A 57,671-nucleotide genomic window follows, 5' to 3' on the forward strand; every position below is an offset into this window, starting at 1 on the left:
CATCCGCATGGCCTACGGCTTCCACCACGTCACCAACCTCATCAGCCTCGTCATGCTCAGATGCGGCGGACTCAACATCCAACTACCAACACCAACAACCTAACCCACGAAAACAGCAGAAGCCTCAGAAAACACTCTGCAAAGCACCAGGTCACGCGCAGGCAGCCTCCTGCGCAAGGAAGCTGTCGAGGTACCGTTCCGGCCCGTGGGATGCGAGCCACGCCTCGACCTCGTCGGGCGTGCGGGCGAAGTCGCTGATGAGCTTGGTCGTCCCGTCCGTATCGACCATGAGGTCGTCTTCGATGCGCACGCCGATGCCGCGGTAGCGTTCGGGCACGAGTTCGCCGGCGACGTCGAAATAGAGGCCGGGTTCGAGCGTGAACACCATGCCGGGCTTGAGCGGCGCGTCCGGATAGTATTCGTTGCGCGACCGGTAGGCGTCGTGCACGTCGATGCCCATGTGGTGCCCGGTGCCGTGATAGAGCCAGCGGTAATGCTGATGACCGTCGGGCCGCAACGCCTCTTCGACGCTAACCGGCAGGATGCCGAGCCGGTGCAACGAGCGTGCGACCGAGGCGAGCGCCGCGTCGAGCATGTCGTGGTAGACGGCTCCGGGCTTGTTGGCCTCGCGTATATACGACGATGCCCGGCCCGCCGCGGTAGGACGACGAGGCCGAGCATCGGTCACATTATGCGTTCACGGTCATTCGTGCGCAATCAGCCCTTGGTGATTTCGTAGAACACCGGGACGCCTTTCCAGTTCGGTTCCACGTTCTTGACGCCCTTCGCGTACACGCCGTTGGCGTTGGAGTTGTACAGCGGGATGGCGGGCAGATCCGTCAGCAGGATCTCCTCGGCCTGCTGGTAGAGCTTGTTCGCCGCGTCGAGGCTGGACGCCTTGGCGGCCTCGTTGAGCAGCTTGTCGAACGCGGGGTTCTTGTAGTCGCCGTCGTTCGATCCCTTGCCGTCCGCTGCGGACGACGAGAAGATCGGCTTCAAGTAGTTCTCGATCGACGGGTAGTCGGCCTGCCAACCGGTGCGGAACGCGCTCTTCATGGTGCGGTCGGTGATCGCGGCGCGGAACTCTTGGAAGGTCGCCACGGGGTTCGTGGCCGCGTCGATGCCGAGGTTGTTCTTGAGCTGGTTGACGACTGCGTCGTAGATCGGCTTGGTGCCGCCGTCGGTGTTGTAGGCGATGGTGAACGTGCCGGAGAACTTGGAGATCTTGTCGGCCTTGGCCCACAGCTCCTTGGCCTTGGTCGGGTTGTAGGTCAGGTTCTCGTTGCCCTTGAGGCTGTCGGAGTAGCCGGCGGTCATCGGCGAGGAGAATTCCTTGGACGGGGTGGCGGTGCCGGAGAGCACCTTGCTGGTGATCTGCTCACGGTCGATGGCCATCGAAATGGCCTGGCGGCGCAGCACGCCCTCCTCGCCGCTGAAGTGTTCGAGCGACTGCGGGATGGTGAACGTGGCGGTGCCGGAACCGGCCTTGGAGTAGGAGTTGAGCTTGGAGTTCTTCTGGAAGGTCTTCAGCGCGGTGGCCGGCACGTTCGAGGAGACGTCGAGGTTGCCGGACTGGATGTCGGCGTACGAGGAGTCGTTCGACGTGTAGACCTTGAAGTCGAGGCCGTCGTTCTTGGCCTTGAAGTTGCCCGGATAGTCGTCGTTCTTCTCGACGACGATGTCGGCGTTGTGCTTCCACGACTTGAACTTGTACGGGCCGTTGCCGACCGGGGACTCGCCGAACGCCTTCGGGTCCTTGAAGAAGGATTCCGGCAGCGGATAGTAGCCCGAGTAGCCGAGGATGACCGGGAACACGGCGTTCGGCTCGTTGAGTTCGACGCTGAAGTGCGTGTCGTCGGTCACGTGCAAGCCGCTCAGCTGCTCGTCGCCCTTGAGCCCGTCCTTCTGCAGATCGTCGTAGCCCTTGATGACCGAGAAGAAGCTGGAGTTGAGCTGGCCGTTCTTCGCGTTCGCCGTGTAGCTCCACGCCTTGGTGAACGATTCGGACGTCACCGGAGTGCCGTCGGTGAACTTCCAGCCGGACTTCAACGTGACGTCGAACTTCGTGTTGTCCGAGTTCGGCTCGATCTTGTCGGCCACCTCGTTGACGGAGGTGCCGTCCGGCTTGAAGCCGACGAGGCCGGAGAACAGCATGTCGATCACGTTGCCGCCGGTCGTCTCGTTCGTATTGCCGGGGACCAGCGGGTTCTGCGGCTCGCCGTTGGCGATCGTGATGACCATGCCTCCGGAATCCTTGGACGCCGTGCCGCCGTTGCCGGTGCTCGAACCGCAGCCGGAGAGCAGCAATCCCGCGGACAGTGCCGCCGCGGTCGCCGCGATGATCTGCTTCTTGTTGATGTGCATGGGTTTCCTCCCTCATGATGCCCGACGCCGCGTCCCGTGGAACCGGAACCCTTACCGTCTTGGGTATGGTCGAGTAAAGACCGCATGTGTTGCAGTCCGTTTACGCATCATCGCCGAACGGGTAACGGGCAGTTCACGACGGTGTTACGGACCTGTCAGGCGTGGCCTATCGTTGCGACCGGTACAGGTCTACGTTCCGGTCTGTCGCGTTTTCCAAATCGAGAACGATCGGATAATGGATACCGTATCCGGCCGCGTATTCCCGGCGGCCGGCGTCACGCACCGTCGGAAGGCACCATCATGGCAGACACCAACGCAACCGATCAACGGATCGCGGACAAGGATGCGCAGTTGCTGTATATCGGCAATACCGGCACCGTCGAGTTCGACCTCGATCTGCCGGCGAGCGGCGCGAACGGTTCCACGATCACTTGGTCGAGCGACGACGAACGCTGGATCAGACCGGACGGCACGGTGCACCAGCCGGAATACGGCCGCGGCTATCGCGACGTGACGCTGACCGCGACGGTGACGTACGGCATGGCGAGCGCGACGCGCACGTTCACGGTGCGCGTGCTCGAACAGCACAATACCGTCGCCATACGCAGCGTGTTCCCGGTCTCGCTGACCGTACGCTCCGGCGAGCCGTATGCGTTGCCGACGTATACGGCGGCGCGCACCGAGGACGGCATGACGATTTCGCAGCGCATCGCATGGCATGACGGCGTGGAACATACGGCCCCGCGCCTACCGCACGACGGCGGGCACCGGCGCGACGTGCGCTGGCATGGCGTGGTCGACGGCACGGACGTAGCCGTGACTGCCATCGTGCATGTGGTCGATCAGGATTCGCAGCCGCGTGAGGATACGGCCGACCGTCGCACACCGGTTCCGCTCGGTCATGTACGTCTGACGGGCGACGGCGTGCTCGCGCGCAATCAGCGGCATCGTCTCGCCTATCTGCGCGGGGTCGACGACGACCGGCTGTTGGTGGAGTTCCGCCGTGCGGCCGGGCTTGATACGCGCGGCGCGCAGCCGATGACCGGTTGGGATGCGCCGGATTCGCTGTTGCGCGGTCATACCACCGGGCATACGCTGTCGGCCTATGCGCTGGCGTATGCGGCCAGCGGGGATGTGGCGATCAAGGCCAAGCTGGAGTATGTGGTGGCGTCGTTGGCCGAGGTGCAGCGGGCGTTCGCCGCGCGGCCAGGAGCGGAACCGGGGTTCCTGTCGGCGTATGACGAGACGCAGTTCGACCGTTTGGAGGAGCTGGCGCCGTATCCGACGATCTGGGCGCCGTATTACACGCTGCACAAGATCCTCGCCGGTCTGCTCGACGCGTACCGGTATGCGGGCAGCCGTCAGGCGCTCGATGTGGCCCGCGGCATCGGCGACTGGACATACGAGCGGCTGCACCGGCTGGATCACGAGCGACTGCAGCGCATGTGGAGTCTGTACATCGCCGGCGAGTTCGGCGGCATGAACGACGCGCTGGCCGACCTGTATGCGGCGACCGGCGACGAGCGGCATCTTGCCGCCGCCTGCCTGTTCGACAACGACCGGCTGATGGAGCCGCTGCGTCAGCATGTGGATGCGTTGGGCGGCATGCACGCGAACCAGCATATTCCGCAGGTCATCGGCGCGGTGAAGCTGTTCGAGGCGACCGGACTGCCGCATTATCTCGATCAGGCGAGGTTCTTCGCGGATGCGGTGCTCGGCCATCATCTTTATGCGATGGGCGGCACCGGGCAGGGCGAGATGTTCCATCAGCCGGACGAGATCGGTTCGCTGTTGGCGGACGATACGGCGGAAAGCTGCGCGTCGTACAATCTGGTCAAGCTGGCGGTCGAATTGGAACGGCATTGCTCCGAGCCACGGTACGCCGACTACGTCGAGCATGCGAGCGTCAACCATATCGCCGCGACGTGCGATCATCGCGGGGATCGTGCCGATGACGGCGGAAGCATCTATTTCATGCCGACGCAGCCGGGCGGGCGCAAGCAGTTCGATCCGGACGAGAACAGCTGCTGCCACGGCACCGGTTTGGAATCGCATTTCTACGCCGCGCACGGCGCGTATTTCACAGACAAGGACGCGTTGTATGTGCGCCGGTATCTCAACGGCACGTTGGATGACGATGCGGCACGGCTGACCGTGACGGCGGACGATGTCTTGCCCGAACGTGTGACGATTCGGATCGACCGGCTCGATCGTGCGACGCTGTGCCTGCGCGTGCCGGACTGGAGCGCGGGCAGCCAGATCGATCTGCGGGTGGACGGCCGTAAAGTACCGTTCGGCGTGATTGAACTGTCGCGCTCCGAGATCGGCGAACTGTCGTTCACGGCCAATGCGCTCGGTTTGGATTCGTGGGATGGCGCGAGACTCGACGTGATGTTTGCGCCGCATGTGCGGCTGTTGCCGACGCCCGACCGGCCCGAAGTCGCGGCCGTGGCATGGGGGCCGTATGTGTTGGCCGCGTTGGACAAGCGAGCGGACATGCTCGACGTGCCGATCGATGACGCCGATCCCGATGCCGCGTTCGAACGGTCGGGCAGCAAGCTCGCATTCACGCACCGGCTCACGGGTCTGAAGTTCGTGCCGTTGTTCATGATCGAGGATGAGCCGTATCACCTGTATGTGCGTACGCGATAATCATGCGGCCGATGACCGCATGCCGCGGGAATCGACGCGCGGGAAAATACGGTCGAAAACGACGATGGGGGTGCACCGGCAGCCACCGGTGCACCCCCATCGGAATCGAAACGGGTCAGACGCCCGTCACTTCTTGGTCAGTTCGTAGAACGTGGGCACGCCCTTCCACGTCGGTTCGGCGTTCTTCACGCCCTTGGCGTAGACGGCGCTGGAGTTCTGGTTGTACAGCGGGATCGAAGGCAGGTCGTTGAGCAGGATCTCCTCGCTCTGCTGGTACAGCTTGTTGGCGGCGTCCACGCTGGAGGCGCTGGCGGCCTTGTCAAGCAGCGCGTCGAATTCGGGGTTCTTGTAGTCGCCGTCGTTCGAGCCGTGGCCGTCGGCCGCGTTCGAGGCGTACAGCGGGGCGAGATAGTTCTCGATCGACGGATAGTCGGCCTGCCAGCCGGCACGGAACGCGCCCTTGATCGAACGGCTCGTGACGGCCTCGTGGAACTCGTTGCTGGTCGGCATCGGATTCGTGGCCGCATCGATGCCGAGCACGTTCTTGATCTGGTTGATCACCGCGTCGTAAGTGGCCTTGTAGTCGCCGTCGGAATTGTAGGCGATGGTGAACGTGCCGGTGAACTTGGAGATCTTGTCGGCCTTCGCCCACAGTTCCTTCGCCTTGGTCGGGTTGTATTCGAGGGTGCCCTTGTTCTTCAGGCTGTCGGAGTAGCCGGAGACGGGCGGCGCGGTGAAGTCGGACGCGGGGGTCGCGGTGCCGGCCATGATCTTGTCGCACAGCGTCTTGCGGTTGATGGCCATCGAGATGGCCTGACGGCGCAACTTGCCTTCCTCGTCGTTCTTGAAATGCTCGAGCGTGTCGGGAATGGTGAACGTGGCGATGCCCGAGCCGGGTTCGCTGTACGATCCGAGCTTCGGCTCCTTCTGGAACGTCTTGACGGCGGAGCTCGGGATGGTGGCGGACACGTCGAGGTTGCCGGACTGCACGTCGGAGTAGGACGCGTTGTTGGACGTGTAGATCTTGAAGGTCAGGCCGTCGTTCTTCGGGGTGAGGTTGCCCTTGTAGTCGGGGTTCTTGACCATTTCGATGCTGGAGTTGTGCTCCCACTTCTTGACGATGTACGGGCCGTCGCTGATCGGCTTCTCGCCGAACGCCTTCGGATCCTTGTAGAACGCCTCGGGCAGCGGGTTGTAACCGGAGTAGCCGAGGATGACCGGGAACACCGAGTACGGCTTGTTGAGTTCGACGGTGAAATGCGTGTCGTCGATGACGTGCAGGCCGGACAACTGTTCGTCGCCCTTGAGCTTGGACGTGTCCTGCAGATCGTCGTATCCCTTGATCATCGAGAAGAAGCTCGCGCACAGCTGGCCGTTCTTCGCGTTCGCGGTGTAGCTCCATGCCTTGGTGAAGCTTTCCGACGTCACCGGGGTGCCGTCCGAGAACTTCCAGCCGGATTTGAGCGTGATGTCGAACTTGGTGCTGTCGGAGTTCGGCGTGATCTTGTCGGCGACCTCGTTGACCGCGGTGCCGTCCGCCTTGAACACGACCAGTCCGGAGAACGCCATGTCGATGACGTTGCCGCCCGCGGCCTCGTACGTGTCGCCGGGGATGAGCCCCTTCTGCGGCTCGCCCGACGCGATGGTGATGATGTTGTCCGACGACGCCGTGTCCGAACCGCCGTTGCCCGCGGAGGTGCTGCCGCATCCCGCCAGAAGCAGACCCGCGGACAGCGCCGCGGCCACGGCCGTGAAGGCGCGCGATGATCTGATGGCCATATCGTTTCCTCTCTCATGGCTGGGACGACGGTCAGGGCCGCCGCCGGCGCTTCTTATGACGAAGCGCATGCCGATTAACGGTAATCGGCATGCGCTTCGTTTCATCGTTTCCGTTTCACGATTCGATCGCGTCGACGGCGTTGATGACGGCGCCGCGGAAGCCGTCCTTCTCGAGTTGGGCGACGCCGCGGATCGTGGTGCCGCCGGGCGAGCAGACCGCGTCCTTCATCGCGCCAGGATGCGTTTCGGTCGCCATGTACAAGGCTCCCACGCCTTCGACCATCTTCGCGGCCAGACGGTAGGCGGTGGCGCGCTGCAGCCCGTATTTGACGCCGGCGTCGGCCAGCGCCTCGAGGTACATGTCGGTGAAGGCGGGCGCGCAGCCGGCGATGCACATGGCGATGTTCATATGCGCGGTGTCGACGCGTTCGATGAGGCTGATCGGCTCGAACAGCTCCTCGAACGTCTCGGTTTGCGCGTCGGTGAGCGTGTTGTCGGCTTCGGTGACGAGCACGCCCTTGCCGACGGCCATCGGCGTGTTCGGGATCGTGCACTGGATGTGCATGTTCGCGGCCTTGTCGCCGAACAGGCCGCGGTATTTGGCGAGGTTCCAGCCGGCGGCGATCGACACGACGATCTTGCCGGGCTTGGCCAGTTCGTCGGCGATCGGGCCAACGACCGATTCGATCTGGTACGGTTTGATCGCGATGATCACCACGTCGGCCGCGACGGCGACTTCGGTCGCGCTGTGCAGCGGACGTGCGCCGATCTCGGCCGTGGTGCGTTCGAGCTTGTCCCAATGCGCGGCACAGGCGACGATATGGCCGCCCGTGACGACGCCGGCGTCGACCAGTCCCTGCGCGATGGCCTGGGCCATGTTGCCGTAGCCGATGAATCCGATGGTGAGATCCATGCTCATGTGTGTCCTTTCGTTCGCTTCGCTGGCGTAACCGTGCGCTCAGAACAGCTCTTCGAGGTCGCCGCGGTTCAACGCTTCCGCGTAGAGGTGCTTGAATACGCGGTCGCCGTGGTTGCCGTCGTGTTCGAACTCGTTGGTGGTCCAGTAGTGTGAGTTGCCGACGCGGCTCAGCGTGTCGAGCTGCATGAGCGAGTCGACGTACATGTCGTCGAAGTACACGGCGGCCTGCAACGGCACTTCGTTGCGCTTGAGCTGATCGGCATCGTAGATCACGCCGAACCGCGTGTCTTCCATGAGCAGATCCATTGCCGGCTTGAACGGGCGCAGCGCGCGCTCCTGCTCGAACATCCACGGGAACATCGCCTCGCCGGTGAAGTTGAGCGGGCGCACACCGGGCCCGAATTCGGGCTTCGTATCGCGCACGCGCTGCGCGGCCCAGCGGATCGGCTCGTCCATCTCGCCGTTCGCGTAGATGAACTCCTGCAGCGGCCAGTACAGCGGGCGTGACGACGTGGCGATCTCCACCTTGGACAGGAACTCGTCCGACAGCGGCGAATCGGCGCTTGCGGAGCCGTCGCCGTCGAGGAACGCGGAGTCGAGTATCCAGTGCACGCGTTCGAAGCTCGGCTTCATGCCGAAGTCGGAGCCGAGGCACTGCAGACGCTCCACGGTGAACGGGTCGCCGTTCGGCAGACTCACGCCGCCGGCGGCCAGCCGGTCGGCCACGGCGGCGACGCGTTCGATGTCGTGCGGGTAGCGCTCGTAGAACTGCGCGGTCTTGCGGGCCATGCGCGGGAACGTGTGCTCGTAGACTTCGGCCGCGTCGGCCGGAACATGCGGGATGCCGCCGCAGGTGAAGCTGGCGGCCACGCCCTGCGGGTAGAGCGACAGGTAGGTGAGTGTGAGGAAGCCGCCGTAGCTTTGGCCGAGTGTCACCCATTTTGCGCCGCCGAATTCGGTGCGGCGCAGGTGTTCGAAGTCGCGCACGATCGAATCGGCGAGGAACAGTTTGAGATAGTCGGCCTGTGCGCGGGCGCCGGCCGGGGCGAGACGGGCCATGATCTGCGTGTCGACTCGGTTGGAGCGGCCGGTGCCGCGCTGGTCGGGCAGGATGACGCGGAAGTGCTTGATCGCCTCGGCGATCCAGCCGTCGGAGGTCGGGTCGAGCGGGCGCGGGCTTTCGCCGCCGGGACCGCCCTGCAGGTAGACGAGCAGCGGCAGTTCGTCGTGCACGTGTTCGGGTGCGGTGACCACGCGGTAGAACAGGCTGATCGTCTCCCCGTCGAAGCCCTTGCCCGGCTCGTGGCCGGCCCAGTCGAGCGGCACCTTGATCGAACGGTCTTCCACATGCAGTCCGGGCACATAGTATTCAGCAAGCAGCGTCATGCGCTCCCCTTTCCTTGAAGGATACGGCTGTTCTCCATATCAGCCGTACACGGGGACAAAACCGGCTCATCCCCGCGCACGATGGACGCGCGGCCCGACGCCGCGATAGGCTGGTCGATTATGGGTATCGGGCAACGTTTACTGGCATCATGGGATCGGCTGGCGCGCAACCGTCGCGTCCGCATGCTGGTCATGGATTCGATCATCGCGGTGTTGGCGGCTTTGGGGTTCGCCCTGCTGTTCGGCGTGACCGCCAGCAACATGCCCGGCGTGTTGTTCTCGTACGAGACCGGACCGATGACCGTCTGGTCGGTCGTGCTGGCGCTTCCGCTCGCGATACGCCGCACGCGCCCGCAGACCGCCGCGCTCACGTTCGCGAGCCTGTCCGCGCTGCAGCTGATCGTCGGCCCGGCGATGGTGCCGTCGGATTTTCTGGCGCTGGCCATGCTGTATTCGGTGATCGTCTATGGCGATCCACGCAATACGAAGGCGTTCATCGTGCTGGCGTCGGCGATCGGCGTGCTGGCCGGCGCGGTCATCGCGTGGGCGGCGCTCGTCGGACCGTATTTCGCGCCGTATATGAGACCCACGGACATCAGCAGCGTCGATCTAAACGAAATGCCGGAATGTTGGCTCGTCTATGCGGACGGCCGGTTCACCGGACAGTGCGCGCAAAACCTGATGCAACAGACGGCGATCTACGTCGTCGCGATTCTATCGTGCATCGTCGCGACCGCCATCGCCGCGTTCTGGCAGCGGGCGAGGCTCATCACGATCCGCATGATGCAGGAGCGCAACGACGCGCTTGAGGCCGGCGAGGCCGAGGAACGGCGCATCGCGGCATTGGCGGAACGGGCGCGCATCGCCCGAGACATGCACGACGTGGTGGCGCATACGCTGTCGATCATCATCGTGCAGTCGGACGGCGGACGGTACGCGGGCGCGCATGACCCGGCCGTGGCCCGGCACACGATGGAGACGATCCGCCACGAGTCCGAGCGTGCGCTGCACGATATGAAACGCCTGTTCGGAGTGTTCGGCGGGCCGGATCATGCCGACTACGCGGATATCGACGCGCTTGTCGATCAGGCACGGGCGGCCGTCTCGTCGGCGTCCGGGCGCACGGCCGCAGCGCCTCCGGCGACATCCGCGTCATCCGCCGGAGGTACGGTCACACGACGCATCGACGGGACCGCTCGACCGGACTTGCTGACCGCGGCGGCCAGTGTCGCCGTCTATCATCTCGTGCAGGAATCGTTGACGAACGTGCGCAAGTACGCGGGACCGAGCGTGCACGTCGTCATCGACGAATGCTGGTCCGATCATGTGCTGGATATCAGCGTGACCGACGACGGCCGCGGCGCATCGTCCGCACTGGACGGACATCAGCCGGGCTACGGGCTGCTCGGCATGCGCGAACGCGTCGAAGCGGCCGGCGGCACGGTGACGGCCGGCCCGCAGGTCGGCGGCGGATTCGCCGTGCGCGCCGTCATACCACTCGGCACCGCCGCCACGAGGTCGTCCGACGATATCGATTCGTCCGGGCATCCCATTGCCGCTGCCACGTCGAACGAATCGAATTCCCCTGCCGTCATGTCGACCGGGCAAAGCGAACGGAGACATCCTGCTGTATCCACATCATCCCGACACGATGCTTCGGTTCCGACGCATTCCGATCGACGCAACAACGGTACGTACGCCGATACCGGCACCCGCCCGCTGTCCGCGCCCACGCTCCCCCAGATCCCTACATGGGCGCAGCTGCGCAACCGGCTGCGATCCAAGCCGATCGCGCAGGCCGTGCTGGCGAACGGCGAGCCGTTCAACTGGGTGGAACGCCTGTCGCAATGGACCGAACGGCATTATCTGGCGACCGACATCATCGGCACGCTGCTGCTCATCGCGATCCTGAGCAGCAATGCCGTCTCGCTGTTCGACGGCTATCTGGACGGCACCACCGAAGAACTGGCGGTCGGCCGGTTCATCGTGGTAACGACGATGCTGCCGCTATGCTTTCGCCGTCGATTCCCCGAGAGCGCGGCGCTCGCGGTCGTGATCGTATCCGTGTTCCAACTGGCGATATTCGAGCCGGTATTGCTCTCGAATCTGTTCGCGTTGTGCGCGCTGTATTCGGCGGTGCTGTACGGCCGGCCGACCACATGGCGGTGGACGGGCGTGGCCTCGGTCGGCGTCGCGGCCCTGTTCGGGTTCAAGGTTCTGGTGAGTGATTACGGGTATGCGAGCATATTGCATTGGATGCTGCGTTCCGCGGATTACGGAGCGATCGGCGGCTCTGCGCTGAGGATACTGGTCGAGGCGGCGATGTGGGCCGGCATGGTCGGTGCGATGTGCGTGGGGACGATCCTGCTGGCGCGCTGGCAGCGTTCGAGCGGCACGAACGTGCTAGTGCTGCAGGCGCGCGAGGAGGCGTTGCAGGCCGAACAAGCCAAGCAGAAGGTGCTGGCGGCGAATATGGAACGCGACCGGATCAGCGCGAACATTCAGGCCGAGGTGAGCGAGACACTGACGTTGGTGATCGACCGTACCGTGGCCGGCATCCGTATGCTGGATGAGGCCGAGGCGCATGGTGAGGAACCGTCCGCCGAGTCGATCGCGGCGGCGTTCGCGGCGATCGGGCAGCAAGGGCGCACCGCACTCAAGCATATGCGTCAACTGCTCAGCGTATTGCGCGAAACCGGGTTCAGCGACGAGGCGCACGAGCACGCGCAGCCCGAGATACGGCTGCGCCCGGCCGCCTCGCTCGACGAGCAGCTCGCCGGGGCGCATCGAGCGTAGGGTTTCCATCGCGGATTCAGGGAAGAATCAGGGTGTCGCCCACCGTCGTCTTACCGGGAAACGAATACAGTGGTGAATCATGAGTGAGAACAGGATACGAGTGGTGATCGCCGATGACCAGGAGCTGGTGCGTGCCGGGTTCGCGATGGTGATCGGCTCCCAACAGGACATGCAGGTGATAGGGCAGGCCGGCGACGGTTCGCAGGCCGTGGCGTTGGCGGAATCGTCGCATCCGGACGTGGTGCTGATGGATATTCGTATGCCCGGCATGGACGGTATCGAGGCGACTCGGCGCATCAGTTCATTGCAGTCGGCTGACGGCGGACGGCCGACGCGAGTGATCATCCTGACCACGTTCGATCTGGACGAGTATGTGATGGCCGCGATCAACGCGGGTGCGTCGGGGTTCCTGCTCAAGGACACCGAGCCGGAGACGCTGCTGAGTTCGATCCGCACGGTGTTCAACGGGAACGCGATCATCGCGCCGTCGGCCACGAAACGGCTGATCGAGAAGATGATGCAGGATGGGTATACGAAGGGCGGCGCGCCAGCCGATGCGCCGTCTGCGGCCGCAACCGCCGCGTCTGCGCAGTCCGGGCAGCCGGCGTACACCGATCCGGAGTTGGAGCTGCTCACCGACCGCGAACGTGAAGTCCTCGTCGAGATCGCGCACGGGCTGAGCAACCAGGAGATCGCGAGCAAGCTGTTCATCAGCCTGCCTACCGTGAAGACGCACGTGGCGCATATTCTGGCCAAGATCAACGCGCGTGACCGGGTGCAGGCCGTCATCTTCGCCTACGACAACGGCATCGTATGAGTTCCCATATCTTAAGCTCCCTCAGTTGAGGGAGCTTCCCAATGTGAACGCATGGGCGTAAGCCTGTATTTCTCGGCTCCCTCGGCTGAGGGAGCTGGCAGCGAAGCTGACTGAGGGAGCGTACACACTACGACATACACAGCTCATGTATGCCACGGGTGTACGCTCCCTCAGTCTCGCTGATGCTCGACAGCTCCCTCAGCCGAGGGACATTGCCGTCAAGCAAACAGCAGAGCTGTTTGTAGGCAATGTGCGAGCCGACAGGCGAACCAGCAAAACAGCCAGCCGTTAGGCTGTCCATAATTGCAGGACGCCTGGGCTCCGCCAGCTTTTGAATGTATCTAGGCTTCGGCGAGAGCCTCGACGGGCGCGATTGGCCACAAAGCGAGCGAAGCTCGCGGCCAATACGCGTGAAGCCGGAAAAAGGGGAACAGTCCAGTGGACTGTCCCCCCGGCTTCCCGGACGCAAGTCCGACAAACCTCCGTTGCAACAAGATCAGGCTTCGGCGAGAGCCTCTACCGGCGGCGTGCTCACAGCGCGATGTGCGGGGGCGATGCTGGCGATGAGCGCGGCGGCCGCCGCGACGCCAAGCATGATGCCGTTGCCGGCCCAGTCGAACGGGAAGACCACGTCGCCGTACAGGCTGAACACCATGTAGGAGCCGAGCCAGCCGAACGCGGTGCCGAGCAGCACGCCGGCCACGCCGGAGACGAGCGAGAGCAGCAGCGCCTCGACCGCGAGGGAACGGCGCAGCTGGCCGCGCGTCATGCCGATGGCGCGCAGGGTCGCGGATTCACGGGTGCGTTCGATCACGGACAGCGACAGCGTGTTCGCCACGCCGACGAGGGCGATGAGCACGGCGACCGCGATCAGGCCGACGAGCAGCGCCATCAGCCCGTTGATCATCGTCTCCCACAGCGATCGTTCGGCGATCGGTCCGGTCACCTGCACGCCGGTGCTGGCGGTGAACGTCTGCTGCACGTCGGTGAGCACGTCGTTCAGGGAGACGCCGGCGGCGTCCGCGTCGATCTTCATGAGCATCATGTGGCCGGTGGCCTTGAGGTCGCCGTTTTCGAAATGCTTGGCGTTGATGAACGCGACCGCGTTGTAGTTTTCGGACACGCGACGGTAGTCGACGTACGTCGGTTTGAGCGTAACCGTCTTGCCGGGCGACGTCTCGCTACCGGTCGCCGCCGTGCCGTCGCCGGAGTCGCCCGTCATGTCCGCGAACGTCGCCGTGCCGCCATCGAACGTCAGTTTCTTGCCGGTGAACACGTCGTATTTCGGCATGAGCACCGTGTCGTCGCCGATCGTGACATTCTTGAGATCGGCCTTCATCACCGAACGCAGCGCGTCCGCATCATCCACACCGACGAGCAGCACGGACAGGTCGTTGCCGTCCTTGTCGGTCACGTACTTCATGACGGTCGGCGCGTAGACGGATGCAGTAACGCCTTTGACCTTGGCCGCGTCGGCGGCCTGCGTGTCGGTCATATCGGCACCGTCGGCGATCATGTCGACGCTGAACCGTTTGTCGAGCGCCTCCCCCATCGTCTGCTTGGCGCTGGTCGCGCCGGTCGCGATGGTCGCCACGAGTGTGACGCCGATCAGCAGTGCGGCGCCGGTCGCGGCCACGCGGCGTGGGTTTTTCTGGATGTTCGCGTGTGCGATCTTGGCGGACGGTCCGGCGAGCGAGACGAGCGCGCCTACGCCGCGCATGAGCACGGGCAGCCAGAACACGGCGGACAGGACGAGTCCCAGGAAGATGAGCGCGCAGCCGGCGATGGCCGTAAGCAGCACGGTGGAATACGCGTCGGTGATCATGGATGAATGACCTGCGATCGACTGGCTCATCTGCCATGCGGCGAACACGGCCACCACGAGGCCCGCCAGCCCAAGCAGCACGGAGATGACACCGCGCACGACGCCGGCTCGACGCGTGTCGGTCAGTTCGATCGGTCGCAATGCCTCGAGCGGTGTGACGGCTGTGGCGGAGCGTGCGGAGCCGAGCGAGGCGAGCACGGTCATGGCGATGCCGAATGCGACCGGCACGGCGAACGCCTGCCAGCTAACCACGAACCGCGCGTCCATGCCGGTCGAGGCCATGAGCCCGGATGCGGTGAGGCCGCCGATCAGCGCACAGCCGAGCGCCACGCCGAGCGCGGACGCGACGAGACCGAGCACGCCGGCCTCGAACAGGACGGAGCCGTACAGCTGGCTTTTCTTCGCGCCGATGGTGCGCAGCAGGGCGAGCGTACGGCGGCGCTGGGCGACGAGTACCTGGAACGTGTTGGCGATGACGAGCGCGGCGACGAACATGGCGAGTACGCCGAAGCTCAGCAGGAACGTGGTGGTGATGTCGGTGCCGCCATCCACGCTGAGCGCCTTGATGGCCTCACGGTTGGCGGCCTCGCGTGAAAGCATGCGGTAGTGCTTCGGCATGAGCTTGGCGAGTCGATCGGCCGTGGCCTGCGCCTTGGCGGGGTCGGTGGCGCTGCCGTCGGTGCCATTACCGCCGCCGGCGAGGTCGAGGAACAGTTGGCTGGTGCGCACCTGCGAGAAGTCGTCGACGGCCTGCAACGCGGCCATGATGTCGTTCGAGATCACGGACGCGCCGCCGTACGAGCCGTATACGCCGTTCGGATCGTCGGTCAGGCCGACGACGCGTACGCTGACGTTGCCGGACTTGTCAGTGGCAGTCGCAGTCGCGTCAGCGATCGACGCTTCCTCCTGCAGACTACGCGAGCTGACGGTCACCGTGTCGCCGATCTTCACATCGAGCTGTTTGGCGACGGACTGCGGCAGGGCGATCTCGCCGTTGTCTGCCGGCAGGTCTCCGTCCGCAAGGCCGACGGGCAGCAGACGTGCGTCCTTAGCGGTGTCGAGCGCGATGCCACTGACGTTCTTGTCGCCGTTGACGACGGTGACGTCGGTCATCGTGTCGGCGCGCACGCCGTCGACGCCGTCGGTCGCGGCCACCTGGTCGAGATGGAAGTCGTTAACGGTGGTCGAGTATGCGGCGTCCTTCTCCTCTTTCGTCGCGGAGTCCAACGCGTCGTAGTCGATGGTGACGATATAGTTCGCGCCGCCGTAGCTGCCGGTCTGCTGGCGGCCAAGCGCGTCGGTCATGGTGTTGGAGAACAGGAACGTGGCGCAGATGAACGCGGTGCCGATGAGTATCGCGATGCCCGCGGGGATAAGCATCCGTGCGCTTTTCTTCATGAGTTTGAGCGTGATGGAGAACATGATGGGATTCCTTTTATCGAATGGCTTCGCGGGTGGCGCGTTCGCGTTCGGCCATGAGCAGTTCGTTCATCTGTTCGGCGTTCGGATTCGGCACGTCGGCGACGATGCGGCCGTCGGCAAACACGATCGCGCGGTCGGCATAGGAGGCGGCCACTGCGTCGTGCGTGACCATGATGATCGTCTGGCCGAGTTCCTTGACCGAACGCTTGAGGAAGCTCAATACTTCGGCGCTGGAGACGGAGTCGAGGTTGCCGGTTGGCTCGTCGGCGAACACGAGCGACGGTTTGGTGATAAGCGCGCGGGCGATGGCGACGCGCTGCTGCTGGCCGCCGGACAGTTCGTTCGGACGATGGTTGAGTCGTTCGCTCAGCCCGAGCGTCTCGACGAGCTGGCAGAACCAGCGACGGTCGGGTTTCTCCCCCGCGAGTGTCAACGGCATGAGGATGTTCTGTTCGGCGCTGAACATGGGCAGCAGGTTGAAGCTCTGGAAGATGAAGCCGATTTTATGTCTCCGCAGCAGGGTGAGCTGGTTGTCGTTCATCTTCGTGATGTCCGCGCCGTCGAAGACGATGCGGCCGGAGGTGGCCGAGTCGAGTCCGGCGAGCGTGTGCATCAGCGTGGACTTGCCGGAGCCGGACGGACCCATGATGGCCGTGAATCGGCCTTGTTCGAAACGCACGTTGACGCCGCGCAGCGCGTGCACGGCGGTGTCGCCCTGCCCGTAGTCCTTGACCAGGTCGATCGCCTCGATGGCGGTCGGATCGGCGGCCGTGGTGACCATACCTTCCATGATTCCTCGTTTCCTCGTGACGGATATCGGATGATGGTTCCATCATCGTGGCAAACGCCCGCCGCCGACATCGTGCGGCGGAAGGAAACATGCCCCTCCGGCATCATCCCCAAGGATGAACCAACGCAATCCGCCGCATTGTTACGTCCATATATCATCCGTAACATCGTCGCGATCATTCGCTCCGCTATACTCGTGCACTCGTGACAGAACAGCATTCCGAATCATTGTTCGCCCGCATCGAGTCGCGTCTGCGCGACGGATTCGACCGCGACGGCGAGGAGCAAACCCACGACACCGTTGCCGCGGCCCGTCCGCGCACCGACCGTCATCATCAGCGCAACGTCGCCGATCTCATGGTGCAATGCCTCGTGCAGGAGGGCGTCGAAGTGATCTTCGGCATCCCCGGCGAGGAGAATATCCCGTTCATCGAGGCGCTGGAACGCGACGGGCACATCCGCTTCGTCGTCACGCGCCACGAGCAGGGTGCGGGCTTCATGGCGCTCACCTACGCGCATCTGACCGGCAAGCCCGGCGTGTGCCTCGCCACGCTCGGCCCGGGCGCGCTGAACCTCACGCTGCCGGTGGCGTGTGCGAACGCGAGCAACACGCCGCTGGTCGCCTTGTGTGCGCAGGGCAACATCAACCGCATCCACAAGGAGTCGCATCAGATCATCGACCTCGTGTCGGTGTTCCGTCCGATCACCCGTTGGACGAACATGATCCTGAGCCCCCAAGCGGTCACCGAAACCGTGCGCAAGGGCTTCGCGCTCGCCCAGCGCAAGCGTCCGGCCGCCACGTGCATCATCCTGCCCGAGGACATTGCCGAACAGGCCGCGCCGACCGACGCCCAGCCGCTCAGCCGCGCCTTGCAGGTGCACACCGTGCCGACGCCCGCCGACATCGAATCCGCGGCCGACATCATCGCCAAGGCGAAGCATCCGATCATCCTCGCAGGCAACGGCGTGAGCCGCGCGAACGCCGACTACCAGCTGCGCGTCCTGTCCGAACAGCTCAACGTGCCGGTGGCCACCACGTTCGAAGGCAAGGGCGTGTTCTCCGACCGGCATCGCAACGCGCTCGGCGTGGTCGGGTTCATGCGCCACGACTACGAGAACTTCGCGTTCGACGACGCGGATCTCATCATCGCGATCGGCTTTTCGATCCAGCAGTTCGACCCGGTCAAAATCAACCCGAAGAACGATAAGAAGATCATCCACATCAACACGTTCGTGGAGGATACGGACGCGCATTACACGACGACGCTGAACATCATGGCCGACATCGACGCCACGCTCACGCAGCTGATCGACGCGTTGCGCGAGCGCGACGTCACCTTCGCGAACGCCGAGTCGGACATCCGCGGTCTGCTCATGCATGAGTTCGAATCCTGCAAGGATGACGAATCGTTCCCGATGAAGCCACAACGCGTCGTCTATGACACGCGCAAGGCGCTGAACGACAGCGACGTGGCGCTCGTGGACACGGGCGCGTTGAAGATGTGGATGGCGCGACTGTATCCGACGTACCTGCCGAACACGTGCATCATCGACAACAGCCTGTCGACAATGGGCTGGACGCTGCCGGGCGCGGTCGGCGCGTCGCTGGCACGGCGCGGCCGCCCGGTGCTCGCGGTGATGGGCGACGGCAGCTTCATGATGAACATGCAGGAGATCGAGACGGCGGTACGGCTTGGCTGCCATATCGTGATCCTCGTGTGGGTGGACAAGGCGTACGGCTTGATCAAGTGGAAGATGGATCTGCACAACGGCCATCATGACGACGTGGATTTCGGCAATCCCGATTTCGTGAAGCTGGCTGAAAGCTTCGGCGCGCATGGCCATCTTGTCTCGTCCGCCGATGATTTGAAGCCCTCGATCGAGGCGGCGATGATGGCCGACGGCGGCGTGCACGTGATCGCATGCCCGGTCGACTACAGCGAGAACATCAAACTGACCGACAAGCTGGGCGAGCTGGAGCTGCCGGGCTGAGTCCCCTTCTTGCAGCCAAGCGGACCGTGATGGGCAGGCATCCGCGCAACGTCGGGTGCCTGCCCATTACGTCTTTTTGCATCCCCTTTTGCCCGTTCGCGGCCGCCGTCGCTTCAGCCGATCGTGATCATCGCCGTGACCGCGGCCGCTGTGCCGGCGATGGTCGCGGCGAGCAGCAGCCAGTCGGCCGGCCGCATGCGCAGGTTCACCCGGTAGGTGCGGGTGACGCCGGGCATGCCGAGACCGCGTGATTCCATCGCCCAGCCGACGCCTTGGCTCATGCGGTAGGCACGGATGAGCACGGCCACGATGATCGGCAGATACGACTTGAAGCGGGCGACCAGCGCGGCGATCGGGTTGCTCCCTCCCCTGCCGACGGCGCCTCCGTTCAGGTCGAGGCCGCGTGCACGTTGCGCGGCCGAAACGGATTGGAAGATCTGGAAGAACACCGGAATGTAGCGCAGCGAGGTGGCGAGCGTGAGCCCGGCGCGGTACGGCATGCCGAGGGCGACGAGGCCTCGAATGAGGCGCGGCTGGCTGGTGGTGAACAGGGTGAGGAAGCATGCGAAGCCGAGCGCGGGAATGCGCAGTCCCATGACGGCCGCCATGACGAGGTTCTCGCGCGTGAACCGCAGGATGCCCCACCGCCAGATCTCATGCGTGCCGCTGGGGTCGAAGACCGGCCAGAGCGCGACGATGAGCACGATGAGCAGGGCGAGGGTGCGCCACACCCATGCGATGCGTTCGGCCGGCACATGGTCGACGGCGAGCATCACATGTTCGAGTACGAGCATCGCGAGCATGAACGCCCAGTTGCGCCAGATGAGGCACATGACGAGCAGTGCGAGGGACAATGCGAATTTGACGCGGGGGTCGGCGCGGTGCAGCCAGCCGTTGCCGGGCACGTACAGGTCAGCGTCCATCGTCGTTCCTTTCCAGTCGGCCGTATGCGGCGAGCCGGCCGTCGTCCATGCGCATGACGTGTGTGCAGTATCGCGCGACGGCGGACATGTCGTGGCTGATCATGATGACGGTCGTGCCGTTCCTGTTCAGCGCGGCAACCGTGTCGAGGAACCGCGCGGACAGGTTGCGGTCGAGTCCTGCGGTCGGCTCGTCGAGCACGAGGATCGGCGTGCCCATCGCCAACACCGAGGCGAGGGCCACGGCCCGCCGGTCGCCATAGCCGAGCGTGGCAGGCGAGACATCGGCGAACCGGTCGAGGCCGAACAGCCGCATCGCCTTGTCGACCGCGGCATCGACCTGTTGAGGTGTTCCGCCGAGCGCCTTCGGACCGAAACCGATTTCCTCGCGGGTCGTGGCACAGAAGATCTGATGGTCGGGGTTCTGGAAGACGAAGCCGACGTGCGCGGCCATCTGACCGACGCTATGCTCGCGGGTGTCGAGTCCGTCGACGATCACCTGTCCGCTGGCGGGTGTCAGGAGCGCGTTGAGGTGCCGCGCGAGCGTGGTTTTGCCGGAGCCGTTATGGCCGATCAGGCCAACGAATGCGCCGCGCGGAATCGTGCAGGTCACGTCATCCAATGCCGGCGGACGGCTCGCGGCGTCGGGGCGACCGCCGGATGCGTACCGGTAGGTGACATGGTCCAGCACGATGATCGGATCGTCTTCCGGCCCGGTCGGCACGGTCGCATCGTCCGCGATGATGCGCAGTCCCGGCTCAGGGCCGCCGGGCAATGCGACGCCCAGCCGTTCGAACAGTTCCGGCTGCTTGGAGAATAGGCCGACGTCGCCCTGTTCGATGAGGCGTCCGTGGTCGAGTACGAGGATGCGGTCGGCGCGCCCGGGGAAATGCGAGGTGTCCTGTTCGGCCATGACGACGGTCAGGTTGCGGCGTGAGCGGATCGTGTCGAGCGCGGCGAACACTTCGCGACGGCCGTCCGGGTCGAGTGCGGCGGTTGGCTCGTCGAGGATCAGAATGTCGGGTTCGGCGGCGAGCGCGGCCGCGATCGCGACGCGTTGCATCTGTCCTCCGGACAGGCTGGTGGGGATGCGGGTACGGTAGTCCTCCATGCCGACCAGCCGTAGCACGTCGTCGATGCGTTCGTCCATGAGCGCGGGATCCATGCCACGGTTTTCGAGTGGGAATGCGATCTCATCCTCGACGGAAGCACAGAACAGCTGGGATTCGGGGTCCTGCTGCACGTAGCCGACGCGGGTGGACAGTTCGGCGACGGTGGTCTCGCGCACGTTCATGCCGGCGACGGTGACGCTGCCGGTCATCTGCCCGTCCGCAAGGTTCGGGATGATGCCGGCCAAGGCCATGCACAACGTTGATTTGCCGGCGCCGGTCGGACCGACGATGCCGACGAATTCGCCGGCATGGATGGCCACGGTAATGGATTCGAGACCCGTTATGGGGTGTCCGCCGTCGACGATCGGCGCGTATCGCCAGCCGAGATCACGCGTCTCGATCAGGGTGTCCAAGCTCATTCGATCTATCCTATCGCGTGTCATGGCGGACGGTCGCGGGCACCGGCATCAACGCCGTCTCATGACCGCGTATCATGTCCGGCACAACGAAATCGGCTCCCCTCCGTGAACGGAAGGGAGCCGATGCGTCTCTTGCGGGAGCGGCGGGGATCAGGCCGCGGCCTTGACGCCGAGGTTGCCCAGGCGCACCAGCGGCGGGTACGCCTTGCGCACGGCGGAGAACAGGGCGAGGCCGACGATCAGGCCGACGCCCATCTGGAAGCTGTTGCCGAGCACCTCGCCGAGGGCCGGACCCCAGCCGGAGAGGATGCCGCCGGCGATGAAGTAGCCGAACACCTTCCACACGCCGGCGAGCACGGAGACGCCGATCACGTTGAGCGGCTTGAACTCCTTGAGCAGCAGGCCGACGATCAGGGCCTGCACGCCGTCGATGACGAACGTGAAGATCGCCCACTGCGGGTAGCCGTTGATCAGGTCGGACAGGGCTGGGCCGAGGCCGCCGATGATGCCGCCGATCCACGGGCCGAACGCGTAGGCCGAGAAGAAGATCATGGTGTCGGACAGGTTCAGGTAGCCGCGCGTGGGCGTGGGGATCTGGACGAACATGGTCACGACGGTGGTGACGGCCGTCATGACGGCGATGAGCGGGATGGTGGCGGCGTTGAACGTCTGCTTCGTACGTGCAGTCATACTGTGGTTCCTCTCTTCACACAATTAAGCCATGCCCCGTCTTCCGGCGAGGTCATGGCTTAGGATACTCGGTTCGTTTCCGGTCGTACGTTACGTGTCCGCAACCGAGCGGATCGTGCCGGGCGCGAACCGTCCGGCCGGATTGTCCGGTTTACTTGGCGAGGCCGGAGGCGCGGACCGCCTCGAAGCCGCCCTTCAAGTCGTCGAGGATGTCCTCGATGTTCTCGGTGCCGATAGACAGGCGGATGGTGCCCGGGTGGATGCCCTGGTCCTCGAGTTCCTCCGGAGTCTCCTGCGAGTGCGTGGTGGAGGCCGGGTGGATGACGAGGGACTTCACGTCGGCCACGTTGGCGAGCAGGCTGAACAGGTGCAGGTTGTCGATGAAGACGCGTGCCGCGTCCTTGCCGCCCTTGATGTCGAAAGTGAAGATGGAGCCGGCGCCGTTCGGGAAGTACTTCTTGTACAGCTCGTGGTCGCGGCGTCCCGGGATGGACGGGTGGGAGACGGATTCGACCTCCGGCACGGTCTGCAGGTACTCGACGACCTTCAGCGCGTTCTCGACGTGGCGTTCGACGCGCAGCGACAGGGTTTCGGTGCCCTGCAGCAGCAGGAACGCGGCGAACGGGGACAGGGTGGCGCCGGTGTCGCGCAGCAGGATGGCACGGATGCGGGTCACGAATGCGGCACCGCCGAGTGCCTCGTAGAAGTTGAGGCCGTGGTAGGATGGGTCGGCTTCCGTCAGGGTCGGGAACTTGCCCGGAACCTCTGCCCAGTTGAACTTGCCGCCTTCGACGATCACGCCGCCGAGGGTGGTGCCGTGGCCGCCGATGAACTTGGTTGCGGATTCGACCACGACGTCGGCGCCGTGCTCGAGCGGGCGGAACAGGTACGGGGTGGCGAACGTGTTGTCGACGATCACCGGCAGGTGGTGCTTGTGGGCGATCTCGGAGATGGCCTCGAAGTCCGGCAGGTCGGCGTTCGGGTTGCCGAAGGTCTCGAAGTAGACGAGCTTGGTGTTCTCCTGGATGGCGTCCTCGAAGTTCTGCGGGACCTCCGGGTCGACGAAGGTGGTGGTGATGCCGTCGCGCGGCAGTGTGTGCTTGAGCAGGTTGAAGGTGCCGCCGTAGATGTTCTTGGAGGAGACGATGTGGTCGCCGGACTGGGTGATGTTGCGCACCGCGTATTCGACTGCCGCAGCGCCGGATGCGACCGCGAGGCCCGCGGTGCCGCCTTCGAGGGCCGCGATGCGGTTCTCGAACACGCCTTGGGTGGAGTTGGTCAGACGGCCGTAGATGTTGCCCGGATCCGCCAGTCCGAAGCGGGCCTCGGCATGGTCGAAGTTGTGGAAGACGTAGGAGGTGGTCGCGTAGATCGGGACGGCGCGGGAATCGGTGGCCGGATCGGCCTGCTCCTGACCGACGTGCAGCTGCAGGGTCTCGAAACGGTACTTCTTGTTCGGCTCGGTCATGATGTGCTCCTTCAGTGGGGTTATTCCATTGCTGGTTATCGCCACCCGCCGGCCGTTTCCGGTTGATGTCCGGCTGTCGTGGCGAGGTGTTGGTTTAGACCTTACGAGCATGGTGCCCGCCGATGCAAGCCGAACGCTATCACGGTTGCCTATACCCCTTTATCAACCCTTGGCATCATTGGGATATCGTCCTGTCGGCAAGCGTCGAAAAACAGCCGATGCATCTGCGACACGCCGCGTGCGGCATTCGCTCGGGAACGGGCGCCCGCATTCGGCGTGCGGGCACCGGCATGGCCCGCGCGCGATAGTCAGGCCGCCGGCTAGAGTCGTCAACGAAGACGAAAGGACGACCATGACCGACGACGTGATGCTGTATGACCGTGATCCGCGCTATATTCCCCGGATCGCCGCGGTGCACGACATGTGCGGCTACGGCAAGTGCTCGCTGACCGCCGCGATCCCGATCCTGTCGGCGGCAGGCTGCGACGTGTGTCCCGTGCCGACCGCGCTGTTCTCCGCGCACACGCATTACGACGTGTTCACGTTCCACGATACGACTGACATCCTGGACGGCTATCTGGATGCGTGGCGTGCGGAACAGGTCGATCTGGACGGTGTGTATTCCGGTTTCCTCGGCTCCCCCGATCAGGTGGCGATCATTCAACGGCTCTACCGTGAGTATCCGCGTGCGCTGCGTCTGGTGGATCCGGTGATGGGCGATGGCGGCGAATTGTACTCGACGTATACGCCTGAACTGTGCGAGGCGATGGGGGCGCTGGCCGACGGGGCCGACGTGCTCATGCCGAACCTGACGGAGGCGGCGATCCTGACCGGTCGCAGGTACGAGGGGCTCGACCTTGACGACGGGGCCGTGGACGATCTGCTCGACGCGCTGCTGAGTATGGGGGCACGCAACGTCGTGCTCAAAGGCGTCGACCGCGGTGACGGACTGATCCGCAACTTCGTGGCGAGCGCCTCGGCCGGTGTGGCGGCCCGGCATGAGTTGGATCATGAGAAGCTGCCGTACATGACGCACGGCACCGGCGACGCGTTCGCCTCGGCATTGTGCGGCGCCGTGATGGCCGGACGCGGACTGGCCGAGTCGGCGCACATCGCCGGGGAGTTCGTACGCCATGCGATGGTGTCGACGCTCAACCAGCCGCATTATGCCGATCGCGGCGTCAGTTTCGAACTCAATCTCGGCGAACTGACACGGTTGGTCGGGTAACGCATGGTCGGATAACGCACACGATCTGTCTGAATGGCTTACTCCTTTCTTCAGCTGGACGGTTTGAGGACGATGCGGCGGGACGCCGTCTGTGCTGCGGGATCCAGGTATTCGCCGGATGAGCGGCGCACGCCCCAATGCACGCATGCTCCGTCGCAATGATCCGATCCGAGTGCGACGCGCGCGAACGGTGTTCCCACGTGCACCTGTGCGCCGACCGCCAGATTCGTTTCCGCAGGCTCGAAGGTCAATTTCATTCCTCTTGAGGCGATGCTGACCACGGATTTTCCGGCCACGGTGCCGGCATACGATATCGTCCCGTCCCGGGGAGCAAGCAGCTCGGTGCCGGGTTCGGCGGCGAGGTCCACGCCACGATGTCCGGGCAACCAGGGTTGTGCGGGAGCATCGAATGTGCCGATTGTCCGCGGATCGGCCACGGGCCATGCCAGAGCGGCACGGCATGTGCCGCCCGCACTCTGGTTCGCCGCAGCCGTGCCGAAGCCGTCCGACGGCATGACGGCGAACATCAGCAGCATGGCCGCGGCGCAGCAGCATGCGACTGCGAATCGATGGCGCAGACCGTCTCCTTCCTGTCTGCGCCGTTCACGCAGCATGCGGCTGCGTACGCGCCGGCGGTAGTCGTCGTGCATCATGCCGATATCTCCTTTCCGGTCATGTGGTATGCCCGTGACGGTATGCGCCGTCTTCTGCGCGTTTCTGCAGCCCAGAGCGTCGACCAGCCCGCGGCGGCGCACGAGCCTGCCACGACGGCCGTGGATTCCTTCGGTCGCCTGTCACGTGGCGCCGATTGAGGAATCGGCACGATATCGGGCATGCTGGCTCGGATTCCGGTGACCAGCAGACGTCTGGTGTTGAGCATGATCGGAGTGCAGGTGACCAACGTGACGCGGTCCTTCCCCGTCTCGATGCGCAGACGGTCGGTATCTGCCGGTTCGGTTTCGACGATGCCGTCGATCTGGTATCCGAGCGTCCGCCCGTCCGCAAGTTCGATGTAGAACGGGTCTCCCACGGCGAGTTCGTCGAGCCTGGTGAATAGTTCTTTGTCGGCCAGTCCGCGGTGCCCGGTGACGACCGCATGCGTGGACCTGCCTCCGACCGGCAGGCTGGTGCCGTGTAGGTGACCCAATCCGTTCGCCAGCGCGTATTCCCCGGCACCGTGACGGATCGGCAGCAGCAGGCCGATCTTTGGGATACGCAACGCCGCCATGATCGAATCTCCCGCATCCAGCAGGTCGTGATACTCGGTGTCGCCCGCGAAGGAGAAGTCGCCGGATGCGGAACCGTCCGCATCGGCGGTCTCACCGATGACCTGAGGTGTTCGTGCCAGTCGAGCGTTGTACGCTTCGGCGTCTTCGACCAGACGTTGCAACGTAGCGTACTCCTGTCCCCGCCTCGACTCGATGTGCGAGAGCGCATGCTCTGCCTCGCGCCGCGACTGCGCCTGGGTGACGCCGATCCATGCGAACACCGACAGTCCTGATATCATTGCGGCCATGGCTATGGCGACCAGCAGGCGGAATCGCCTCCGTACCGTACCGCACTGGCGTCGTAGCGCGGTACGGTCGGCACGTGACATCGGCGGCGTTCTGCCGAACAACGCCACGTGCCAATCATCGGGGACGAACCATTCAGGCCTGGGCATCGTGCCGTGCTCCGCTTCGCGGACCGGTATCGCGTCTGCGTGTCAGCCCGATCACCCCGCACAATCCCGCACCGCATAGTCCGGTACCGGCCATGTATGCGGTGACCAGCCCGGCATCGCCGGTGGACGGCATCGTGGTTGCATGGGGCAGCCTCTCCCATTGGGCATCGAGGATCTGGTGATCCGTGTAGGTGGAGGCCGGGTTGTTGCTGATCGCCAGCCATTTCGTGTCGCCCGGCTGCCACAGGGCGCCCGATCCCCTGGCCTTCCAACCGACGAACTGGTAGCCGGGGCGGGTGAACCCGTTATCGGCAACGGTCGCGGGAATGCTGGAATAGTAGGTTTCACTGTTGATGTCGTATGCCGAGACATCCGCAGATGTGGATTGCATCACGCCGGTGCCGCCGTTGGGCGCATACCGTATCTGTTCGACGTACATTGCCCAGCTGGTGTGGTATATCGCCCACCATACGGCGGAGCCGGTGGCCGTCGGCGCGTTGACTCGCGCTCCCGGCAGGAATCGGCGCATGCTTTGCTCGCCCCGGATCATCAGGGGCTCGAAGCCGCCGTGCCCGGTGATGGTGCACACGTCGGCGGACCAGCCCGCGTCGCACAGTCCTCCGACCTTGAACCATTGCGACTGCCATGCCACGGCCTTCCAGTCCGCAGTGCCGCTGATGCCCTGATTGGCGTGGTATTCGACATCCTTGGCGCCGCCCAGTGCAGGCATCTGGTATGACTGCTGGCCGGTGACGGTGATGCGTCCTGCGATCTCGACGTTGTCTTTGTCGAAGAAGCGGAGCCAACCCCGGGTCGGGGCGTCGTCCGAGAAGGAGAACGGTCTGATGCTCGATTTGCTGCGGCGGGGCGCGGCGGCAATCCGGTCATCGGATTCGTTGACGGGCTCGTCCCCGGCGTCGTCGTTGTCCGGAGATTCCCCCGTGTTCTCGTGCGCGTCGTCCGAGGAGGCCATGCTGTCATCGGACGCATCGTCCGACCGCTCGTTATCGTCCCCTACTTGGCCGCTCTGGTCTGTCCCGCCGAGCGGGTTGTCGTCCGAGATCACCGCGGTGGATGCGACCGGGTCCCGTTGCAGTTCGCCGACGGCGGGCACGTCCTGGGCCATCGCCTCGGGTGCGACCGGCATTGACAGGCAGACGAGCATCGTGCAGGCGAGAGTCGCGCCGGCGAGAGCGGTCGCACGAGTCCGGTATCTGATTGGCATTCCCATGTTATGACCTCCATGCCGCATCCAGACCGTCACGACGCAGTTTGCCAGCCTTGACGGCGCTGGCCAGGGCGAGACCCATCACCGACAGACCGCCCGCGCCCATCAATCCCACGGTGACGCCTCCGGTCATCGGCAGCTGCGTCATGTTGTCGACGTTTTTGACGACCGCGACCGGTGTACTGGTGGCTCCGTTCGCCTTGGAGACGCTGGCAGTCAGCCCGGCCTGTTCGACTCCGGTGATCGATATGGTGCCGGCGTCGTCGATCGTGACCCTGAAGCTCGGTTTGACGAAGCCGAAATATCCCTTCGGCACGACGGTCTCCGAGATCAGGTAGGTCCCCGCACCGAGCCTGTCGTAGCTGATGACGCCGTTGGCGTCCGTGGCCCGCTGCTGGGCCTTGGCCTCGGTGTCGACGTAGGCCCATCGCTTGGTACCGGCGTCCCAGTTCAGCCACTTGCCGAGCGTCTCGTTCTTGATGATGAACTTCGCGCCTTCGACGGGGATCCTGTTCTGGTCGGTGCTCGCCGCGCTGATTTTCTTCAGGTCGATGCCGTATGTGGGCACACGGACGAAGTCCTTGCCGGGCTTCGGCGGGTCGACGCCCGGCGGATTCGTGCCTGGAAGCCAGTTGATGGTGACCGTGACCGTGTTCGAAGCCGCCTTGGCCCTGGCCGTGTCGGTGATCGTAGCGGAATAGGAGATCTCCACCTGTTGCGTGCCGTAATTGTCGATCAGCGCCTGGCTGGAGGTGACCTTGTAGCCCTTCCCCGTGGAGGATGAGCCGACCTTGCCGAATTCCGAGGTCACGTCCTTGCCGGCGTTTTTGCCTGCGGAGATCTTCGCCTTGAACGTGCCCGACACGTACTGCATGCCGTCCATCACGTCGTCGACGGTCACGGTGTCGGCGGCGAGATGGTTCGGCAGCGAGAACCTGACGCGGAACTGCCGCGTCTCCCCGTTCGTCGCGGCCGCGCTCTCCTTCCAGGTGCCGTCGACACTTTTGATCTCCTTGTTCGGCACGCTGACCTTGCTTTTCATGTATACGGTTCCCAGCGTCGATCCGGATGCCATGGCAGTGGTTCCGCTGATGGTGGTGGACGCGATGATCGGCATGCCCGCCGAGTCGGTGATCAGGTAAAAGCCTTCGGCCAGTGTGAGCGTCAAGGACGAGCCGTTGGACGTCTGGTTCGCCTTGGCCGGCGTGCGACCGGATTTGTTGGCTTCCAAGGTGGCGGCGATGAGACGCGTGGCCTGAGAACCGGTGGTCTGGCGCAGCATCTGCGAGGCGGGGTTCTGCCCGGCCGAGGCGTCGACGCTGACGTTCGCCGCCTTGAGCGCTGTGGAGATCCATGTGGAGGCCGCGCTGTTGGCCGGCTGCGCGCTGACCGAACGTAGGGTGGACGAATCCTTGAGTTCCACGTCGGTATAGGTGGCGAGCAGATAGGCGTTGAACGTGTGGCCGGCCAGCGAGGTGCCGTCGCCGGATTTGATGGTGATCGTGCCGTTCGCCGCCATCGCATGTTCGGAATGGATGGCGCCGCTGGCCAGTATCGCGAGGAAACATATCGCGGCGGCCGCGAATCTGGCGATGCGTCCGCCCGGCGTCTCGGCCCTGTTGGTGCGTGTGTTCATCATCGTTCCTTCCTTGGAGTCGATCAATGGTTGTTCGCGCCCCGCCGACCCTGTTGTCGTCGAGGTGCCTTCAACCTTGCCGTGCGACGTGTCGTGCTGTCCAGCCGAAACGGGTTATGTGGTCGAAAGGTAGCGAGTTATCCACACTCGGCGTGTCTATCCACATTTTTTGTGGATGATTTTCGACTATCCACATTCGGGCAGTAAAACGGACATGCCGTTCGACGCGACATCGCCGACCGACACGCCGATGCACCCCGCAAAGTTGCATCATCGCGATTTGCGGATATCATTTACATCTTGTGCATGGCGCAAGCCTGTGACGCATATTCCTGCGTAGCTCAGTTGGCAGAGCATCCGACTGTTAATCGGACGGTCGCTGGTTCAAGCCCAGCCGCAGGAGCTTATTTGAGGCCTCGGAACTCATGTTCCGAGGCCTCTTGCTATCCATGCATTGGGTTAAACCCAGTACATTCCGTCAACTTCCCGGGCATACGGCCGGTTCCCGTCCACAAAACGGGCGTAAGCCCGGGAGGGGATCCGCAAGCCAACATCGTCCCCGGGCATACGGCCGAATCAGGTCTTCAAACCGGCCGTATGCCCGGGAGGAGGCATCGCCCCGGTTCTCTCCCGGGCATACGGCCGGCCATCGCCTCCGAAACGGGCGTAAGCCCGGGAGAGAACCTGCAAAACCAACAACCCTCCTGGGTTCGCCGGTTTCATAGCCGGGAACGGCCGTGAGCTCGGAAGAGTGGAACCATTGGTACGACGAGATGCTCATTCCCGGGCTTACGGCCGGTACGGGGTGCGACAGCGGCCGTATGCCCGGCAGGAGGAGTCCGCCAGAGGCGAACCTACAAACCTGCAATGCAAGTTTGCAAGCCTACAACCTCGCGAGCCTCAACGGGGCTGAGACCTGCCAAGACAACCGCGAGGGCAGACCGCCGCGCCCGAAGACGCCCTACATGCTGATCTTGGTCAGCGGCATAGCCGAATCAATCGCGAAATCGGGCGCGGACGGGGCCACGCCGGCCTCGACCAGATTCACGCCGAGCATGGCGACCATCGCGCCGTTGTCGGTGCACAGCTTGATCTGCGGGATGCGCACTTCGACGCCGCAACGCTCGCCGTATTCGAGCAGCTTGGCGCGCAGCTGCGAGTTCGCGGAGAATCCGCCGCCCACGATCAGCGACTTCGACCCGTACTGCTCGCATCCGCGCATGGCCTTGCGTGCAAGCACCGTCGCCACCGAGTCCGCGAGCGACGCGCACACGTCGTCCACCGGAATCTCACGCCCGGCAGCCTGCTGTTCCTCGATCCAGCGGGCCACGGCGGTCTTGACGCCCGAGAAGCTGAAATCGTACGGATGCGCGGCCCCGGCCTTGCCCTGCGTCAGTCCCTGCGGCACGCGGATGGCCTTCGGGTCGCCCTTTTGCGCATGCCGGTCGATGTGCGGGCCGCCCGGATACGGGAAGCCGAGCAGCCGCGCCACCTTGTCGAAGCACTCCCCCGCCGCATCATCGAGCGTGGTGCCGACCACGTCGATGTGCCGCGCCACGTCCTCGACATGCAGCAGCGAGGTGTGGCCGCCCGACACGATGAGAGCGAGCGTGTCCGGCGGGAACGCGCCGAACTGCAGTTGCGTGACCGCGATATGCCCGATCACATGATTGATGCCGTAGATCGGCTTGCCGGCCGCCCATGCGAGCGCCTTCGCGCCCGACACGCCGACCGCAAGGCATCCGGCGAGGCCCGGTCCGGCGGACACGGCGATCGCGTCCACGTCCGACAGTTCCAGTCCGGCGTCGGCGAGCGCCTGCGAGACGCACGGCACGAACGCTTCGGCATGCGCGCGGGAGGCGATTTCGGGGATGACGCCGCCGTATCGCGCGTGTTCGTTCATGGATGAGGCGACGACATTGGAGCGCAGGGTACGGCCCTGCACGATGGCCGCGGCGGTTTCGTCGCAGGTCGATTCGATGCCCAGTACGATCGGTTCGCTCATGTCGTCTCCTCGTATTCCGTACGTTCCGTATGTTCAATGTCAGGATGGCTTGCATGCGTGTCGGTTGCGCTTTGGAAGCCGACGACGTGCGGCTCCAAGTCCAGCGCCATGACGTGCGCGTCGATGCCTTCCGGCTGATAGTAGCGTTTCCGCAGTCCGATGTTCTCGAATCCGAACCGGCGGTACAGCGAGATGGCCGGCTCGTTGACGACGCTGACTTCCAGCAGGATGCGCCGCGCGCCCTGTTCGCGAGCACGCTCGACCAGCCAGGTCATCATCGCGGCCGCGACGCCCTGCCGCTGGTATGTCTTGCCGACTCCGACGTCCATGATCTCCGCGTCGTCGCCGTCGTACCAGTAGCCGGCGAATCCGCGCACATCGTCCGGCTGTATCGTGCCGCCCTTCCGCTCGTCCGCAACGTCGAACACGTACGTGCGTGCTGGTGCGTCGAGCTCCTGCCGTATCGATGTTTCGCTCCACGCATGGTTACCGAACAGTTCGATTTCGAGCGCGCGCACCGCGGCGATGGCCGTTTCGCGGTCGAGTTCGTCCAACGACACGAGCATCAGGCGGTCCTTTCCGCGCCGGCGTGGTTGAGCACGTGCTTGAGCGGTGCGGGAATCTCCGCGTCCGGTCGGCGCAGATACAGCGGTTCGACCGGCACTTCCTTATCACCGCGCAGTTCGCGCGACAGTGCGATCGCCGAGAACAGCGACACGCCGTCCGTTCCGGCGTCCAGTATCGAACCGTCGACGACCGATCCGAGAGCGTCGCCAAGACCAGTCCACGCGGATGCATATTTGGACGCGCCGTGACCGGCCACATCCACGATGTAACGCACGCCGTCGCGCGCGGAACGTTCGGCGATCACGGCGTGCACGCGTTCGACGATCCGTTCGGGATAGTCGATGTCCATGCCGATCCAGCGGTTGCCGTCTGCCTCGGCGTCGGGCATGCTGACCGTGCCGTGGATGAGCGTGAAGTACAGCTGCTTGCGTCGCGCGTCGTTCACGCACAGGGTGACGTGACGATCGAGTTCGGCGTCCCCTGTCCTCACGGCCGTATCGTCGGGATTCCCTGACACGCCGGCCGGCACAAGCCGTGGCAGTTCGGACAGAAAGTCGACGCCGGCGAACATATCATGCCCGCCCATGACGGCGGCCAGCATCTCGTGCTGCGGTTCGAGCACGTTCTGCCCGACGAGCTTCGCACCGGTCGCGAACGCGAGGGCCTTGGCCGTGACGATGCCAGCGCGCAGGCCGGTGAACGGGGCCGGACCGAGTCCGACGACGATCGTATCGATGTCGGACGGCGCGAGTCCGGCCTCGGACACCGCACGCGCGATGTTGACCTGCAATCGCTCGACGTGGGTGCGCGAGTCGGTTTCGACGATCGGTTCGCGTCCCACGATACCTACGGTCGAACCGTACGACGTGTCGATCACCAGCGTGCAGCCCATGCGTGTCTCTCCTTGATCGTGACTGATCCCGAACGATGCGTCCGAAAAAACCTGTAGCGAGTCTACAACAAGGAGTCCCGCATCCCTTATCCGTTAGTCGATCGTCCACGAATCCCATCGTGCGCCGACCGGCACCAGCGTGACCACGCGCGTGCCGTCGCTGGTCAGCTCGTCGTCCGCGTCGCCATCTCCTGCCGGATCATGGCCAGACGACCGCAGCGGCCGGTCGATATGGATTTCCAGCCGCTGCGGCGCGAGCGCGGCGGCCATCTGTTCGCCCCACTCCATAAGGATCACCGTGTTCGCGCCCGGGTCTTCGAGTTCCTCGTCCAGTCCGAGCGATTCGAGTTCGTCGAGCAGCCGGCCGATCGCGTCCTGACCGGGTGCGTATGCGTTGCCGCCGAGCCGGTAGGCGTCGACGTGCACGAGATGCGCCGGCGTGCCGTCGGCGAACCGGCCGTCCAGCTCGCGGGCGATGGTGAACGTCGGGGAAACTATCGGCTCGCCGATGCCCAGCCCCCGGCCGAATCCTTGCGCGAACGTGGTCTTGCCGGCACCGAGAGGACCGGACAACAGCAGCACGTCGCCACCCCGCACGGTGCCCGCGACCCGCTCCCCCAGCGCGCGCATGTCGTCGTCGGTGGGTACGTCGATAGTGATGCTTCGACTCGTGTCGTTCATGATTCCCTTCCCTTCCTGCTGATCGCGGTCAGGCAGCGTTCGAGCGCATACACCGGGTCGCCGCCGTTCGTCTTGCTTTGCTCGTCGGCCCATGCGAGCAGCTGGATGCACCGGCTCATGCCGTCCGACGTCCATCCGGAGAGCTGGCGTTGCGCGTTCTTGAGCACCCACGGGTTCATTTTGGCTTCGGCCTGTGAGATCACGCCCGAGCGCACGGCCGAGGCCTTGGCCATCGAACGCAGTTTCATTGCGAGCGCGCCGATGAGCGCGATCGGATCAGTGCCCTGCTCGACCGCGGACCGCATCTGGATGATCGCCTCGGCGGTGCGCCCGGCGACGGCCGTGTCGGCGACCGCGAAGCCGGTGACCTGCGGGTTGGCGGTCAGGTATTGGTTCACGCGGTTCAGACCGATCGGGTCGTCGTCGAAGTCGAAGCACAGCTGGTCGCACATGGCGGCCAGTTCGCCGGTTTTCTCGCCGAGCACGGCGACGAGCTGCTGCGCGGCGGCCGGGTCGACGCGGCGATGATTGCGTTCGAAGCGGCCGATCGTGAAGTTGAGCTTCGCGTCGGCCTTCTTGAGATCGGCCACGGCCTCCTTGCGGGCGCCGGCTTTCTCGAGCTGGTCGACGAGACGCTTGCCTTTCATGCCGCCTTCGTGCTGGCAGATGACGACGCTGGCGCTCTTCGGGCCGGCGCATGCCTCCTTGCAGTAGGCGATCATCGCGTCGGCGAGTTTGTCGTCGGCGTTCTGCAGGTTGGTCACGGTGACGATCGACGTGTCCGAGAACAGCGAGGGGCCAACCGCCTCGTCGAACTCGTACCGGTCGGTGTCGCCCGCGTCGAGTTCGACCAGTTCCGCGTCGGGACGGCGTTGCTGAGCGCGCTGACGCAGATCGCGCACCGTCTGCCCGTTCAGATACGGGTCGCCGCCGAACACGATGGTGAACGGCGTGTTCCTGCCTGCCTTGTTTGCCATGTTCCCCAATCTCGCCGCAACGTTGGACAACACCAGTGCCAAATCCGTGGAGGCCCGGCCTTGGACGGGTAGGATGATGTTGACAATGACGCGCAAGCGAACGAAAGGGTTTCCACCATGACACAACAGCCGAACGGCGGCACCGTGGACAACGGTGACACACAGCAACCTCAATATCATCCGCAGCAGCCGTATCAACAGTCCTCGTCCCCGCAACCGGTCGGGCAACAGTATCCGGCACCTGTCGGTCAGCCGTATCAGGCACCATACGCTGGGCAGCATCAGTCACAGCCCATGCCGCAACCACAACCGCAGTCGGCCGCGAACCCGGCGGGACCATATCCGCCGCAACCTTACCCGGCTCAATCGCAACAGCCGTACCGGCAACCGCAGCATCCCAACCAGCAGCCGCATCCCGGTCAGCCGTATCCATTCCCCGCGCAGCCGCAGCCGACCGGACCGGGCGCCAACGGCAAGCGCAGGAGGAAGTGGCCGTTCATACTGATCGCGGTCCTCGCCGTCATCGCGTGCGTCATCGGCGGCCTGTTCGTTGCAAGCTCCCGTTCGGATAACAAGTCCGCATCGCTGCCCACTGCCGAGCAAGCGTACGGCAGCGCCCTGCCGGCATCCAAGTACGAGTTGAGGGACCCGATCGTGGTCGACATCTACCACGAGTTCCGCATCACGCTCAAGGGCAAGGCCTCGGTCGTCCCGGACGATTACTGGGTGTTCAAACTCAAGGGCGCCGACATGACGACGTTCGACTGCGCGAAGGTCTATCAGGACGCCGCGCTGTCCGTGCCGGTCCCAACCAGCGCGAACGCCGGCATGCCGGAAAGCGACAAGGACGGTAACGGCGTCATCGACGTCGGCGGCGAGATGGACATCCCCGAGTACTTGCGCGACGGAAACGACGACATCGGCAGCGATCACGGATTCCTGCCGTCCGACGGCTACTATTACGTGCAGTACATGGGCGAGGACGGTTCGAAACTCGCCAAGCCGATCGTCCAGTTCTTCAAGGTCGTCAATCCGACCGATGTCGAACAGCTCTCCCCCGTGAACGGCATCACGCCCACCGTCAACGCGCAGGGCGGCGTCGACATCTCGTGGAGCAAGCTCGAGGGCGCGAAGTCGTACAACGTGTACGCCTACATCGTCACCCCGCAGGTCGGCCAGCCCGGCGACGACTACTTCGCCGAAGAGCGCAGCACGGTCACGAAGATCGGCTCGTCCACGACGACCACGCTGCTGTCGAAGGACTACGACAAGCCGAAAAGCCACCAGCTCGTCGACGGCACGGACGCCGTCTACAGCCAGAACGAGGCCTACCAGTCGCTTGCCGTGGAGAGGCAGGACGCGATCGATTCCTGCCAGAACGCGACGGACGAATACTGCGCGAACATACTGCAGCAGGCCGGCGGCTCGTACGATCCCGGTTCGGCGGGCAAACTGTACTTCATCGTCACCGCGGTGGATGCGGACGGGCATGAAGGCCGATGGCGCGCGGTTGACGCAAGCAGCATCGTGCCGTCGATCCCGCTGACGACGGCCGAGCACGCTCGCGTCAGCCAATGGTTCTACGGCCTGAGCGGCGCGTTCGGCGAGAAGAACACGGCCGACGAATCGATGCAGGCATACGCCTACACGTTCGTGACCATGGCCAACGGCGCGACCGCCCCGATCCCCAGCACGTTCAGCGACCTGCGCCGCGACGAGAACTCCTCCAGCAGCTGGCGGTTCACCGTCTCCGCCCCCGGAACGATGATCACCAACTCCGGATCCCTGTACTACGAGGGAGACCTGAACCAGGCATTCGCGCAGATTACTCAGGCCGCGCTCCGAGCACTGCCGAAGGCCGGCGGCGTGCTCGACCGCATCAACGCGGTGCGAGGCGATACCGACTGGAGCGGTTACGACGCGAAGGACATCGACTCGGACACGAAACAGTCCCAGTACTTCACCTACGCGTCGACCGAATACGGCACGTACCTCGCCAACAACATTCTCAACGGCCACGAGGTCATCGACATCACCGACTACGCCACGGACGACTATCAGGTGAGCACGTCGGACGTGATGAATGAGGTAATCAGCCAGAACCCGTATATACGCACCGATTCATCCGGCGTGTCTTACACCGTGCGCAAGAAGGGCGACCGGACGGTGATGTGGGTGCACTATCCGCAGGACTACGCGAAACGTCAGCAGCAGATTGCCGATTTCGTGGATTCCGTAAAAGGCAGGTTCCAAGGCTCCGCACGGGACAAAGCAATCGCGATAGACCAGTTCCTCGCAGCGCGTATGACCTATGACTACGATGCCTTGAACAGCGTCGGAAAGAACGGCGAAGGCAGCGCGTTCGAATCCTCGCAGTCCTCCGAACAGTATCCGAACGCATGGAGCGCCTATGGCATGGTGGACGGCAAGGGCGTATGCCTGGCATACGCGTACGCCTACCAGCTGCTGGCCAAGGCCGCTGGGCTCGACACGCGAGTGGTGATCGGTTCCGTGACCGGCACCACCGCCAGTCACGCGTGGAATTACGTGGACATCGACGGCACGTGGCTGCTCGTCGATTCGACGTGGGATGACGATGGCGATACGGCCATCGATAAGTACCAACTCAAGGACAAATCCGAAGTGAGCGATCACCAGGCCTTCAACGACCAGTGGACCCTCGCCTCCCAGTCCGGCCAGTACTGAGCAGCGTTGTCAACGGCGTGAGCGGACGTTCGACCGCGATGATCGGACGTCCGCTTTCGTTTGCCTCGCCCACGAATCATGCCGTCGCCGATTCGCTTACCGGCGCCAGTCCCGTTCAAGGAACGTCTTGGTGTGGGCGAACCAGAGGGCGATGCGCGTGCGCGGGCCCGGACGAAAGGGCTTTCCGGGCAGCTCGGGGCAGGGATCGCTCAGGCGATGGGTGAGACGGACGCCGTACAGGATCACGGCGACGAGCATGGCTTCCGCAAGGAGCATGAGCAGTGCGCCGGGTAGGTTGCCGGATGTTTGGCCACCGGACGGGTCGGCGGGCCATGCGATGACGGCGTAGCGACCGGAGGCGAGCCATGCGGCGATGCGTTCCATGACCTGCGTGCCACATGATGCCGTCCATGCGAGCAGGAAACCCAGTGTCGGGCTTGCCCATGCGACGAGCAGCGCGGCGAGACCGGCCATTGTCGCGAATCCGACAAGCGGGCTGACCAGCAGGTTCGCCGGCACGGAGGCAAGCGAGAGCTCAGGCTCCATGAGGATCTGTATTGGCAGGGTCAGCGATTGTGCGGCGACGGTCATGCCCAGCGGTTCGGCCAGCACTTTCGGCATCACGGATTCCATCCATGTTCCGAGCGGCCGCGAGAACAGCACGATGCCGAGCACGGCGGCGCAGGACAGCGCGAACCCGTAGCTGCGCGCCATTGTAGGATCGGCCAGCAATACGCCGATCACCGTCCAGCTCAGCGCGCTCTCCGACTGGCCGCGCCGACCGACGTACAGCGCCGCCGCGCCGAGCAATCCCATGACGAGCGCGCGCAACACGGAATCGGATGGGTACATGGCCGCGGCAAGCAGCAGGTACGAGGCCGCCACGAGACCGGCGACCAGCCGACGTGGCATGAGCAGCCGCGCGCACAGTCGTCGGGTCAGGTCGGCGACGAGCATGAAATGACCTCCCGAGACGGCCATGAGATGCATGATGCCGGATCGACGGAAATTGTCTTCGACCAGTTCGGCATACGCCTCCTCAACCGGCGATTGCGCATGACGCTGCCTGTCGTATACACCGTCGCCGATGTTGACGTGATCCTGACCGAGCATGCCGAGCGTCAGACCCGGCACGAGCACGCGTCCCTGGTCGGAAAGCCGCTCGGTGACGGAGAAGAACGACTGCTGTATGACTGTGATCGTTCGCCGCGGCAGGGTCGGCGCACGGATCGTTTCAGGCATGCCAGATGAAGGTTCGGTGATCAGCCAGAGCGGCTGTTTACCGTATCGTGCCTGTTGCAGGACGCCATGGATGCGAATGACGGAACCGTGTGCGAGTTGCGCGCATGCCGTTCCGGATGCGAATAGGCGCAGGGAGGCGAGCGAGGATTGCGTGACAGAACCGTCCGACAACGATCGCAGGACCGCGTCGGTCTGGCAGTCCGCGTCACGTAAGGTGGAAGCTGTAGGCGGCGTGATGATGCGCATGGTTGCGATGACTGCGGTTTCGGCGGTTCGACGTGCCGCCCGGGTGGCGGGGTCGTGCCATTGGGCGAGCGCGACGGACAGGGTGCTGATACCGCAAAGGCATACGGCGACGATGAGCACGGTGAGAGCGGCACGGGAGGACGCGTATGCGATACAACAGGCGACAAGGATCGCAAGGAGGAGAACGGCGAGGGATAGAACGTCCGGCGCGTCGGAACCCATGAACAGGTTGAACGCCTGATGGACGGCCAGACTTGTCATCCATACGACGAACGCGACGGGCAGCATGCGCCAGTCGCGACTCCCCTGCTCCCTGTGTGACGTAATGCCGGCAGTTGTTTTCCCGTATCGGCGGCCGCCGGATCTCAATCCACCATGCCGCCCGTTCGAGACAATTCGGCCGCGCCGTATCCGTCTGTTCATCGCACCGCCACCTCGTCTCTGATTTTGGCGAGGGTTTTCGTGCCGATGCCCTTGACATCGAGCAGCTGGTCGACGCTGGTGAACCGTCCGATCGCTTTACGATGCGCGAGGATACGTTCGGCGGTGACTGGGCCGATGCCCTTGACGGTCTGTAATTCCTCGGACGTCGCGGTATTGAGATCGATTCTGCCATCATCGGTGGGAACGGGTTGCGCCGGTTCGGCCGCCGACGAGTCAGTGGATGTTTCGCCTCCACTCTGTTCGGCGTCGTCACCATTTGTCGTCGTTCCGTCAACATCGTCATTCTGCACACCGAAACCGGAGTCGGAGGAACGACTGTCTGATCGGGTGTCATCACCGGCCGACGTATCCGTTCCATCACCGATTCCGGTACGGGACGACGAATCGGACGAACCGGATGCCACGGATGAGGTCTGAGCATCGGTCAGTACCCGTTCGTAACGGATCGCTTGCTGGACAAGCATGGTCAGGCTTGCGCACAGCATCGTGGCAAGTATCAGCACCGCCGTCGCCGCATGGATCGGTTTGAACGCCGTCCGTGGCCGGTCACGCCGCAGACGATGCTCCTCGTGCGCGGTGTCCGATGAACGTACGCCGGCAAGCATGCCGAGTGATGGCATCCGATCGGTTCGCCTCCGAGCATCCGGCCTGCTCGGAGGCGGCGGAGGATGCAATTCGACGGATACGTCACCGTTTCGCGCCGCAGGATCCGTGGATGCGGCTTGTGGATGATGTGTCTGCATCGCATGGCTCAATGATCCGAGACGACGCGATGCCGCTTCGCCGCCGTCCGCCGACAAATCCTGATCGATATGCAAGATGCCCATGTATCCACAGTGAGGGATGCATGGGCATCTTGTCCAGTCAGACCAGGGTATGTGGTCGAACGGTCAGGTTATCCACAATACGCCGGAAAAACGGACTTTCCCCCGTCCGATCATTCCGCAGGCACGATGGAGACGATCTTCGGCGCCTTGACGATCACCTTGCGCGGGGTCTTGCCGCCGAGACGGTCGGCGACGGCCTCGAGCGCCATCTTCTCCAGCTCGGCCGGGTCGATGTCGGGCGAGACCTCGAGCTTGGCGCGGATCTTGCCCTTGATCTGCACGACCGCGGTCACCGTGTCCTGACCGACGTAGCGTTCGTCGGCCACCGGCCACGGCTCGTGCGCCAGCGACTCGGCGTGGCCGAGGCGCGCCCACAGCTCCTCGCAGATGTGCGGCGCGATCGGCGAGAGCATGAGGATCAGCGGCTCGACGGCGGCGCGCGGCACGGTGCCGAGCGAAGTCAGGTGGTTGTTGAGCACGATGAGCTTGGAGATCGCGGTGTTCGGGCGCATGCCCTCCATCTCCTCGGTCACCTCGGCGATCGTGTTGTTGAGCGCCTTGAGGGTCTTCGCGTCCAGCGCGTCCTCGCTCACGTGCACCTCGCCGGTGTTCTCGTCCACGACGTTGCGCCACAGGCGCTGCAGGAAGCGCATGCCGCCGACCACGTTGCGCGTGTTCCACGGACGGGAGTCCGCCAGCGGGCCCATGCTCATCTCGTACAGGCGGAACGTGTCCGCGCCGTAGTTCTCGTACATGTCGTCCGGCGTGATGATGTTCTTGAGGCTCTTGCCCATCTTGCCGAACTCGCGGTTGACGTGCTCGCCGTGCCACGTGAACGTCGGTTCGCCGTCGGCGCCGGCCGGGCCTTCTTCGACTTCGGCGGCCGGCACGTACTGGCCGCGGTCGTCGGTGTAGGCGAACGCCTGGATCATGCCCTGGTTGAACAGCTTGTGGAACGGTTCGGCCGAATCCACGTAGCCGAGGTCGAAGAGCACCTTGTGCCAGAAGCGCGAGTACAGCAGGTGTAGCACGGCGTGCTCGACGCCGCCCACGTACAGATCCACGCCGCCTTCGTCACCAGAATACTTGTTGTGGTTCGGGCCCATCCAGTAGTCGAACTCGTCCTTTTCGACCATGTGGGCCGTGTCGGTCGGGTCGATGTAACGCATGTAGTACCAGCAGGAGCCGGCCCAGTTCGGCATGGTGTTCGTATCGCGGTAGTACGTCTTCTTACCGTCGCCCAGGTCAAGTTCGACCTTGACCCAGTCCTCGTTGCGGCTCAGCGGCGCCTCCGGGTTGGATTCGGCGTCCATCGGGTCGAAGGTGCGCGGCTGGTAGTCGGGCACGTCCGGCAGGTTGATCGGCAGCGCGGAGTCTGGCAGCAGGTGCGGGGTGCCGTCCTCGCCGTAGACGATCGGGAACGGCTCGCCCCAGTAGCGCTGGCGGGAGAACAGCCAGTCGCGCAGACGGTACGAGACCGTGCCTTTACCGACGCCGGCCTCCTCGAGCCATGCGTTGACCTTGGCGATCGCGTCGTCGACGCGCAGGCCGTTGAGCGAGAGCGCGTCGCCCTTCGCAAACGTCGCATCGACAGCGGAGTTGATGACGATGCCGTCGTGCGAGACGAACGGTGCCTTGCCTTCGTAGTTGGCGAGGTCGTCGCCGGATTCCGGCAGCGGCTGGACCGTATAGATGACCGGCAGACCGTACTTCGTCGCGAAGTCGTAATCGCGCTGGTCGCCGCCCGGCACGGCCATGATCGCGCCGGTGCCGTAGTCCATGAGCACGTAGTCGGCGGTGAACAGCGGCAGCTTGACGCCGGTGATCGGGTTCACGGCATACAGGCCGGTGAACAGACCGGTCTTCTCGCCGGCCTCCTCGACGCGGTCCTTCGCGGTCTTCGACTCGGCGGCCAGACGATACGCCTTGACGCCTTCGGCCGGGGTCGCATAGCCGCCCTTCCAAGATTCCGGAACGTCGGCGGGCCACTCGGCGGGCACGTAGTGCAGCAGATCGTGCTCCGGGGAGACGACGGCGAACGTGGTACCGAACAGGGTGTCGGGACGGGTGGTGTAGATCTCCATGTCCTTGTCGCCCTCGGCAGTGGCGACGGTGAAGTGCACGGACGCGCCGTGGCTTTCGCCGATCCAGTTGCGCTGCATGAGCTTGACCTTCTCCGGCCAGTCGATGCCGTCGAGGTCCTCGATCAGACGGTGGCCGTACGCGGTGATGCGCATGGACCACTGGCGCAGCTCGCGCTGGAACACCGGGAAGTTGCCGCGCTCGGACTTGCCTTCGGCGGTGACCTCCTCGTTGGCGAGCACGGTGCCCAGGCCCGGGCACCAGTTGACCGGGGACTTGGAGATGTAGGCGAGGCGGAAATCGTTGAGAATGTCCTGCTGCTCGGCCTCGGTCAGATCGCCCCACGCGACACCGTCGGACTCATGGCCCGGAATGGTCTTCTCGCCATTCTCGAACTTGGCGACGAGCTCGGAGATCGGACGGGCGGAGCCCTGCGAGCCGGACGGGTTCTTAGCATCCTCGTCGTACCATGCGTCGTAGATGCGCGAGAAGATCCACTGCGTCCAACGCACGTAGCCGGGGTCGATGGTCGCGAACGAACGGCGGTTGTCGAAGCTCAGGCCCATGCGGTGCAGCTGGCGGCGCATGTTGGCGATGTTCTGCTCGGTGGTGATGCGCGGGTGCTGGCCGGTCTGCACGGCGTACTGCTCGGCGGGCAGGCCGAACGCGTCGTAGCCCATGGCGTGCAGCACGTTCTCGCCCTTCATACGGTGGTAGCGCGACACCACGTCGGTGGCGAGGTAGCCGAGCGGGTGGCCGACGTGCAGGCCCTTGCCGGACGGGTAGGGGAACATGTCCATCGCGAAGAAGGCGGGGCGGCCGTCTGCGTTGCGGCCCTTGCCGTCCTTGAGGTCACCGTTGACGTTGGCGGCCCAGAAGGTGCCTTCGTCGTCCCACTTCTTCTGCCACTTGGTTTCGATGTCCTGCGCGAGCGCCGCATTGTAGCGGAACGACGGCTCGGCGGGGGTGTCGGCCGCCTGCGCGGTCGTGTTCTTCTCATTAGCCATACGGTGAATTATTGCCATGCAACTGGACACGGCCGCATGATTCCGCCCATTGCGACCGCATCATGATTCCACGGATGATTCCGGGGCGTGTCAGTATGTCGTGACGGTCGGAGATGACAGCGGTGACGGCCGGTATCCGAACGGCATGAGATCGGCGTCGACGTACTGTCGCCACGAGCCGTCGTCGAGCATCGCCCGCAGCGCCGCAGTGATCTTGCCGGCAAGTTCGGTGCGGTCGTGTCGCACGGCGATGCCGTAGCTCAGACCGTCATCGTCCGACGAATCCGTGACGAGCCGGTACGAGCCGCGCCGGTCGTGCATCAGTCCCGGCAACGTCGCCTCGTCGCCGGCGACCATGTCGACCGATCCGGCCATGAGCGCGGTCATGCACTGCCCATACGTGTCGTAAGTCTTCACCGTCACGTCATCGCGTCCGGCGATCATCGCGCGTTCGGCCGTGCCGTTCACCGCACAGACCGTCATATCGCGCCTTACGTCACCGTCTGTCTTGTCGTGACCCACGGCGACATCGTGCTGATCGGCGATGGCCGTGCCACTGTCCGTCGTATCGAACAGATCCGCGACCGCATCCCCGCCCAGTGTCTCGTCGTCGTGCACCAGCACGGCCGGCCGCACGTCAAGATACGATCCGGCGAACGCGACGTTCTTCGCGGCCTCATCAGTCATCGTGAATCCGGCGACCACCATGTCGGCGCGGCCTCCGTCCAATGCCGTGGCCCGTTCCTGCGGCCGCACCTGCACGAACACGATCTGTTTGCGGCCGTAGCCGAGCACCTTCGCCACGTAGGCGGCCACGTCGATGTCGAATCCGGAGTACGAGCCGTCATGCCAGTATCCCAATCCCGGCAGGTCGGAGGAGACGCCGATCGTGATCGTCGGCCCCTGCGGCTGTCCGGATGTAGCGGACAACGCATCGGCATCGGTCGTCGCGGAAGAACCCGCGCCGGAAGTCCCGCAGCCGGCCAACGGCAGCATCGACAGCACGAGCGCGCACGCGGCCGCACCCAGCCGACGCCGCACGATACGGCCATTCACGCTCACGCTCATTTGAACATGCGCGAACGGGTGAGGAACCACGTCACCACGGCGGACAGGGCGACCGAGATCACGATGATCGCGACGAAACCCCACGGCTTGTCGCTCAACGGCATGCCGAGCATGCCCTCTTGGAAGTTCATGCCGTACATCGAGAAGATGAGCGTGGGCACCGACAGCGTGATCGAGATGATCGTGAAGATGCGCATCACGTTGTTCAGGTTGTTCGACACGATCGAGGCGAACGCGTCAGTCATGTTCGCAAGAACGCCGCTGTAGATGTTCGCCATCTCGATGGCCTGCTTGTTTTCGGTGATGACGTCGTCAAGCAGGTCCTCGTCGTCCGGGTACTGCTTGATGCGGCTTAGCGTGGTGAGCTTCTCCATCACGATTTCGTTCGATTTGAGCGACGTGGTGAAGTAGACCAAGGTCTTGCTCAGCTCCATGAGCATCACGATCTCGCGGTTCTGCATGGAGTGGCGGAGCTTCAATTCGAGCTTGTCGCTTTCGCGGTCGATGATGCGCAGATAACGCAGGTACATGGTCGCGTTGCGGTACAGGATCTGCAGGATGAATCGCGAGCGCATGAACGTGTTGAAGCCGCGGATCGTGCCTTCCATGAACGGGTGGAGCACGGGCGTGTCCTGCATACATACGGTGATGATGAGGTTCTGCGTGACGATGATCGACAACGGGATCGTCTCGTACCAGTCGCGGCCGCCGCGCTCCTCGACGGTCGGGATGTCGACGATGACCATCGTGTAGTCGTCCTCGACGTCAACGCGCGAACGTTCCTCGTCATCCAGCGGGGCGCGCAGGTCGGCCAGGTCGATGCCGGTCTGCTGGGCGATGGTGGCGAGTTCCACGTCGGTCGGTTCGCTCAAGGATATCCACGACCCGTTCTCGGGTTTCTGTACCTGCTCCACTTGGCCGTTGATGGTGCTGAAGATTCTCAACATGTCTCGTTCACCTGCCTTCCGCCGTGCGATTGCGGCGCGATGCCCCGCGTCGATTCAAACCGAGACAAGAATAGTCCCTACGGTCAGACACCCGCCGTGAGCCACACGGGACCGTTGTCCCAGTCGACGGTGCGCACGATGGGGGCGCATTCGTTGAACGCGTCGAGCTGCCAGACCGGGCGGTCGAACGCGTGGCCGTTCATCTCGCGCAGGATGCTCAGCCGGCTCCAGAACGCGTTGCGGATGCGGCCGAGATTGTCGAGCGAATTGACCTGCATGCCAACCAGTGTTTCGATCGTGGCGGCGATCCATGAACCGTGGCCGACGACCATGAGCGTGGTCGGCTCGGCGGCGTATTGCGGGTCGGCGATGATCGCGCGCATCGCGTCCGCGCCTCGCCGGCCGGTCGCCTCGCGGCTTTCGACGCCGTAGGCGAGTTCGCCGCCCTCGTGCCGGCGCCATGAGGCGTATGCTTCGGCGTCGATGTCGCGGATCTGTTCGCGGGTCAGGCCCTCCCATTGACCGAAGCTGCGTTCGCGCAGCCTCGGGTCGGTGGTGACGTCCAGTCCGAGCGGGTCGGCGAAGGCGTGCGCGGTCTGCTGGGCGCGGAACAGGTCCGACGAAATGACGACCATGCGCCGGCCCGCGGCCGGCGCGTTGCAGTATTCGCTGATGTCGCTGCGTTCTGCGGCTTCGGGACCGGGTTGCGCGAGCCGTTCCGGGTTGCGTGCGATGCCGCCGATCTTTGCCCAATAGTAGCGCTGCGCGAGTTCGAGACCGGCCATGTCGGCCTGCCATTGGCCGACGATGTCGAGCGGCACGTCGATCTGGCCCTGGAGCCGCCCGGCGCGGTTGTATGCCGTTCGTCCGTGCCTGAGCATCACCACTTCGTCGATCATCCGTCGCTCCCGTTCATCGTCCTGGTCATCGGCTTGTCGTTTCTCGCCTATCATATCGACAGCCCGGCATCTGAGATACCGAACCGGAAACGCTCGGACTATAGTGCTGGATATACGACGGCCGACGGGAGGCGTGCGATGGATCTGCTTGTGGTGACCGGCAGTGCGGCGTTGGCCTCCGCATTGGAACGGACACTGGAAACGGCTGGGCATCAGACCACGGTCGTCACTTCCGTGGCTCAGCTGGACGAATTGTTCAGGGATTATCCGCTGCTGCCGTTCGATGCGGTGGTGCTGGATGATCTCACGCCGGCGGCGGTGCGCGACGGATTGGCTCGCCGGTTGCATGATCCGGGGATCTCGCTTGGACGTCGTATCCGCATCGCGTTGCTGTCCACGCCTTCGCTGAGCGCGTCGAGCCGACCGGCGACCGGCTCCCCCGTCGCCGCACCGTTGACGCCCGACGTCACCGTCGTCAAGCCGTTCGGCGACACGGAACTGTTGTCGTACATCTCGCTGCTGCAGACAATCGACGATGCTCCGGACGGCGACGCGACCGCGAACGGTCCCGCGCTGCTGATCCACGGCGATCTGACGCTCGACACGCGACGGCAGCGCGCCTACTACCGCGGCGGCAAGCCGATTGCATTGTCGCCGCGCGAATACTCCGCGTTGGAGGCACTGATCCGGGCGGACGGCGACTATCTGAGCTTCGACGACCTGTCGCGGCTGGTGTTCGGCGACGGAGCCGGTTTCGCCGACCAGCGCACGGTGATGGATACGACCATGTATTCGCTCACTCGCAAACTGCGCCGGCTGGGGTTCTTCATCACGCAGCATGGTCACCAGTATCGGATCCGATAGTACGATGAGCGAGCATGTCGAGCATGGGTTCGGCCCGGTGTGGGATGCCGATTCGCGGGTGCTGGTGCTCGGGTCGATGCCGAGTCCGAAGTCGCGCGAGGCCGGGTTCTATTACATGCACCGGCAGAACCGGTTCTGGCCGGTGATGGCCGCGCTGTTCGCGGATTCCGCCGATCCGCTCGACGTGCCCGGCGACTCCCCTGCATCCCGCCGCGCGTTCGCATTGCGCCATCATGTTGCCTTGTGGGATGTGATCGCCTCGTGCGATATCGCCGGCGCGTCCGATTCCTCCATCCGCAACGCCGTACCGAACGACATCGCGCCGATTCTCACCGGCTCGCGCGTCACGCATGTCATCGCCACCGGCGCGAAGGCCGGTCAGCTGTACCGCCGTCTGATCGAACCGCGGCTCGTCGCGGACGGACTGTCCGTCACGATGACGCAGCTGCCGTCGACCAGCCCGGCGAACGCGACGATGCGACTGCCTGATCTTGTCGCCGTCTACCGCACCGCGTTCCGCGAGGCCGGCATGCCGGTCCGCAGCTGATTTGTTTTGGATTCGCCGAACTCGCCAGGCCCACCAGGTTCACCGAACCGATCGGTCCCATCGTGCGGCGAAACGATGTCCGCACATGCGACCGACATACGAAGACGCCGCCTCCCCGTACGGAAAGCGGCGTCTTCATCGGATCGTGAAAAACGTCAGTCCTTCTCGATGGTCTTGCCGGCGGTCGCGCCGGAGGCAAGATCCTGGATCTCGGTGACCTCGAGCACCGGGATGACGGCCGGCTTCTTGGTGCCCTTCTCCTCGGCGACCTTGACCTGCGCCTCGTAGATCGCGTCGTCGGAGTGCAGGGTCACGGTGCCGCGGAAGCGGTAGCCCTTCTTCTCGGCGAGGTTCGCGAACGCGATGACCAGCGGAGAGCCGTCCTTGAGGTTCTCGTAGGCCTGGCCGGCAGTGCGCTCGTGGTAGGCGATGTGGTTGTCGTCAAGCACGAACAGGCTCATCTTCGGACCGAGGTCGAGCTGGCCGTCCTTGGAGACGGTGGAGATCCAGCCCAGGTTGTTGTCGATGAACGTCTTCATCTCGGCGGTGAGTGTTGCCATGATCATATCCTTTCGTAGCACGGTTCGTTATTCGCTCTCTTTCAGCCTACGCCAACCGCCGCATGTTCGCCGCGCGTTCGGCTGTGAGTAATCTCTCACGAACACGATGAATCGGCGAGCCGGATCGGCGACGACACCGCGGCGGTCGGGCCGCATGGACGACCCGCTAGGATGGATGCCGGACATCAGGCCGCGGGAATGCGCGGAGGACTTGAGGAGATGTATGGACATCATCGAAGCGATGGGCGCGCGCCACGCCGTGCGCGAATACACCGATCAGCCGCTGGACGAGAACGTGCTGAAGGCGCTGAGCGAAGCGATCGGGCGGGCCAATGCGGACGGCGGGCTCGACATTCAGCTCGTGCACGACAACGAGGACGCGTTCGGCGGATGCCCGACGCATTACGGTCGGTTCAGAAACGTGCGGTACTGCCTCGCGCTGATCGGACGGGACACGGATGCTTCCGGCGAAGCACTGGACGAACGGGCGGGATATTTCGGCGAACGGCTCGCGCTGGAGGCCGTGCGGCTCGGATTGGACACAGGCTGGGTGGTGTTGCACGAGACGACCGGCCATCATGGCCGTTGGCATATGGGTGACGGCGAGCGCATGCCCGCTGCGATCGCTTTGGGGCACGGTGCACGGGCTGGTAGACCGCATCGCAGCAAGCCGATCGAGGAGCTTGGCATGCTGGCCGACTGCGACGCCACGTCGACCTCGTCGTCGCAGTCGGATGCGTTGACCGGTGCGCCGGACTGGTTCGTAAACGGGTTGAAGGCCGTGCAGTTGGCGCCGAGCGCATTGGGCAAGCAGCCGTTCCGTTTCGTGCTGCTCGATGATGCCCGCCATGCCGTGCGCGCCGAAGCGCTGGATGGTGTGCAGGCGCATATCGGCCTCGGCATCGCCAAGCTGCATTTCGAACTTGGCGCCGGCGTGCAGGTGCTCTGGGAATAAACAAATGAGGCTTGCGGAATCATCCGCAAGCCTCATGTTGGTGGAGCTAAGGGGATTCGAACCCCTGACCCTCTCCATGCCATGGAGATGCGCTACCAGCTGCGCCATAGCCCCGTAGGTTGTTGCTCATTGCTGAACCTGAGATAGGTTACGTCAGGCCCGGCGATTACGCAAACCACGGCGTGTCATGATTCGGGTGTGGGCGGCATCCCTGACCGGGCACTGCCCACACCGTCACTGTCCGCTGGTGGATGAGGTTCCGCTGCCGGTCGAGTTCGAAGAGCTCGAAGATGACGAGTCGGAATCGCCGCTGGTACCGGAGGACGACGATCCGGAGGACGAATTCGATGATCCGTCAGTGGATGAGCTGCTTTCCGACGAGCCTGTGGAACCGCTGGTGGATGTGCCGGAGCCGGTCGAATTCGAGGAGGACGAGTCGCCGGACGAGGACGAGCTCGAGCCGGAGGAACTGCCGGTGCTGCCAGACGTAGTATCGCTGCCCGCCCCGCCGGATGTGCCATTGGATGTGCCGGAGCCGGTCGATCCGGAGTTCGTCGAAGAGTCCGATGACGTGCCGGAGCCGGTGCTGCCGTTCGACGTGCCCGACGATGAACCGCCGGATGTCGTTCCTTCTGTGGACGTGCCATTGGCATCGTCCGTTGAGCCGGTATCCGAACCCATGCCCGTGGTGGTGTCGTCGGCACCATTCGCCGGGGTATCGGATTCGTCCGTCTTCGTGTTCGGATCGGTCGGCGCAGGCTGGTGGCCGTTCGTATCGTCGGGGGTCTGCTGCACCGGGGTCTGTGTGGTGTTCACCCAGTCGCGTACCACGGAATCGGTGCCTTTGCCTTGGGTGACGAGCATGACGATGCCGGCCGTCGCCGCGACGGCCACCAAGGCGCTGACGACGGCGACCACGATGGCGATGCGTTTCTGTCTGCTGGCTGTCGCCGCGGCCAACGCATGATCGCGGCCGATCCGCCCAGATGCCGGATTGCCGGATATGACGCTGCGCGGTGTCGTGGCGGGCACGCCGGGGCGCCGAGCCGCCGCGTCGATGTGGCCGAGCACGCGCGTGGAGTCATCGATCTGCTCGTCGGCGGAACTCACCACGCGTCGTGCGCGGCCGTCGTCGACCGTCGTCACCGCCAACGCGCCCGGCGCAAGCACCGTGGTCACGTCGCCGATCACCTGTGTCCGGTCATCCGACGCCGGGGTCTTGGCCGCATCGTCCGCCGTATCCGACGAACCGGAGCCGACGCCGGTCACATCCTGCAGTTTCTCACCGGAGGCCTTCAGCACATTCTTGTAGATCTGTGAGGCGACCGCGGACACGATCGAGCCCACCGCCACGCCGATCACCGAACCGGCCATGCCGATCTTCGCCGACAGCAGGAACGACGTGACCGCCGCCAGTGCGCCCGCGATCAGCGAGGTAATGGAGATGCCTTCGAAAAAATTCTTCACGCGACGCAACAATAGCGATTTTTCTTGGCAACGCGCTGAGCCTTTGGTGAAAACAACATAACCATCACAGCATCCCGGCAGAATCTTCACGAAACGGGTATGCGCCAACGTTGCCGGCCGAAATCACCGGCCCCTCGCGTCTCCCAACGTCCGAGAATCATGCGCCCGCAGTCGGGGCAACACCCGTCTGAAGTGAGCCGGTACCGGTCGATGTCGTACCAGTCGCGCACGATGAGCGCCGCTCCACAACCGGGGCAGAACGTCGTGTCGCCTTCGCGATTGACGATGTTGCCGGTATAGGCGAAATGCAAGCCCTCCCCGATTGCGATCTCACGCGCGTGCACGAGCGTGGCGAGCGGCGTGGCCGGCACGTCGCGCATCTTGTAGTCCGGATGAAACGCTGAGAAATGCAGCGGTACGTCAGGACCGCAGTGCTCGCGGATCCATACGCATTCGGCGTGCAGCTGCGCATCATCGTCGTTGTATCCGGGAATGAGCAGGGTCGTCAGTTCGACCCACGTGTTCGTTTCGTTGCACACGTATTCGATGGTGTCGAGCACGTCGCGCAGATGGGTGCCGGTGATGGTGCGGTAGAACTCCTCGGTGAAACCTTTGAGATCGATGTTCGCCGCGTCCATGACCCGGTAGAAGTCGGCGCGCGGCGCAGCGGCCATGTACCCGGCGGTGACGGCGATCGCATCGATGCCGCGTTCGTGACAGGCTTGCGCGGTGTCGATCGCGTATTCGGCGAAGATGATCGGATCGTTGTAGGTGAACGCGACCGACCTGGCACCGTAATCGGCGGCCACGGCTGCGATCTTCTCGGGGCGGGCTTCGACGGCGAGCGTGCTCCACTGGCGGGATGCGGAGATCGACCAGTTCTGGCAGTAGCGGCAGGCGCTGTTGCAGCCGGCCGTGCCGAAGCTCAGCACCGCGCTTCCCGGGTAGAAGTGGTTGAGCGGTTTCTTTTCGACCGGATCCATCGCAAAGCCGGAACTCAAGCCGTACGTGTCGAGCATGATCGTGCCGTGGTGGTTGGAGCGCACGAAGCAGAAGCCTTGCTGGCCGTCGCGTAGTGTGCAGTGGCGCGGGCACAAGTCGCATTGCACGCGACCGTCCGGCAGGCGGTGCTGCCAGCGGCCGACGGCCGGTGATTGCCGTGTCACTGAGCTACGAACCGATGTCGCCGCTGCATCTTCCAAGGCTGTTCCCGCCGCCGTTTCCTCCGCCGATGCCGTTGTCCCGCCCATATTCACCGGGACTCCTCACTGAACGCGGTGACGGTGTATCGCTGACAGGTCATGCTGCCGTCATGCCAATCGTAGGATGATGGCAATCCGGCCTTGCGCAGCAGGTGGCTGACGAATTCGTGGCTGTCCGGCAGTTCGGCCCATACCTGCGGCAGGAACGTGGCACGGTGACCGCGGCCGTCGTCGAGGATGAGTCCGTCGCGTCCGGGCTTGAGCATCGCTTCCAGCGCGGCACGGGACGGCACACGCATCGATTCCGGTTCGGACAATACCGACACCTCGACGCTGATGTCCGGATATTCGTCGGCGCTGACTGGGCGGAATCGTGGATCGTGCACGGCGGCGTCAATGGCGTGTTCGGCGATGTCGCGGCCGAGTGGGCGATAGGCTTCGATCGTGCCGATGCAGCCGCGCAGACGCCCGTGTTTGGTCAGGGTGACGAAACTTGCGCCAGGCTGGTTCAGCTGCAGATGGGCAGCGACGATGTCGGCCGGCGTGGGATCGCCGGGGTTGGCGAGGCCGAGATACTGTTCAAGCGAGGACCGGGCCAGACGGGGCAGTACCGTGTCGGCATGGTCCGGCAGATTGGCGGCGCTGTCGGCGGCGCACCGATGGTCGGTTTCGGCGAGCATCGCGTCACGGGCTTGCGTGTCATGCTCCCATGCGGCGAACGATGCATAGCCGACCACCGGCGTATCGGAGTCATGCATCGGTGGACGGTCCGCATGCCGCCCGTCGGCGACGTTGGCGAGTGCCACTTCCCCGTCGTCGCCCGAGGTCGAGCAGCCGAGGAAACGCAACGGCATGGTTTTCGCCCGCACGGCGGCCAGCAACCCGTTGACCGGATATGCACCGCATGCGCGGTTCGAGCGAATCGTCGGCTCCCCCAGTGGCGCGATGTGCGCGATGGTCTCGTCATCCAAGGTGCGGGCGACCGATTCGGGATGGTAATGCGACAGGTCGGAGCTGATCACGATCACCGTATCCAGTCCTCCCCATAGGGTCTGAATCACGTCGCCGACTTCGGCAGGACTCGCGTCGCCCGCATTAAGCGGCACGATGGTCAGGTCATCGCCGAGCACGCGCTGCAGGAACGGGATTTGCACCTCCACCGCATGCTCGCGCGCGTGCGTCGCATCGTTGACGCTTAAGGCGGGTACCGTATCGAGCGCCCGACGTTCGGCATCCCGGTCGACCGGCACGGTGCCGAGCGGCGTCCGGAACGCGGATGCGGACGGGCACGCCACGCCGCGTACGGCGACGCGGTGCGTGGGGCCAATGATTATGGCGCGCCTGATCGTGCCGCGGCCGCGTTCGAGCAGCGCGTAGGCGAGCGCTGCGGTCGTGCCGGAATACACGTATCCGGCGTGGGGCACGATCACCGCTTTGGGCGCACCCTGCGGCAATCGCCGCTCGAATCCGGAATCATGCAATAGCGCGCGGGCGTAATCCAGCTGCCGGTCGATCATCGCGCGCAGTTCGTCGGGGTCGGACGGGTAGAACGCGCCGGCCACTGCGGCCGGACGGATGTATGTCGGCTCGGGCAGGGTGCGGGCGGCATCGTCGCCGCCGCCGCTGCCGAATCCATTGTGGAACAACCTCATCATGGCAACCACCTCTTCGTGTTCCATGATAGTCGCCGACGAACAACCGACTACGGCAGCTGCAGTTCGGGTTCGGCCGGATGCCGTTTGCGCCACCACGCCTGAACGTAGTAGGCCGCGTAGCAGACCACGATGAACAGCAGCTCGGCCACGAGCGCGAACCGTTGCTCCTTGTCGAAGAACACGAGCAGGAACGAGGCCGTGCACAGGATGAACGCGCCCCACGACACGTACGGATAGCCGGGCGTACGGTACTTGAGCTCGTCGACGGTATGCCCGGAGGCGAGCCAACGGCGGCGGAACACGATCTGGCAGTAGGCGATGGCGATCCACACGACCACGGCGGATAGACCGGACAGCGCGACCAGCACAAGGTACACGGTGGATGCGGCGATCACGGACGACAGAAGCGCCAAAAGTCCGCCGGCCATCGCCGCGCACAAGGCTAGCATCGGCACGCCGCGGCGGTTGGTCTTGGCGAACCAGCGCGGGATCATGCCCTCGTTGCCCATCGACCACACCATGCGGGTGGACGCGTACAGGCCAGAGTTGGAGGCGGACAGCACGGCCGTGAGCACCACGAAGTTCATGATGTCGGCCGCGTACGGGATGCCGATGGAGTTGAACACGAGCACGAACGGGCTTTCGCCCACACCGGCCTCGCGCCACGGGATGAGCGCGCACATGACCACGATCGAGCCGATGAAGAACAGGACGAGACGCCACAGCGTGGTGTGGATGGCCTTGGGCACGGCGGTTTCCGGGTCGCGCGTCTCGCCGGCGGTCACGCCGATCAGCTCAGTGCCGGAGAACGCGAAGTTGACGGTGAGGATCGTGGCGAACACGGGCATGAAGCCGTTCGGGAAGATGCCGTCCTTGACGAGGTTGCCGAACAGGGGCGCATGGTCGTAGCCGGAGATCGGCACCGCGCCGAAGATGGCGAGCAGGCCGATGGCGATGAACGCGCAGATCGCGAACACCTTGATCGACGCGAAGATGAACTCGGCCTCGGCGAAGAAGCGCACCGACAGCGCGTTCGCGGTGAAGATGAGCACGATGCACGCGGCCGACCATATCCATGTAGGCGTGTGCGGGAACCACCGTTGCATGAGCAGACCGGCGGCGGTGAATTCGGAGCCGAGCGCAACCGTCCATGTCAGCCAGTATTGGATGGCGATGACGAAGCCGGTGCCCGGTCCGATGAACCGTTCGGCGTAGACGTGGAACGAGCCGGTGACGGGCATGGCGACGGACAGTTCGCCGAGCGTGAGCATGACGAGGTACACGATGAGCGCGCCGATGGCGTACGCGAGGATCGTGCCGATCGGCCCGGCCTGCTGGATGGTGTAGCCGGAGCTGAGGAACAGGCCGGTGCCGATGACGCCGCCGAGGGAGATCATCTGCAGATGCCGTGATTCCATGCCGCGCTTCAAGTTCGTGTGCAGCGCGTGCTTGCGGTTGGCGGATACGTCGGTGTCTGCGGGCGTCGGCTGCTGTGCCGAAGCATCCGAGATCGGTTCGGCGGAAGTGTCAGTGTCGGACTGGCTCATGCTGTTCTCTCTGCTGTCGGGACGATGACGGCCGTCAAAACGGCCCAGAACAGTATACGAGTCGGTCTGACCAGCGGAACCGGACTGCTTCCCGTGCCGCTTAGTGCTCGACGTGGTAGAGATTGACGCCGTGCTCGCTGATGTCGGCGGTCGGCCGCTCCCCCAGCCGCAGATCGACGTGCAGCCGCCGTCCCGCGTCCTCGCCGGTGCCGACCACGTCGTATGAGTATGCTCGGTTGCTCACGTGCGTCGGTTCGGTCACGGCCCGCGCCATCCACGGGTTGCGGCGGCGGATCGAGATCAGGCCCTGGATCAGACGGAACATCCACGCGCCGTCGCCGCCCAGCCCGTCGCGCGTGCCGGGGAACATCGGGCGCACCGCGTCGTCGCCGCCCATCGTGTCGGCCTTCACGCCGCGCCACGCCTGTTCGTCGCCGTAGTAGATGCTCGGCACGCCGCCGACCGTGAACAGCACGGTCATGGCGAGCGCCGCCTCCGCTTCGCCGACCTGGCTGACGATGCGGGTCACGTCGTGGTTGCCGACGAACGTGAGCGGCGTGAACGCGCGCATGAACTCGTTATGCCGTTTGAGGCTCCAGTCGAGTTCCCAGAAGTTGCCGGATTTGATCGAACTCCAGATCGCCTTCCACAGTTCGTATTGGGTGATCGAGTCCATGCCGGAGTCGCGCACGATCGCCGGATAGTCGCCGTGGATGACCTCGCCCATGATCCACGTGTGCGGGAATTCGCGACGTACCTCGGGCAACACGCGCGTCCAGAACGCAGGCGGCACGGCGTAGGCCGCGTCGAGCCGCCATGCGTCGGCGCCGCGGCGCATCCAGTGACACATCACGTCAGTGACGAGGCTGGCGACGGCTGGGTTGTCGTGGTTGAAGGATGGCAGGTCGCCGTTGCCTTCGAATTTCGCGTAATCGGTCACGTTACCGCTCGTTGCGTCGCGTTCGATGCGGAACATGCATTCGGCGGCCGAATCATTGCCGACGAGCGCGCGTTGGAACAGCGCGGATTCGCGGCCGATGTGGTTGAAGACGCCGTCGAGCATGATGCGGATGCCGCGTTCGTGGCATGCGGCGACGAGCCGGTCGAAGGCCGCATCGTCTCCGAGGCGCGGGTCGATGCGGTAGTAGTCGGTGGTGTCGTAGCCATGGCTGGTGGACGCGAAGATCGGGTTGAGCATCAGGCCGTTCGCTCCGAGGTCGATGAGGTAGTCGAGCCACGAGGTGATCATGTCGAGACGGGGCGTGAGCGTGCGTTCCGCATCGGACTGCGGGCGGATCGGCGCGCCGGTGAAGCCGAGCGGGTAGATCTGCCACCAGATCGTATTGAGGTTCGGATCGTTGGTCATCGCGTCACTCCTTGCCGTCGTGCGAATGCCGTCATCTCCAGCATACGACCGGCGTGAGTGGTTTACGGTTCCGCCTGTCCCGTCAGGTACGGGATATACGACGAAGGTCACGCAATGGCATGGTGATGCGATATGCCATCGCGTGACCTTCGTCTGCGGCGCTGCGGCGTGACCATCGATCAGAATCGGGCGATCGTCCGGTTCGTCGGCGCGATCAGTCCTCGATCGGCGGATGCTCCCACTGGTCAGTATCGGCGGCCGCCGGGCCGTGGTTGTAGTCCATGAGTCGCCAGCGCAGCGTGCCGTCTGGCATGTCGACCGGCACGAACCGCGCCCAGTGGGCGTTGCGCATCGACACGACGTCGGTGAACTCGGGGTGCACCCGATCGAGGCCCAGCAGCATGATCGTGGTCTGCATGATGCACGAGCCGTGCGAGAACACGAACAGGTCGGTGTCGTCGCCGGCGCGGTGCGCCCAGTCATCCAATGCCGCGACGCCGCGGGCGCCGACGTGTTCTTTGGGTTCGCAGCCGTATTCGAGCTCGCCGCCACGGAATTCAGCCCACGACCGGTAGGCGTCCGGGTACTGGCGGGCGATTTCGGCGACCTCCATGCCTTCCCACTGGCCGAAGTTGCGTTCGCGCACACGCTCGTCGAGATGGACGTCAAGTCCCAGCGGATCGGCGAACGCGTGGGCGGTGGCCGCGGCACGGCTCAGATCGGAGGCGACAACCAGCTGCCTGCGGCCGTCCGGCTGTCCGTCGACATACAGCGATTTCAGCGCGGCACCGGTCTGTTCGACCTGCCAACGGCCGACCTCATCGAGCGGGATATCGATCTGGCCCTGGAAACAGTGGCGGACGTTGTATGACGTGCGTCCGTGGCGTACCAGCGTGATCGAACGGACATGCTCGGTTGCGCTCATCCGATTACCTCCCTTGATGATGGACGAATGATTGATCCGTGTGCCGCCATGTTGTATCACATCGGCACACGACGATCAGTCTTCCGATTCCGTTGTCTCCGTCTTGCTGTCCTCGGGATGCGCGAGCTCAAGATCAATGGTCGGGCAGTCGCGCCACAGACGGTCGAGACGATAGAACTCGCGGGCCTCCTCGTGCATGACGTGGATGATGTAGTCGCCGTAGTCGAGCAACACCCACTGCGCCTCGGTTAGGCCTTCGCGCGAGCGCGGCTGGCGCTTGTCGCACTTGAGGTACAGATCCTTTTCGACCTCCTGCGCGACGGCGAGCACCTGCCGCTCGTTCGACGCGGTGGCGACGAGCATGAGATCGGTGATGCCGAGCAGGTCGCTCACGTCGTAGGCGACGATGTCGGTGGCCTTGAGCCGGTCGGCCGCTTCGGCGGCGATACGGATCGCGTCGATGGAGTTCTGGACTGCGGTCACGTTGCTGTTCTCCTTACGTGTTGTGTGTCTGGATGACAGATGGTGGGATTGTCGCCGTGCGACCGGTCAGGCCAAGCCGCACGGCGTCTGCCGGATGACCGTCAGCGTTCCCACTTGGGCTTCCAGCCCTCAACGTCGTGCTGCGTATTCTCGGAATAGACCATCGTGTCGCTGGGCACGTCGTGGCGGATCACCGAGCCGGCGCCGGAGGTCACGTTGTCGCCGACCTCGACGGGCGCGACGAACAGGTTGCCCGCGCCGATGTGCGCGCCGGAGCCGATGTGGGTCTTGTTCTTGTGCACGCCGTCGTAGTTGGCGGTAATGGTGCCGCCACCGATGTTGGTGTGGTCGCCGAGCGTCGCGTCGCCCATGTAGCTCAGGTGCGGCACCTTGGTGCCGTTGCCG

The 57,671-nt window shown here is 64.4% G+C and carries 44 protein-coding genes and 2 tRNA genes (1 of these 46 running past the window's edge); 10 read left to right on the top strand and 36 right to left on the bottom strand.

Going from position 1 to position 57,671, the window contains the following annotated elements:
* Positions 1-151 precede the first annotated feature (151 nt).
* Both KIH76_RS00005 and KIH76_RS00010 read right to left on the bottom strand, forming a co-directional pair.
* Complete coding sequence (locus KIH76_RS00005) at positions 152-688, bottom strand: M24 family metallopeptidase (protein WP_214373125.1); 537 nt, start codon at positions 686-688, stop codon at positions 152-154.
* 29 nt (positions 689-717) lie between these two features.
* Positions 718-2,364 carry a peptide ABC transporter substrate-binding protein gene (locus KIH76_RS00010; protein WP_214373124.1) on the bottom strand — a complete coding sequence of 549 codons (1,647 nt, stop codon included), beginning with the start codon at positions 2,362-2,364 and terminating at the stop codon, positions 718-720.
* A 300-nt stretch (positions 2,365-2,664) separates the two neighbouring features.
* Between KIH76_RS00010 and KIH76_RS00015 the strand changes: the two genes are divergently transcribed.
* Positions 2,665-5,016 carry a beta-L-arabinofuranosidase domain-containing protein gene (locus tag KIH76_RS00015; RefSeq protein ID WP_219068508.1) on the top strand — a complete coding sequence of 784 codons (2,352 nt, stop codon included), beginning with the start codon at positions 2,665-2,667 and terminating at the stop codon, positions 5,014-5,016.
* A gap of 126 nt (positions 5,017-5,142) precedes the next feature.
* Here KIH76_RS00015 and KIH76_RS00020 read toward each other — a convergent pair whose 3' ends face one another.
* The 3 genes from KIH76_RS00020 to KIH76_RS00030 form a co-directional block, all read right to left on the bottom strand.
* Positions 5,143-6,795 (bottom strand): peptide ABC transporter substrate-binding protein, encoded by a 1,653-nt coding sequence (locus KIH76_RS00020; protein WP_219068510.1) that lies wholly within the window; start codon positions 6,793-6,795, stop codon positions 5,143-5,145.
* Positions 6,796-6,910: 115 nt separating this feature from the next.
* Positions 6,911-7,714, bottom strand: coding sequence for a pyrroline-5-carboxylate reductase (gene proC, locus KIH76_RS00025; RefSeq protein ID WP_214373121.1), 804 nt, complete (start codon positions 7,712-7,714; stop codon positions 6,911-6,913).
* A gap of 39 nt (positions 7,715-7,753) precedes the next feature.
* A complete protein-coding gene (locus tag KIH76_RS00030) occupies positions 7,754-9,100 on the bottom strand; it encodes an alpha/beta fold hydrolase (protein WP_219068512.1) in 1,347 nt (448 codons plus the stop codon).
* Between the two features lie 120 nt (positions 9,101-9,220).
* On the opposite strand from KIH76_RS00030, the gene KIH76_RS00035 reads away from it, so the two are divergent.
* Positions 9,221-11,896: a sensor histidine kinase gene (locus tag KIH76_RS00035; RefSeq protein ID WP_236036723.1), complete on the top strand. Its 2,676-nt coding sequence runs from the start codon at positions 9,221-9,223 to the stop codon at positions 11,894-11,896.
* A 79-nt stretch (positions 11,897-11,975) separates the two neighbouring features.
* Entirely contained in the window at positions 11,976-12,713 is a 738-nt protein-coding gene (locus KIH76_RS00040) for a response regulator (RefSeq protein WP_219068514.1), read from the top strand.
* A gap of 496 nt (positions 12,714-13,209) precedes the next feature.
* Here KIH76_RS00040 and KIH76_RS00045 read toward each other — a convergent pair whose 3' ends face one another.
* The gene (locus KIH76_RS00045) at positions 13,210-15,960 is read right to left on the bottom strand and encodes an ABC transporter permease (protein ID WP_219068516.1); all 2,751 of its coding nucleotides are present in this window, start codon (positions 15,958-15,960) and stop codon (positions 13,210-13,212) included.
* Positions 15,961-15,973: 13 nt separating this feature from the next.
* On the bottom strand, positions 15,974-16,750 hold the full coding sequence (locus KIH76_RS00050) for an ABC transporter ATP-binding protein (RefSeq protein WP_219068518.1): 777 nt from the start codon (positions 16,748-16,750) through the stop codon (positions 15,974-15,976).
* Positions 16,751-17,001: 251 nt separating this feature from the next.
* Between KIH76_RS00050 and KIH76_RS00055 the strand changes: the two genes are divergently transcribed.
* Positions 17,002-18,741: an acetolactate synthase large subunit gene (locus KIH76_RS00055; protein ID WP_420829242.1), complete on the top strand. Its 1,740-nt coding sequence runs from the start codon at positions 17,002-17,004 to the stop codon at positions 18,739-18,741.
* 113 nt (positions 18,742-18,854) lie between these two features.
* Here KIH76_RS00055 and KIH76_RS00060 read toward each other — a convergent pair whose 3' ends face one another.
* The 4 genes from KIH76_RS00060 to KIH76_RS00075 form a co-directional block, all read right to left on the bottom strand.
* On the bottom strand, positions 18,855-19,664 hold the full coding sequence (locus KIH76_RS00060; protein WP_214373116.1) for an energy-coupling factor transporter transmembrane component T family protein: 810 nt from the start codon (positions 19,662-19,664) through the stop codon (positions 18,855-18,857).
* Positions 19,654-21,192: an ABC transporter ATP-binding protein gene (locus KIH76_RS00065; protein ID WP_236036724.1), complete on the bottom strand. Its 1,539-nt coding sequence runs from the start codon at positions 21,190-21,192 to the stop codon at positions 19,654-19,656. The genes KIH76_RS00060 and KIH76_RS00065 overlap by 11 nt, the downstream gene beginning before the upstream one ends.
* A 150-nt stretch (positions 21,193-21,342) precedes the next feature.
* Positions 21,343-21,882, bottom strand: a complete 540-nt coding sequence (locus KIH76_RS00070) for an ECF transporter S component (protein WP_214373115.1) — start codon at positions 21,880-21,882, stop codon at positions 21,343-21,345.
* A 151-nt stretch (positions 21,883-22,033) separates the two neighbouring features.
* Positions 22,034-23,350: an O-acetylhomoserine aminocarboxypropyltransferase/cysteine synthase family protein gene (locus KIH76_RS00075; protein ID WP_214373114.1), complete on the bottom strand. Its 1,317-nt coding sequence runs from the start codon at positions 23,348-23,350 to the stop codon at positions 22,034-22,036.
* 352 nt (positions 23,351-23,702) lie between these two features.
* Between KIH76_RS00075 and KIH76_RS00080 the strand changes: the two genes are divergently transcribed.
* Positions 23,703-24,578, top strand: coding sequence for a bifunctional hydroxymethylpyrimidine kinase/phosphomethylpyrimidine kinase (locus tag KIH76_RS00080; protein WP_214373113.1), 876 nt, complete (start codon positions 23,703-23,705; stop codon positions 24,576-24,578).
* A gap of 50 nt (positions 24,579-24,628) precedes the next feature.
* Here KIH76_RS00080 and KIH76_RS00085 read toward each other — a convergent pair whose 3' ends face one another.
* The 4 genes from KIH76_RS00085 to KIH76_RS00100 form a co-directional block, all read right to left on the bottom strand.
* The gene (locus KIH76_RS00085) at positions 24,629-25,231 is read right to left on the bottom strand and encodes a M23 family metallopeptidase (RefSeq protein WP_219068520.1); all 603 of its coding nucleotides are present in this window, start codon (positions 25,229-25,231) and stop codon (positions 24,629-24,631) included.
* The gene (locus KIH76_RS00090; protein WP_219068522.1) at positions 25,228-26,085 is read right to left on the bottom strand and encodes a class C sortase; all 858 of its coding nucleotides are present in this window, start codon (positions 26,083-26,085) and stop codon (positions 25,228-25,230) included. The genes KIH76_RS00085 and KIH76_RS00090 overlap by 4 nt, the downstream gene beginning before the upstream one ends.
* A 142-nt stretch (positions 26,086-26,227) precedes the next feature.
* Complete coding sequence (locus KIH76_RS00095; RefSeq protein WP_214373110.1) at positions 26,228-27,472, bottom strand: hypothetical protein; 1,245 nt, start codon at positions 27,470-27,472, stop codon at positions 26,228-26,230.
* 1 nt (position 27,473) lies between these two features.
* Positions 27,474-29,108 carry a SpaA isopeptide-forming pilin-related protein gene (locus KIH76_RS00100; protein WP_214373109.1) on the bottom strand — a complete coding sequence of 545 codons (1,635 nt, stop codon included), beginning with the start codon at positions 29,106-29,108 and terminating at the stop codon, positions 27,474-27,476.
* Positions 29,109-29,435: 327 nt separating this feature from the next.
* Between KIH76_RS00100 and KIH76_RS00105 the strand changes: the two genes are divergently transcribed.
* Positions 29,436-29,508 (top strand) — tRNA-Asn (locus tag KIH76_RS00105).
* 558 nt (positions 29,509-30,066) lie between these two features.
* On the opposite strand, the gene tsaD is transcribed toward KIH76_RS00105, so the two are convergent.
* The 5 genes from tsaD to holA all read right to left on the bottom strand — a co-directional run bounded on the left by tsaD (position 30,067) and on the right by holA (position 34,227).
* On the bottom strand, positions 30,067-31,110 hold the full coding sequence (gene tsaD, locus KIH76_RS00110) for a tRNA (adenosine(37)-N6)-threonylcarbamoyltransferase complex transferase subunit TsaD (protein WP_219068524.1): 1,044 nt from the start codon (positions 31,108-31,110) through the stop codon (positions 30,067-30,069).
* Positions 31,107-31,676 carry a ribosomal protein S18-alanine N-acetyltransferase gene (rimI, locus tag KIH76_RS00115; RefSeq protein ID WP_219068526.1) on the bottom strand — a complete coding sequence of 190 codons (570 nt, stop codon included), beginning with the start codon at positions 31,674-31,676 and terminating at the stop codon, positions 31,107-31,109. The genes tsaD and rimI overlap by 4 nt, the downstream gene beginning before the upstream one ends.
* Positions 31,676-32,569 carry a tRNA (adenosine(37)-N6)-threonylcarbamoyltransferase complex dimerization subunit type 1 TsaB gene (gene tsaB, locus KIH76_RS00120; protein ID WP_219068529.1) on the bottom strand — a complete coding sequence of 298 codons (894 nt, stop codon included), beginning with the start codon at positions 32,567-32,569 and terminating at the stop codon, positions 31,676-31,678. The genes rimI and tsaB overlap by 1 nt, the downstream gene beginning before the upstream one ends.
* A 93-nt stretch (positions 32,570-32,662) precedes the next feature.
* Entirely contained in the window at positions 32,663-33,250 is a 588-nt protein-coding gene (tsaE, locus tag KIH76_RS00125) for a tRNA (adenosine(37)-N6)-threonylcarbamoyltransferase complex ATPase subunit type 1 TsaE (protein WP_219068531.1), read from the bottom strand.
* Entirely contained in the window at positions 33,247-34,227 is a 981-nt protein-coding gene (gene holA, locus KIH76_RS00130) for a DNA polymerase III subunit delta (protein ID WP_219068533.1), read from the bottom strand. The genes tsaE and holA overlap by 4 nt, the downstream gene beginning before the upstream one ends.
* Positions 34,228-34,521: 294 nt before the next feature.
* Here holA and KIH76_RS00135 point away from each other — a divergent pair, with 294 nt between their 5' ends.
* Positions 34,522-36,933, top strand: a complete 2,412-nt coding sequence (locus KIH76_RS00135; protein WP_219068535.1) for a transglutaminase domain-containing protein — start codon at positions 34,522-34,524, stop codon at positions 36,931-36,933.
* Positions 36,934-37,029: 96 nt separating this feature from the next.
* Here the strand turns inward: KIH76_RS00135 and KIH76_RS00140 are convergent, their stop codons facing one another.
* From KIH76_RS00140 to KIH76_RS00165, 6 genes are all read right to left on the bottom strand, one after another.
* A complete protein-coding gene (locus KIH76_RS00140) occupies positions 37,030-38,709 on the bottom strand; it encodes a ComEC/Rec2 family competence protein (protein WP_219068537.1) in 1,680 nt (559 codons plus the stop codon).
* 131 nt (positions 38,710-38,840) lie between these two features.
* Positions 38,841-39,485: a ComEA family DNA-binding protein gene (locus KIH76_RS00145; protein ID WP_236036725.1), complete on the bottom strand. Its 645-nt coding sequence runs from the start codon at positions 39,483-39,485 to the stop codon at positions 38,841-38,843.
* Between the two features lie 317 nt (positions 39,486-39,802).
* Positions 39,803-42,781: a leucine--tRNA ligase gene (gene leuS, locus KIH76_RS00150; protein ID WP_219068539.1), complete on the bottom strand. Its 2,979-nt coding sequence runs from the start codon at positions 42,779-42,781 to the stop codon at positions 39,803-39,805.
* Positions 42,782-42,871: 90 nt separating this feature from the next.
* Positions 42,872-43,837 carry a transporter substrate-binding domain-containing protein gene (locus tag KIH76_RS00155; RefSeq protein ID WP_219068541.1) on the bottom strand — a complete coding sequence of 322 codons (966 nt, stop codon included), beginning with the start codon at positions 43,835-43,837 and terminating at the stop codon, positions 42,872-42,874.
* 8 nt (positions 43,838-43,845) lie between these two features.
* Positions 43,846-44,796, bottom strand: a complete 951-nt coding sequence (locus KIH76_RS00160; protein ID WP_214373051.1) for a magnesium transporter CorA family protein — start codon at positions 44,794-44,796, stop codon at positions 43,846-43,848.
* An 83-nt stretch (positions 44,797-44,879) separates the two neighbouring features.
* Positions 44,880-45,695, bottom strand: a complete 816-nt coding sequence (locus KIH76_RS00165; protein WP_219068543.1) for a histidine phosphatase family protein — start codon at positions 45,693-45,695, stop codon at positions 44,880-44,882.
* A gap of 138 nt (positions 45,696-45,833) precedes the next feature.
* Between KIH76_RS00165 and KIH76_RS00170 the strand changes: the two genes are divergently transcribed.
* The gene (locus KIH76_RS00170) at positions 45,834-46,559 is read left to right on the top strand and encodes a response regulator transcription factor (RefSeq protein ID WP_219068545.1); all 726 of its coding nucleotides are present in this window, start codon (positions 45,834-45,836) and stop codon (positions 46,557-46,559) included.
* Between the two features lie 4 nt (positions 46,560-46,563).
* Positions 46,564-47,106 carry a DNA-deoxyinosine glycosylase gene (locus KIH76_RS00175; protein ID WP_214373048.1) on the top strand — a complete coding sequence of 181 codons (543 nt, stop codon included), beginning with the start codon at positions 46,564-46,566 and terminating at the stop codon, positions 47,104-47,106.
* A 155-nt stretch (positions 47,107-47,261) separates the two neighbouring features.
* Here KIH76_RS00175 and KIH76_RS00180 read toward each other — a convergent pair whose 3' ends face one another.
* A complete protein-coding gene (locus KIH76_RS00180; protein WP_214373047.1) occupies positions 47,262-47,666 on the bottom strand; it encodes a pyridoxamine 5'-phosphate oxidase family protein in 405 nt (134 codons plus the stop codon).
* Positions 47,667-47,889: 223 nt separating this feature from the next.
* Between KIH76_RS00180 and KIH76_RS00185 the strand changes: the two genes are divergently transcribed.
* A complete protein-coding gene (locus KIH76_RS00185) occupies positions 47,890-48,621 on the top strand; it encodes a nitroreductase family protein (protein WP_219068547.1) in 732 nt (243 codons plus the stop codon).
* 38 nt (positions 48,622-48,659) lie between these two features.
* Here KIH76_RS00185 and KIH76_RS00190 read toward each other — a convergent pair.
* From KIH76_RS00190 to glmU, 9 genes are all read right to left on the bottom strand, one after another.
* Positions 48,660-48,735 (bottom strand) — tRNA-Ala (locus KIH76_RS00190).
* Between the two features lie 120 nt (positions 48,736-48,855).
* Positions 48,856-50,088 carry a hypothetical protein gene (locus tag KIH76_RS00195; RefSeq protein ID WP_214373045.1) on the bottom strand — a complete coding sequence of 411 codons (1,233 nt, stop codon included), beginning with the start codon at positions 50,086-50,088 and terminating at the stop codon, positions 48,856-48,858.
* Positions 50,089-50,174: 86 nt separating this feature from the next.
* Positions 50,175-51,254 carry an AmmeMemoRadiSam system radical SAM enzyme gene (gene amrS / locus KIH76_RS00200; protein WP_338023515.1) on the bottom strand — a complete coding sequence of 360 codons (1,080 nt, stop codon included), beginning with the start codon at positions 51,252-51,254 and terminating at the stop codon, positions 50,175-50,177.
* An 86-nt stretch (positions 51,255-51,340) separates the two neighbouring features.
* The gene (gene amrB, locus KIH76_RS00205) at positions 51,341-52,945 is read right to left on the bottom strand and encodes an AmmeMemoRadiSam system protein B (protein ID WP_236036726.1); all 1,605 of its coding nucleotides are present in this window, start codon (positions 52,943-52,945) and stop codon (positions 51,341-51,343) included.
* A gap of 47 nt (positions 52,946-52,992) precedes the next feature.
* Positions 52,993-54,492 (bottom strand): amino acid permease, encoded by a 1,500-nt coding sequence (locus KIH76_RS00210; RefSeq protein ID WP_214373043.1) that lies wholly within the window; start codon positions 54,490-54,492, stop codon positions 52,993-52,995.
* 100 nt (positions 54,493-54,592) lie between these two features.
* On the bottom strand, positions 54,593-55,858 hold the full coding sequence (locus KIH76_RS00215; RefSeq protein ID WP_214373042.1) for an alpha-amylase family protein: 1,266 nt from the start codon (positions 55,856-55,858) through the stop codon (positions 54,593-54,595).
* A gap of 214 nt (positions 55,859-56,072) precedes the next feature.
* On the bottom strand, positions 56,073-56,783 hold the full coding sequence (locus tag KIH76_RS00220) for a histidine phosphatase family protein (protein ID WP_214373041.1): 711 nt from the start codon (positions 56,781-56,783) through the stop codon (positions 56,073-56,075).
* Between the two features lie 75 nt (positions 56,784-56,858).
* Positions 56,859-57,266: a ribosome silencing factor gene (rsfS, locus tag KIH76_RS00225; protein WP_214373040.1), complete on the bottom strand. Its 408-nt coding sequence runs from the start codon at positions 57,264-57,266 to the stop codon at positions 56,859-56,861.
* A 101-nt stretch (positions 57,267-57,367) separates the two neighbouring features.
* Positions 57,368-57,671: the end of a bifunctional UDP-N-acetylglucosamine diphosphorylase/glucosamine-1-phosphate N-acetyltransferase GlmU gene (gene glmU / locus KIH76_RS00230; RefSeq protein WP_214373039.1), read on the bottom strand. 1,079 nt of this gene lie beyond the right edge of the window; only the last 304 of its 1,383 coding nucleotides appear in the window; its start codon lies off the right edge, out of view; the stop codon is at positions 57,368-57,370.

The organism is Bifidobacterium simiiventris (assembly GCF_019331715.1).
GTDB lineage: Bacteria > Actinomycetota > Actinomycetes > Actinomycetales > Bifidobacteriaceae > Bifidobacterium > Bifidobacterium simiiventris.

Coding starts and splice junctions, on each gene's coding strand:
- KIH76_RS00010 (WP_214373124.1), bottom strand. CDS start 2,364: ATGCACATCAACAAGAAGCAGATCATCGCGGCGACCGCGGCGGCACTG.
- KIH76_RS00015 (WP_219068508.1), top strand. CDS start 2,665: ATGGCAGACACCAACGCAACCGATCAACGGATCGCGGACAAGGATGCG.
- KIH76_RS00020 (WP_219068510.1), bottom strand. CDS start 6,795: ATGGCCATCAGATCATCGCGCGCCTTCACGGCCGTGGCCGCGGCGCTG.
- proC (WP_214373121.1), bottom strand. CDS start 7,714: ATGAGCATGGATCTCACCATCGGATTCATCGGCTACGGCAACATGGCC.
- KIH76_RS00030 (WP_219068512.1), bottom strand. CDS start 9,100: ATGACGCTGCTTGCTGAATACTATGTGCCCGGACTGCATGTGGAAGAC.
- KIH76_RS00035 (WP_236036723.1), top strand. CDS start 9,221: ATGGGTATCGGGCAACGTTTACTGGCATCATGGGATCGGCTGGCGCGC.
- KIH76_RS00040 (WP_219068514.1), top strand. CDS start 11,976: ATGAGTGAGAACAGGATACGAGTGGTGATCGCCGATGACCAGGAGCTG.
- KIH76_RS00045 (WP_219068516.1), bottom strand. CDS start 15,960: ATGTTCTCCATCACGCTCAAACTCATGAAGAAAAGCGCACGGATGCTT.
- KIH76_RS00050 (WP_219068518.1), bottom strand. CDS start 16,750: ATGGAAGGTATGGTCACCACGGCCGCCGATCCGACCGCCATCGAGGCG.
- KIH76_RS00060 (WP_214373116.1), bottom strand. CDS start 19,664: ATGGACGCTGACCTGTACGTGCCCGGCAACGGCTGGCTGCACCGCGCC.
- KIH76_RS00065 (WP_236036724.1), bottom strand. CDS start 21,192: ATGAGCTTGGACACCCTGATCGAGACGCGTGATCTCGGCTGGCGATAC.
- KIH76_RS00070 (WP_214373115.1), bottom strand. CDS start 21,882: ATGACTGCACGTACGAAGCAGACGTTCAACGCCGCCACCATCCCGCTC.
- KIH76_RS00075 (WP_214373114.1), bottom strand. CDS start 23,350: ATGACCGAGCCGAACAAGAAGTACCGTTTCGAGACCCTGCAGCTGCAC.
- KIH76_RS00080 (WP_214373113.1), top strand. CDS start 23,703: ATGACCGACGACGTGATGCTGTATGACCGTGATCCGCGCTATATTCCC.
- KIH76_RS00085 (WP_219068520.1), bottom strand. CDS start 25,231: ATGATGCACGACGACTACCGCCGGCGCGTACGCAGCCGCATGCTGCGT.
- KIH76_RS00090 (WP_219068522.1), bottom strand. CDS start 26,085: ATGATATCAGGACTGTCGGTGTTCGCATGGATCGGCGTCACCCAGGCG.
- KIH76_RS00095 (WP_214373110.1), bottom strand. CDS start 27,472: ATGGGAATGCCAATCAGATACCGGACTCGTGCGACCGCTCTCGCCGGC.
- KIH76_RS00100 (WP_214373109.1), bottom strand. CDS start 29,108: ATGATGAACACACGCACCAACAGGGCCGAGACGCCGGGCGGACGCATC.
- tsaD (WP_219068524.1), bottom strand. CDS start 31,110: ATGAGCGAACCGATCGTACTGGGCATCGAATCGACCTGCGACGAAACC.
- rimI (WP_219068526.1), bottom strand. CDS start 31,676: ATGCTCGTGTCGTTGGACGAACTCGACCGCGAAACGGCCATCGCCGCG.
- tsaB (WP_219068529.1), bottom strand. CDS start 32,569: ATGGGCTGCACGCTGGTGATCGACACGTCGTACGGTTCGACCGTAGGT.
- tsaE (WP_219068531.1), bottom strand. CDS start 33,250: ATGAACGACACGAGTCGAAGCATCACTATCGACGTACCCACCGACGAC.
- holA (WP_219068533.1), bottom strand. CDS start 34,227: ATGGCAAACAAGGCAGGCAGGAACACGCCGTTCACCATCGTGTTCGGC.
- KIH76_RS00135 (WP_219068535.1), top strand. CDS start 34,522: ATGCCGCAACCACAACCGCAGTCGGCCGCGAACCCGGCGGGACCATAT.
- KIH76_RS00140 (WP_219068537.1), bottom strand. CDS start 38,709: ATGCTGCCCGTCGCGTTCGTCGTATGGATGACAAGTCTGGCCGTCCAT.
- KIH76_RS00145 (WP_236036725.1), bottom strand. CDS start 39,485: ATGCCATCACTCGGCATGCTTGCCGGCGTACGTTCATCGGACACCGCG.
- leuS (WP_219068539.1), bottom strand. CDS start 42,781: ATGGCTAATGAGAAGAACACGACCGCGCAGGCGGCCGACACCCCCGCC.
- KIH76_RS00160 (WP_214373051.1), bottom strand. CDS start 44,796: ATGTTGAGAATCTTCAGCACCATCAACGGCCAAGTGGAGCAGGTACAG.
- KIH76_RS00165 (WP_219068543.1), bottom strand. CDS start 45,695: ATGATCGACGAAGTGGTGATGCTCAGGCACGGACGAACGGCATACAAC.
- KIH76_RS00170 (WP_219068545.1), top strand. CDS start 45,834: ATGGATCTGCTTGTGGTGACCGGCAGTGCGGCGTTGGCCTCCGCATTG.
- KIH76_RS00175 (WP_214373048.1), top strand. CDS start 46,564: ATGAGCGAGCATGTCGAGCATGGGTTCGGCCCGGTGTGGGATGCCGAT.
- KIH76_RS00180 (WP_214373047.1), bottom strand. CDS start 47,666: ATGGCAACACTCACCGCCGAGATGAAGACGTTCATCGACAACAACCTG.
- KIH76_RS00185 (WP_219068547.1), top strand. CDS start 47,890: ATGGACATCATCGAAGCGATGGGCGCGCGCCACGCCGTGCGCGAATAC.
- amrB (WP_236036726.1), bottom strand. CDS start 52,945: ATGATGAGGTTGTTCCACAATGGATTCGGCAGCGGCGGCGGCGACGAT.
- KIH76_RS00210 (WP_214373043.1), bottom strand. CDS start 54,492: ATGAGCCAGTCCGACACTGACACTTCCGCCGAACCGATCTCGGATGCT.
- KIH76_RS00215 (WP_214373042.1), bottom strand. CDS start 55,858: ATGACCAACGATCCGAACCTCAATACGATCTGGTGGCAGATCTACCCG.
- KIH76_RS00220 (WP_214373041.1), bottom strand. CDS start 56,783: ATGAGCGCAACCGAGCATGTCCGTTCGATCACGCTGGTACGCCACGGA.